We start from the raw sequence: 57671 nt of genomic DNA on the forward strand, positions 1-57671 counted from the left end.
TGCCGGCCTTATCCGGAGAATCGTGTCGGCGTCCATGCCCAGGGCCTCCTGTGTTCGAGTTCCACTCGAACTACCCATCGGCTGGTCGCATGAGGTTTCTTGAGCTTTCTTAGCGTTGTAGTATTAGGGCCCTTCTTGTCAGGAGCGTTCACCATCGGCCAGTAACCGCCAAGGTAGAACACGCTCTGCGTACCGGGAAGCACCTTGTACTCGTGGACGTACAAGAGCATGCCGGTCATAACTTGCCTCATGTTGGACTTGCAGACCTGCATCCGAGTCTGCTCGCGGGCCTTGCTGAGCGACGGCAAAAGAATCGAGATCAGCAAGGCGATGATCGCCACAACGACCAGAATCTCGATCAGTGTGAATCCCCTTGAGTTGCTTCTAGCGTTCATCATAGAGTCCTTGCGTTTGCCCCAAGCCACGCCGCCCCGCCGCAGCTTAGCCGCTGACAAGCCATCACTCTCCCTCGGCACTCCTCAGGGCCACTACCGAGGCCACTCCGCGACGTCTGGCCCATCCGTCTCTCACCCGCAACTCATTATATAACCATAAGTAGGCACAGTACAGTCGCCAGATTTCATCTCGATGACCGAAATCCGCGTACCTCGATGCTCAAAAGCGGAAGCTTCACCTCCCAAGCCCCCCAGAGACAGCTCACCAATGTCGGCTTTCCGACAGCGACAAGCAGCGGGCGGCAAATGACTTAACGCGAAGACTACCCCAGCCCCAGGCGTCGACCATCCCGTCGGGCAAACACCCGACCTGACAACCGGACGGCCGCAGGCCAAGCCCACGCCTACATTCCGCCCAGCATCCCTAGTCCGCCTTCTCGGAAAACAGGGCCTCAACGAAGCTGGCCGGGTCGAAGGGCTCGATGTCGTCCGGGGTCTCGCCCAGACCGACGAACTTGACGGGAATATTGAGTTGATCGTGGATGCCGATAACGATGCCGCCCTTGGCCGAACCATCGAGTTTGGCCAGGAATAGGCCGGTGACCTTGACGTGTTCACCGAACACTTTGGCCTGGTTGATGGCGTTCTGACCAATGGTGGAATCCAGGACCAGCAGAACTTCATGCGGGGCCTCGGGCATCTTCTTCTGGACCACGCGCTGAATCTTGTTCAGCTCTCGCATGAGATGGTCCTGGGTGTGCAGTCGGCCGGCAGTGTCGAGGATGAGCACGTCGAAGCCCCGCGCGATCGCGGCCTCGCAGGCGTCGTACGCGACGGCGCCTGGGTCGGACCCCTGGTCATGCTTGACAATCTGGACCCCGAGCCGCTTGGACCATTCGGTGAGCTGGGCCACGGCCGCCGCCCGATACGTGTCGCAGGCCCCAAGAACGACCTTCTTGCCCTGCTTGGCCAGGTAGCTGCACAACTTGGCCACGCTGGTGGTTTTTCCTGAGCCGTTGACGCCGGCCACCAGGATCACGGTCGGCCCCGAGTTTGCCCAATGCAGCTGGCGATCCGCTTCCGGCCAGAATGTCACAATTCGGTTCTGCAGAAAGGGAATGATCTCCTCCGTCTGGCTGATCTCGCCGGACTTGTAGGCCTTGCGAACCTCGTCGATGAAACGGGCCGTGGCCGTTGGCCCCATGTCGTCGGCCAGCATGGTCTCCTCAAGCTGGTCGATCAGCGCATCGTCGATCTTCCGTCCGAAGGGCAGAACCGACCGGAAGCTCCGCGTGATCTTGTCGCGGGTCTTGGCAAGGCCTTTCTTGAGGCGGTCAAAAAGTCCCATCGTGCTCCTCGGAAGTCAATCGCGGCCGGCGGGGCGGGCCTCGCGAGCCATCTGACAGGCGGGGTTACGTTTCCAGATTGCGTCCAGCACGCCGTTAATGAACTGCGGGGTCTCAGCCGCCCCGAACTCTCGGCCCAACTCGACCGCCTGATCGATGATCACCCGGGCGGGAACGTCCGGCTGTTCAATCAACTCGTACAGGGCCACCCGCAGGATGTTCCGGTCCACGACCGCCATCCGGGACACGTCCCAGTGACTGCCCGCCTCGGTAATCATCTGGTCATACCGGGCGTGGGTTGCCCAGGCCCCACGGGTCAGCTGGCGGGCGTATTCGGCCGCACCGCCGTCGAGGGCCGCCTCGACCAGGAGCGGCGCCAACAGCTCGGCCACCGGCTGGTCGTCAGGCAGACGCTGGATATCCAACTGGTAGAGGCCCTGCAGGGCGATTGTCCGGGCCTGATAGCGCTGGTGTTTCATGGATCCGTTCTTGGGGGTTGGGCCAGAACTCACTTCTTCTTGGGTAACAGCTTGGCATACACGTTGACCATCTCGATGGCCGTCATGGCCGCGTCAGCGCCTTTGTTGCCAGCCTTCGCGCCCGCTCGGTTGATCGCCTGCTCGAGCGTATCCGCCGTCAAGACACCGAAGACCACGGGCATGCCCGACTCCAGTCCGACCTGGGCAATGCCCTTGGCCGCCTCGCTGGCGACGTAGTCGAAATGCGGGGTCTCGCCGCGAATCACGCAACCCAGGCAGATGACTGCGTCGAACCGGCCGCTGGCCGCCGCCTTCCTGGCGGTCATGGGCACCTCCCACGCCCCTGGCACCCAGATCACGGTGATGTCCCCGCCGGCACAACCATGGCGTTCGAGGGCATCGGTCGCCCCGCCCAGCAGTCGCGAGGAGATGAACTCGTTGAATCGGCTGACCACGATCGCAAAGCGCTGACCCTTGGCCAGCAACTCGCCCTGAATGATCCGCGGCGTTTCCGGCATGGTTCAACCACTCCAGGAAGCCCTGACGGCCGGGCTGACGCCTCCCGGCTCCCTGACTATCATCCTACCGAAAGCCGAGACCGGCTACCAGTCAACCGGCCACCCGACTGCCCCGCAAATACACCGCCGAAGGGGAACGGTCATGACTCAGGATGTCCTCGACCGGGTCGGCTGCATCCCGATGCCTCAGAGGAATGACCACTAGGTCGGCCTGTTTGCCAACCTCGATCGAGCCAACGTCGGCATCCAGCCGGAGCGCGTAGGCGCCGGCAATCGTCCCCATTTTCAGCAACTGGTTGGCGGAAAGCTGCGGATCCTGGGCCCGAAGGAACCGCAACTCCTCCAGAACCGATAGCGAGTCGTTGCTGGCCAGCGAATCCGTGCCGATGCACACATTGATGCCCCGGTCGATCATCTCGCGGTAACGATGCGGCGCGTGACCGAAAAAATGATGGGTACGTGGGCAGAACGCCACGTGACAGGTCGAGGCGGCCAACGTCTCGAGATCGCGGGTGCCTACGTGATTCACGTGAGCAAGCACCGGGCGATGCTGGAGCAGTCCCACCCGGCGGGCGTATTCCACAGGTGAGCAGCCGGGCGGCTCGAACGAGCCGTCCCATCGATTCCACCGTTCCAGCAGGTCGCGTAGCGGACCGGTGCCGTCGGTGAGGAATCGGACTTCTTCCAGCGTCTCCGCCAGGTGCGTGCACACCGGAAAACGCCGCAAGGCCAGGTACTCCGCGACATACTTGAAAAGGAGCGTGTCCACGCTGTAGGGCGCGTGCGGTGACAGCCCCACCCGCTTGATCGCCCGGAGCGCCTGCCCCCGGGGATCCTGCCTGATGAGTTCGTCCACCTCTTCGCACAGAGCCGCCTGGACGCCAAAACCCTGCCGATGAGCCTCGAACCGTCGCGGGCCCATACCCAGGATCTCAAGAAACCCCACCACGTTCACCCGGCTCCGCAGCCACTCCTCGGCCGAGGGCGGACCGTACCCGATATCCCCCAGCGTGGTCACCCCGGCCACCAGGGACCGCCGAAACCCCTCCCGGATCGCGTTCCGGAGCGTTTCGTCCGGCAGATCCGCCGAATGCAGCGCGACCACATCCTCGACCCAGTCCACGAACGTCCCCCGGAACGGCACCCGGTGGTGACAGAAGGTCAGTTCCAGATGGGTGTGAGCGTTGACGAAACCAGGAACGATGGCCACGTCACCCAGGTCCACGACCGTCGGCCCGGAACCGCGAGCGTGACCCACTTCGATGATCCGATGTCCATCAAAAACCACCATCCCGTTCTCGATCGGCGGAAGGGTGGCCGGGATGACCCAACGAGCTTTCAGCGCAGTTGCCGACATCAGGGTTCGCTCACCGCCGGAGTGCGAGTATGCCAGTCGGTGTGGACCTGGTACTCGTGGGCCGCCCGCAACAGACGATCCTCCGCGAAAGGCTTGCCCATGAGTTGTAGACCGACGGGAAGACCCGAGCCGGTCAGCCCGCACGGCATGCTCAGAGCCGGCAGGCCCGCCAGGTTGGCCGACACGGTATACACATCCATCAGATACATGGCCAGCGGATCGTTCACCTTCTCGCCCAGCCGAATCGGCGGAACCGGGGACGTCGGACAGGCAATCACGTCAACGTCCTCGAATGCCCGATCGAAATCCTGCTTGATCAGCGTGCGGACCTTGAGGGCTTTCAGGTAATAGGCGTCGTAGTACCCGCTGGACAACACATACGTGCCCAGCATGATCCGCCGCTTGACCTCCGCCCCGAACCCCTCCTCGCGGCTCGAACAGTAGACGTCGACATAGTCCTTGGGAGCGGCCGCCCTCAGGCCGTAGTGAACGCCGTCGTAACGAGCCAGGTTGCTCGATGCCTCGGCCGTCGCCACGATGTAGTAACAGGCGATGGCATACTTGAGATGGGGGAGGTGAACGGGTCGTACCTGCGCACCCGCCGCACGGTACACCTCGATCGCAGCCTCCACCAGCCTGCGGACTTCCGCATCCAACCCCTCGCCGAAGTACTCCTCCGCATACCCGACGCTCAGGCCGGCCAGGGGCTTGTCCAGGGCCGACGGATAGTCCGGCACCTCCTCATGAACGCTGGTCGAATCCCGCCAGTCCCAGCCCGCGATCTCCTTGAGCAGGCAAGCCACATCGCGAGCAGTTCGAGCCAATGGCCCAATCTGGTCCAGACTGCTCCCGTAGGCGACAAGACCGTAGCGGGAGACCCGCCCATACGTGGGCTTCAGGCCGGTGATGCCACAAAACGAGGCCGGAAGCCGTATCGAACCACCCGTGTCCGAACCCAGGCTTCCGGCGGCCATGCCCGAGGCAACCGCCACCGCCGAGCCGCCCGAACTGCCCCCCGGAACACAGTCCGTGTTCCACGGGTTCCGGGTCGCTCCGAACGCACTGTTCTCCGTGCTCGATCCCATCGCGAACTCGTCGAGGTTCGCCTTGCCAACGATCACCGCGTCAGCCGCCTTCAGTCGCTCGACAACATGAGCGCTGTACGGTGATTCGAAGTTCTCCAGTATTCTCGAAGCACACGTCGTCCGCCCCCACGACGTGCACAGGTTGTCCTTCACAATGATCGGCACACCAGCCAGCTCTCCCACCGCCTCCCCCCGCGCAATGCGGTCATCAATCGTCTGCCCGGCGGCCATCGCTCGATCACCATCGTAGCTGACCAGGGCGTGCAGTCGGGACTCTAGCCTCTCAATCCTGGCCAGGGATCTCCCCACCCACTCTCGAGAGCTGACTTGCCTCGAACGAATCGCGTCTCGCGTCTCGACCAGCGTTGACATGCTCATGAGCTTCGCTCGCCAATCGTTGCTGTCCGTTTCAGCCCCCCTCACCATGCGCCGCCACCCGACGGGAGCAAGGGGGTCCCTGCGTCTGCCCCTCAATCTCTACGCGCTGTCTTGCTCCAGCACCTTGGGCAAAGCGAAGAAAGCTCCGTCCCGCTGCGGAGCGTTCGCCAGGGCCTGGTCCGGGTTGAGGCCCGGCACGGGCACATCCTCCCGAAACACGTTGTGCACCGGCAGGGTGTGGGCGGTCGGCGGCACCTGCGATGTGTCCACCTCGTTGAGCTGCTCCATGTACTCGAGAATAGCTGAGAGCTGCTCACTGGCCTGCGCAACCTGCGCATCGCTGGGGTTGAGCCGACTCAGATAGCTGATGTGCCGCACTTCGGCTTCACTGATCTTGGCCGCCATCACGCTCCCCATCAAGACCGTCGATCCACCTACGAACTCGCCAACACCTGCGACCAGAACAGGGCCGCGCGACCAGGTATGAACTCGCCTTCGCCCACCCGGATCGTGGGAATGACAACCCACTTCTCGGGGTGACCAAGGGCGTCCTCGATGAATGCCTCCGTCTCCCGAAGCATTCGGCGGCGAATGACGACCCAGTCCTCCAGCTCGGGCCGAGGCACGCCGATCATGTCACAGCTCCTGCTCGGCCACGAGTTCGACCTTTCCGCCGCTCCAGTAACCCACGATCGAGCCGACCAAGCCGCCCGCCACGTACTCCAGCGGCAGCGGGCGGGCCAAGGCATGCGGCGGCGTTGTCGCCAGCAGCGCGTACGCCCCGCTCCCCTCGCGAGTCCAGCTCATGTCCGCCTGCAGATAACCCAGCAGATAGCCCACCAGGGCCACGATCAACGGAGCCAGCAGATAACCCCGAACATCGTCCACCCCGGTGAAATAGCGGGCCGCCATGGCGGCTAGGAACAAACCGCCGGCCACCGACGCGATAACCTGCCCGCGAGCCACCGTCGCCACGGGCGTTCGAGCGATTGTGACCCAGATGATGAACAGGCCCAGCACGGCCGTCACCGCCCAACCGGCCCATGCGGCACGCGACCTGCCACCGTTCGCTGCCCCCGGCGCCCTCTTCGGGTCCTTCGCAAGTGGCACGCCGGAACTTCCCGCCACCTCAGCCTGCTGCTCCACCCACAGCCAGCACCAAACCATCGAGACAGCTTTCCACGAACCGACCAGAATCACCGCCCACAACAGCGCGTCGATCTCCATATTCACCATCAGGGCCTTCCGCGTCGCCTCCTCCGTCCCGGCATGGTACCCTAGAACGGCCTGCATCGACCCGCCACGAATCGCCAAAGCCACCAGCCCGACCGAGGCCGCCAACAAACCGGATTCGGGCAACCGCGGCCCCGCAATCACCGTGCCCAACAGGCTCGCCACAACCGTCAAAGCCAGCATGGCCGGCCAAACGGTCCATATCGCCCGTCCACCGGTCGTATAACTCACGGCCATGTCCGGGTCCACCGGCGACGCCGCCATCCATCCAATCGTGGTCATCAGCACCACCGCCACCCCCGCGGCGGCGACGATGCGCACCTTCTCCAGGAACTTCAACGGCCCCGTAGAAACCACAGCAGTGTTCACTGTCTTATCCATGCTCCCCAGATCTCGCTTTCCTTCACCCGCGCACGTGACCGTCGCCCCGGACAACCCATTTGTACGTGGTCAGATCAGCGGCGCCCATCGGCCCTCGGGCATGAAGCTTGTCCGTGCTGATTCCGATCTCGGCACCCAACCCGTACTCGCCACCATCGCTGAATCGGGTCGAACAGTTCACCATGACATTGCCGGAATCCACGCCCGCCACGAACGCATCCGCCGATCGAATATCGCCGGTCAGGATTGCGTCTGTGTGATGCGAGCCATATCGGTTGATGTGCTCAACCGCCTCGGCCAGCGAATCGACCACCTTCACCGAGACGATCAGGTCCAGGTACTCGGCCGCCCAATCCAGGTCTGTGGCCTGCTTGACCACCGGAGATAACTCGCAGACCCGCCCGCAACCTCGTATCTCGACGCCCGCCTTGATCAGCTTCTCACAGATCGCACGGATCCGGTTGTCGCCCACATCTCTGTGGAACAGGATAGACTCGGCCGCATTGCACACCCCCGGACGCTGCGTCTTGGCGTTGAGAATGACTGCCTCGGCCATCTCCTGCGGACACGACGGTTCGACGTAAACGTGGCAGTTCCCCGTGTAGTGCTTGATCACCGGAATCCTCGACTGCTCGACGACCGCCCGGATCAACGATTCGCCTCCGCGCGGAATCACCACATCGATGCTCGCCTCTTGTCGAAGCAGCAGGGGCACCAACTGGCGGTCGGTCGTGCTCACCACTTGAACCGCCTCGGGGACAATCCCCGCCTCCGTCAGGGCCTCGGCAATAGCCGCTCCAATGGCCATGTTCGAATGGAACGACTCCTTGCCTCCCCGTAGGATGCAGGCGTTGCCGCTCCTCAGGCACAGCGAGGCGGCGTCGGAGGTGACGTTCGGCCGAGCCTCATAGATGATCGCCACAACTCCAATGGGCACGCGGAGCTTCTCGATCCGAAGCCCGTTCGGCCGTACCCACCCCCCGATTACCTGTCCCACCGGATCCGGTTGCCCGGCAACCTCGTCCACCGCCGCGGCCATCTTGGCGACCCGATCCGGATCGAGCCGAAGACGGTCGACTATGGCCGGGCTCAGTCCGCTCTCCCGGGCCTTGTCCAAATCTCTGGCGTTTTCCGCCACCAGCCGGTCGGTGTTCCGGCGAAGCGACTCGGCCATCCGCACGAGCGATTCCCTCCGCTGCCGGCCGCTGGTCAGGGCCAGAACCCGCCCCGCCCGGCGCGCCGACGCAGCCAGGGAACTCGCGTAGGATTCCAGGGATACTCCCATGACCGGCATTATAGCCTTTCGCACCCGCGACGCCATGAGTCACTTGGACTGGGGAGGCGTGGCGACCTTGACCACTCTGAAGCGCACCTTGGGCAGAGGTGGAACGACCCGAACGTCCTCGAAACCCGGCGGGAACACGAAATGCACCTCGCGCGGAATCCCCTCCCGCGAAACCGCCGGTGCGGTCTCCGTGATTGTCTTCGGCTCGGGGGCCAGATCCTCCCGTTCGATACTCACAAACGCAATCACATCCTTGTTCGTCAATACACGCGGCTTGCCGGCAGGCACAATCACTTCGATGTGCTGGACCTGGTCATCCTCGTCGGCCCACTCCACCCGGTACTCGCCCTCCGGCCGATACGACGGCCACAGCTCGCACAACGGAATCGCAGTCAGCCGGTAAGTCTCAAAACCCTGTCGGCGGGTGACCGAAATCGTCACTTGGTCCGGAACGAAGGTCACATCGAGTCCCTGCCACTTCTGCCGAGCCAACTGCTCCTCGAAACTGTCACTCGAACGGTTGCGAAGCTGCTCCTCGATCGGGAGCACCAGCCGACGCTCGGCCGAAGCGCGCTCATCGCGTTGGCTGGCCAGCAGCCGAGCCTTCACTTTGGCCGGTTCCACGCGCGGCGGGCCCTTCAACTCGTTGGCAAAAACACCGGGATCAGCCTCAAGCGTGATCTCGACTTCGACGAACCGATCCACCGTGTACCGAATGAACTCTCGGCTGAGACCGAGGACGTGCAAGCCGCGACCGGAGACCCACTTCTGCACTTCGTCGCGTACCTTGATCTCGTCGCTCCGAGTGCCCGTGGCCGGCAAGGGCAGCTTCAGCGTCAAGCCACCCCGCCCTTCCTCGATTTCGAGCTTGCCGATGGCTGCCTTCGCGCCACCCAACTTGGCGGCAACCTGAACCTTGTCCGGTGTCTCGGGCAAGGACCCCTCCATCCGCACCACGAGGTCCGAACCCGTCGGCACATTCAACCGAAGAGTGAGCTCGATATCACGCGTCTCCTGGCTGGCCAGATCGGCATAGACCCATACCAGAACAGTCAGGAACGCCGTCGCAACGATCAATTGAATCTGCGTCTTCATGCCGGAGCCGCCTCCGGGGGGCGCTTTCCAGTCGCGACATCCACGGCCGGCGCGGCACCGGGTGCGATCGGCGTTTCACCAAGCTTGCCCCCGTCACCCGAACCTCGACCGTCACCACCGGACTCTCCACGACTCTCTTCCCGAACACCGGCGACCGCGACCGGCCCTTCGCCAACCGGAGCACTGACGACCGGCTCCAGCCCCCCCTCTTCTGCCCCCTCAGGTCTGGCTCGCGTCCGGGCCAGGTGGCGACTCAGCACCCCGCCGAGCATCTCCGGGGCGATGTGAGCGTAGAGTCGGCCGTTCTCCGCGATCGAGATCGAACCGGTCTCCTCACTGACCACAACCACCACCGCGTCTGAGTCCTGGCTCAGTCCAATGGCCGCCCGGTGCCGACTGCCCATCGACCGGTCCACGCCCTCCGCGTCGCCCAACGGAAACGGGCAGGCCGCGGCGGCAATCCGATCACGCTGAATGATCACCCCGAGATCATGCAAGGCCGTTCCCGGCCAGAAAATGGCATTCAGCAGCTCCGGCGACAGCCGGGCGTCCAGCCGAACCCCCTGCTCGACGATGTTGGCGAGCCCCACGTCCCGCTCAATGGCGATCAGCGCCCCGATCTTGTTCTTGGAGAACTGAACACACGCCGCCGTCACCGGCCGCACTACCCGCTCGATCTCACTCAGCCGGTCCCGCCGCCAGCGAGTCTCTCCCAGACGCATCAGACCCCGACGAAGCTCCGGCTGAAATACAACCAGGGCTGCAAGGAACACCGTCCAGACCAATGGCCGATAGAGCACCATGATCCTGTCAAGATTGAACTTCTCGGCCAGGAATGTCACCACCAAAAAGCCGAGAACCAGCAGGATGAGCATGCCCTGCAGAAGTCGAGCCCCACGCGTTCCGTGCAGAAACCGTAGTACCGAGTAGACCACGATCCCGATCAACAGCATCTCGAAGCCGATGGTGGGCAACCCATACAAGTCCGGGCGCATCAAGCTGTTGAGATAGTCGCGAAAGTCCATGATTCACGCGCGTCAAGGGATGCAGGCACACGGCTTCCGTTGTCCCATTTGAGTATACGACACACCCAACTGGGCCGCAAACCGAAGATCGGTAAAAAAGCAATCAAGAGACCAGCAAATCACCGCTTGGCAGAGGCCCGGCGATACCGGCTCTCCAAATCCCCGATGGCCTTCTTGTTGGCGATCTTGTCGGCCCCATCCATGCGATCCACAATGAGCTTGCCGTCGAGATGATCAATCTCATGCTGCCAGATGCGGGCGACAAGACCCTCGCCCGCTAGTTCCACGCAACGTCCGGAGAGATCCTGACCCCGAAGCTTGCACCGCCGTGCCCGCCGGATGCTCACCCTGACGTCCGGGACGGACAGACAGCCCTCCTCCGCCTCGATCAGCTCGGTGAGGTCCGCCAGCTCCGGATTCACCAAAACGGCATCATCCTGCGGCTCCCCAGTCGGGTTGTAGACGAACAATCGACGAGATACGCCCACCTGAGGAGCCGCCAGTCCCACGCCCCGCTCCTCGTGCATCAGCTCCAGCATCCGCTTGACCAGGGCCTCAAGCTTCCCATCGAAGACCTCCACCCGAGCGGCCTTACGCCGCAGACGAGGGTCAGGGTACTCGATGATCCTCGTTGGGAGAGAACTCGTTACCATGGATCCTCCGCCGAACCTACGCCCCACACGCCAAACCCATGCTCCGCATCGACGCGACACCCGTCGCCAACCCCACCCACAACGACTCCACCTTGAATGCTCAGATCATTGTAGCAGCCTCTCCGCCGGCCAACAGCTACCCGCCCGCAAGCTCCAACCACACGGCCCCGTGAAGCACGGCACCCAACGACCCCGCCGCCCCGCACGGCCCCCACGCGTCAGCCACCCCGCACCGGCCACACCCAAGCCCCTTGGTGACAAACGGAGATCCCCTGCCCTGAAAATCACTCATAGCGAACTAATGAAATCTCGAATTCTAGGCCGACCTACGATGTGAAACCCACCCGCCGGACCAGCCTCGCCACCGCTTCGAGCCGATTCGGCTGTCACCGATAGGTGCGTATGACGCCAATCACCACACCTTGAATCTGGATATTCCGGACATAAATCGGCTCGTAGGCCGAGTTTGCAGGCTGCAACCGAACGCGATTCTTCTCTCGATAGAACTTCTTGAGCGTTGCCTCCCCATCCGGCAGAAGCGCTACCACCGTTTCTCCGTCACGGGCCGACTCGCGGCGCTCGACCACAACCAGGTCACCATCACGAATCTGCTCGTCAATCATGCTATCGCCGCGAACCTTCAGCACAAACGCCCCTCGCGGCGCGTGAAACACCTCTCCCAGGTCAACCGTCTCTTCGTTCTCGATCGCTTCGATCGGCAAGCCCGCTGCGATGTGCCCGACCATCCGAAGCCGCGAACTCGGCTCATCCGGGAACTCCACCCGCGACGTAAGCTCCAAAGAGCGTGCCCTGTGTCGCGAATGACGCAAGAGCCCCTTCTTTTCGAGAGCGCCCACGTGCTCGAACACGGTAACCTTGCTGACGTCGAGGACATCGGCCAATTCTTGCATCGTCGGGGAATAGCCATTCTTGCGCTGAAAATCGCGGATCAGCGTCAAGATGCGGAGCTGCTTCGGTGTCAACCGGGAAGAACCCACGCTTGATCGACTTGACATGGCTTGTCTCCATCCGTGGCCAGACCGGCCGGTCCAGGAGTCCGCTCAGTCCGTCAGGACCCACCACCACCAGCGGCCAAACCTCACCTCCCGGCGAGCTCCGCCCCCCATCGACTCGGCCCATGCCGAGATACCTCGCCAGAAATCTGGCTGCCCGCTCCACCCGCGAAATGGCCCCATCAAACCGCCCTAATTCCACCGCCCCAACCAGTTCACGCCGCCCGGTCGCATCGCTGACCACCCCCAGTCCGTCCGAGGCAATCACCTGCCTAAAGACCCCGCCTGGACCCAAAACGCAAAGCGGCAACCCGTCGCCAACCATCTGCGTGCCCATCGTGCCCGCCTCCTTGCGGTTCTCGCTCAGACGCCACCGCCACAGCAGCGACGCATCCTCACCCTTGCTGCCACGTCCTCGGCCCCGCCAACCACGTGTTGCTTCGATCATGAGTATACCCTAACATAGACCGAACGTCAAGCCCGAAAACCACTTTTCCGCACAAAGAGCCACACCGGCTTTCCAGGGATGGAGGCTCATGCCATATCTGGTGGGCCATCGTCCTAACGGCCACAAGGCGTAGCGTATATCGGCCGACCGCCAGAAAGCTCTTGACCACCCGAATGGCCGCCTCCGTCTCGCGACATTATCGGAACTTCGGCGCCATTCCATCCACCGCTGAAACCCGTCCAGGTGGTTTCCATCTCGACCGGAATAGGCCACAATAAAGCAGCCGTGGCGCTCACCAGGAAGACGCCACTGGCCAGCGAGGACCACACCCCATGTGCCGCGTCACAACCCTATCTGAGACCCTTGTAGTTCTTTTAGCTTGTACGATGCACTACGGCCATGCCCAGCCGACCACCGGACCCGCCAGTCAACCGGCCACCGGCCCTGTCATCCAGGGCATGGTCCTCAACGAGAGCGGGGGCGGAATCGCCAGGGCAACCGTCCGCATCGAGTCGCTGGATGCGGCGGCCGATGATCCCCCCTTGGTCGAGGTCGTGAGCAACTCGACAGGCGACATCTCCGCCCAACTGCCTCGCCCCCTGCAGGGCTCCGTTCGCGTTCGCGTCCACATGGACGGCTTCAACGACTTCGTCGACGAATACGACGTCTCCGACCCCGAAAACCCACCCTTCATCGACGCAACGTTGACCGGAACGGCCGTCCTCACTGGTCGAGTCAGCGCCGCGGCCACCGGCAAGCCTCTCGCCGGAGTCGCGGTCCGCTGTGAGACCGGCTTGCGTTCGCTCAATGCCCAGACCGATACCGACGGGGAGTTCTCCTTCACCAACGTGACTCGGGGCAACGCGACCTTGACTTTCACCGCCGAAGGCTTCGGCATCGAGCGGCGCATCGTCGGTATCATGACCAACCACGCCAAAACCGACATCCAGCTTCGCCCGGAACGTGCAGTCGAAGTCAACGTGGAAGACAACCTCGGCAAGCCGGCCGCCGCCGTGGCCATCGAAGCCCTCATCGAGCCCAGCAGCGACTACATCGAGGCAACCACCGACGCTAACGGCCGTGCCAGGCTCAAAGGCGTTCATCTCGAGGCAACCGCTATCCAGTTCCGCCTCAACGGCGACCGCTACGTCCGCAACCGCGAGTTCGTCAAGTCCATCACCATGCCCGACCCGACCACGCAGCCTGAAGAGCCGCTCTTGGTCACACGACGGCTTACCGTGCGAATCGCCGCGAGAATGACCGGCAAGGTGGTCAATGCCGCTGGTGAGCCTGTGAGTGGCACCCGCGTGTTCGTGGGCAAGCAGCTTCGCCCGGATATGCCGACCACGTGGACGGACGACGAGGGCAAGTACGAACTCGCCCGCCTGGAGCCCGGCTTCAGCATCGTCTCCTTCCAGCATCTCGACTACGCCACCTCCATCCGCGAATGTCGCCTGCCGCCCGATCAGGTGACCACCTTAGACGCCAAGCTGTTGCCGGGAAAACCACTCGGCGGAACGATCGTCGACAACAAGGGCAGGCCCGTGGGCGCGGTCTTCGTCTCGGCCGACTCGTGGAAAGGCTATGAGACCCTCGGTCTGCGTCTGCTGACCGGCGACGACGGCCGGTTCGGTTTTGACAACGCACCAGACGGCGAAATCGAGTTCAGCTTCGTCAAACCGGGCTTCGGCCCGCCCGTCACACAAACCCTTGCTGCAGGCAAGAGCGACTACCGCATCGTCCTCAAGGAGGAAGCGGTGGCCGCGGACAACTCCGGCGCTGAGGCCAAAATCCAGACCGGCGATGCCATGCCCGATCTGGCCGTCACCGATACCGACGGCATGCAGTACAAACTCGCCGATCTCCGAGGCAAGTACGTCTTCCTCGATTGCTGGGCCAGTTGGTGCGGCCCGTGTGTCGCCGAGATCCCCAACCTGAAGGCGCTGCGCGAGGCCACCAGAGACCGGACCGATTTCCTGCTCCTCGGCATCAGCCTGGACCGTGACCGCGATGCCTTCAAGGCGGCCATCAAGAAACACGGCATGGACTGGCCACAGGTCTTCGGCCCCAAATCCGGCGGCACGGAAGTCTTCGAGGCGCTCAACGGCGTGGGCATCCCCTACACCTGCCTGATCGGTCCGGATGGCAAGATCCTCGCTCAGAACATCCGCGGACCCGACACGGTCGACGAGGTCAAGAAACACTTGCCGAAGAAGAGAGAATAGCACCCCGCGGCCGGCGATCCGCAGCCCGCTCCTCGTCCAAGGAGACGCTTGGCAACCGGCGCGTTTTCGGCGATAGTGCCGCTATGGCATCGCTCATGGTGGAGAAGCAGGTTGGCACCGTCCGGCTTCAGGGCTTCAGTCTGGCCGGCGAAGAGAACGTCATCGCCGCGCCCGAGCTGAACGTGGCCTTCGACGTCGGCCGGGCCCCCCGCGAAGTGGTCGCCATGGACCACGTGTGCCTCAGCCACGGACACATGGATCACGCCGCCGGTCTGGCCTACTACTTCTCCCAGCGCAACTTCCAGGACATGCCTGCCGGCACCGTGCTCGTCCAAAACAAGCTCGTCGGGCCGATCCAGGACCTGATGCGAGTCTGGGCGCGAATCGAAGGCCACCTTTCACCCCACAACGTGGTCGGCGTGGACGAGGACGAAGACTACGAGGTGCGCCGTGGACTGGTGGTGCGGCCCTTCCGCGTCCGGCATCCCGGCCCAACCCTGGGCTTCTCTCTCATCGAGGTCCGCAAGAAACTCAAGCCCGAGTACGCGGAGCTGTCCGGACCGCAAATCGTCGATCTCAAAAGGGCCGGCAAGGAAATCGAGTACCGGCTCGAAGTACCCAAGGTCGCCTTCTGCGGCGACACCCAGGCCGGACCATTCCTCGATCACGACCACGTCCGTAACGCCGAAGTAATCATCCTGGAATGCACCTTCTTCGAACCGGATCACCTCGATCGCGCTCGCAAGGGCCAGCACACCCACGTCCAGGATCTGCCCGCCATCATGGAGCGGCTCCGCAACCCGCACGTGGTCATCAGCCACATTACCCGGCGAACCTTTATGCACGAGGTGAAGCAGACCCTGCAGCGAATGCTCAAGCCGGTGGATCTCGAACGAATCACCATCCTCATGGATCGCCCGCGGCGAACGCAGCCTCCGATGGAAAAACCGGCAAGCCTCCAGGGCGGTCAGAACGCTGACCGAGGCAAGCCCCAAGCCACCCGCGATGGCTGAGCCTCCCTCAGCCGGCCCGCACCGAACGCAGGCCTCCTTCACGCCGCCAGCATGACCGCCCGGGTCTTCTCCAACGCCGTCCTGGCCACGACCGCCGGATCCTGCCGGTAATACTCGGGATTGAATAGCTCAATCGACAGCGGTCCGGGATACCCGATCGCCCGCAGGTCACGGAACAACTGCTTGAGCGGCGCAATGCCGTCGCCCGGGTAGACCCGATCCTTGTCACCTATCTTCTCACGAGGCGGATCGGCCGGATAATCGTTGAGATGAAACCCGCCCAAGATCGCCGGATTCACCAGCCGGATACTCGACAGCGCCGATCCGCCTTTGTAGAGGTGGTACACATCGGCCAGCACGGTCGCCTTGGGATGGTGGGCCTCCAGAGCCACGAGTATCGCCTGCCCCAACCGGTGGAGAAAACCCGCCGCCCCCCAGATCTCCAGAGCGGGCAGAACCCCCTCCCGTTCGCCCAGCTCCAGTAGCTCACGGTATCGCTCGGCCGCTCTCAACGGGTCCACGTTCTTCACATCGCCAAGCGGCGGGGCGGCCAGGTACAGCCCACCAATCCGGGCAAGCTGACCCATCCGTCGCTTGGCCTCCTCAAACGCCCTCGACCGCTTGCCCTCGTCGTCAACCATCCACTCGAAGAAAGCGATCGCTCCGGTGACGGCCAGCCCCCGATCCTGCAACCGCTTGGCCAGATCACTGAGCGAACCACCCCCCTCCACGTGCCGATCCAGTTCATCAACCCAGGGCTCAATCCCGCCGTACCCGGCCCGGGCCGCGATGTCGACGACCTGGGCAATCGGCACCTTGTGTCCCCGCAAGGTGCTTGTGTTCAGGCTGATGCGGTACTCGCGCGGCGGACCACCGGCGGACCGGTCCCCATCACTCTCCACAACCGCTACACCGGGTACAGCCGCCAGAGCCCCACCCACCGCGCCACCCGCCAGAACCTGCCGCCGCGTCAGCTCAATCCCCATGATCTGCACTCCCCAATCGCCAGCCGTGTCTCCCTTTCCCAAAGCCGCCAGGGTAGAATAACCGCTCAACAGGATACGCCCAAGACCGAAGGAGCGACCATGCCCAGAAATGACACCAGGAACGTTCGTCTGGCCTACGGCAAAACCGGCCTGAAGGTCACCGTCCCGGCCAGCGCCGTCGTCATCGAACCCCAATATGTCCCCGGCCTGCCCAACGAACGGGCCGCCCTCATCGAAGCCCTACGCGGCCCGATCGAAAGCCCCCCACTCCGCGAACGGGTCAAGCCCGGCCAGCGGGTCGCCATTGTCCACACCGATATCACGCGGGCAACCCCCAACGAACGCATTCTGCCCCCCCTGCTCGCCGAACTCGAGGCAGCCGGCATCCGACGGTCAGACATCTTCCTGCTCAACGCCCTGGGCACCCATCGGGAACAGACACCCAACGAACTCAAGACCATGCTCGGCCCGGAAATCGTCGCCAACTACCGCTGCCTCCAGCACAACGGCAACGACGACGCAAACCTGGTCAAGGTCGGCCGCACACGCTTCGGCCACTATATCCGAGTCAACCGCCAGTACATGGAGGCCGATGTCCGTATCCTCACCGGCTTCATCGAGCCCCACTTCTTTGCCGGCTTCAGCGGCGGACCCAAGGGCGTCCTGCCCAGCATCGCCGGCGCCGAGAGCGTGCTCGACAACCACGGAGCCAAAATGGTCGGCCATCCGAAAGCCACCTGGGGCATCACCGAAGGCAACCCCATCTGGGAAGAGATGCTCGAAGCCGCCACCATGACCAAGCCGACCTTCCTGCTCAACGTCACCATGAACCGGGATAAGCAGATCACCGGGGTCTTCGCGGGCAAGCTCCTGGCCGCCCACCAGGCCGGTACCGCGTTCGTCAAGAAGTGCGCCATGGCCCCCGTGCCCGCGCCGTTCGACGTGGTCATCACCAGCAACTCGGGCTACCCGCTCGACCTCAATCTGTATCAGTCAGTCAAGGGGATGTCTGCCGCCGCTCAGGTCGTCCGCCAAGGCGGGAGCATCATCATCGCCTCGCAGTGCTGGGACGGCATCCCCGAGCACGGCCAGTTCGGACGCATGCTCCGCGAATCCAAGAGTGCGGCCGATGCCCTCGCCCACATCGAGGCCCCCGACTTCCCCGGCTGCATGGACCAGTGGCAAGTGCAAACCCAGACCCGCATCCTGCAGAAGGCCGACATCTACGTCCGGGCCGACGGCCTGACCGACGAGCAGATCACCCAGTGCCTGTTGAAACCGTGTCACAAGATCGAGGATACGCTGGCCGCACTCCAGGCCAAGAACGGCGGCCACCCCCTGACCATCTGCGTACTACCGGAAGGGCCACTGACCATTCCGTACGTCTCGGCCTGAAGGTGCGATCCGGTTCGATCCAGAGAGATGGTGACCCCGCCCGACAACGGCCATCCAGATCCTGTCTCCGCCGCGGTCTCATGACCACCCCCCGAACACGATGCTCTGCGCCCATACTGACATCCTGCGTCTTCCGCCTCGCGAATCCGACGCGGCACGCCGCCCTCACCCGATCATCCGCCCTACCGTCGCCACGACCGTGCAAACGGTGATCCCCATGATCACCGGCATGATCGCGGCCACCAGCGTCCACTTGCGGCTCTTGGTCTCCTTGTAGATCGTCCAGATCGTCGTGCCGCAGGGGTTGTGCAGCAGGGCAAACAACATCAGGCACACGGCGGTCAGCAGCGACCAGCCGTGCTGGTCAACCAGCAGACTGCGCAGGACAACATCATTCGCCATCTCGGTCATCTTCCCGCTGCTGAGATAGACCATGATCATGGTCGGTACGACGATCTCATTGGCCGGAATGGCAATCACGTAGGCCAGGAGAATCACGCCGTCCAGCCCCATCATGAAACCCAACGGCTCCAAGGCCCGGGCGCAGTGGATGGCCAGACTCGTACCGCCGATCTCGATGTTGCCCAGAGTCCAGATCACCGCCCCCGCCGGGGCGGACACCCACACCGCCCGCATCAGCACAAAAAACGTCCGGTCAATCAGCGAAGTGTACAGGATCTGTAGGAAGCCCGGCCGTCGGTACGGGGGCAGCTCCAGGGCAAACGCCGAGGCTTCACCTCGCAGGGCCGTCCGCGACAGCACCCACGACGTCGCCAGCGTGAACGCCACCCCCAGCAGAACGATGGCAAGGACTGCCCCGGCCGCCGCAACCGACACGAGTTCCGGACGGAACGATGCCCCCACGAACACCGTCGCCAACATGATGATCGTGGGAAACCGCCCGTTGCAGATCATGAAGTTGTTGGTCAGAACGGCAATCAGCCGCTCGCGAGGCGAGTCGATGATCCGGCAAGCGGTCACGCCCGCCGCATTGCACCCAAAACCCATGGCCATGGTCAGCGATTGTTTGCCGTGTGCCCCGGCCTTCTTGAACAGCCAATCCAGGTTGAACGCCACCCGCGGCAAATAACCGAAGTCCTCCAGAATCGTCCACATCGGGAAGAAAATGGCCATCGGCGGAAGCATCACGCTCACCACCCAAGCCATGCACAGGTACACACCGTCCACCAGTACGCCCGTTAGCCACCACGGAGCATCAACCAGATCGAACCCGCGATGCAGGAGCGTACCGACGCTCATCGTCAGAAACGCAGGCGGGTGCTGAACGCCAAGGTAGTCTTTCAGCCACTCGCAGAGACCATTCTCATCGATCAACAGGCCAGCGATGAACTTGGACGGCACATTCGCCCCGACAACCGTCAGCCAGAACACGACCGCCAGCAGACCGAGCATGATCGGCAGGCCGAACACCCGCGAGGTCACAATCCGGTCAATCGTTCGATCCAGCTTGACTGATCCGCCTTCAACCTTGCGTACCGCTCGCCGGGCAATGCGACGAGCATCTTTGTACAGGCTCTCAACCAGTTGGTCGCGGAATCGCTCGCCAAGCTGGCGCTGCAACTGGTCCGCCCGAGCGATGAGTCCCTGCGGAGTGACTGGGGTACCTTGCTCGCTCATTGGCCACCCTCCAGGGCAACCTTGCGGCTCTTGCGCTCCACCGGCCTGGCCTGCTCGGAAACCACTCTCTGAAGCTGATTGTCGAGCAGCGCCTGGCGCACAGAATGATCTCCTTCAAGCAGCCGATAGGCTACCCACCGCGGATTGGGCACGCCGGGAACCACACTCTTGATCAGGGGCAGCAACTCCTCCACCGCCTCCCGCAGCCCCTCCGGCGGCGGCGGGCAGCGCGGCGTCGGTACGATCTCGCCGGCCACCACTCCCGAAACGGCCTCCAGCAATTCCGGCAAGCCGCCCCCGGTCCTGGCGGTGGCGAGCACGACCGGTACGCCCAGGTCCAAGGCCAGCCGCCCGCCATCCACGCTCAAGCCCTTCCGCGCCGCCTCGTCCATCAGGTTGACGCAGACCACGACCTTGTCCGTGATCTCCATCACCTGAAACACAAGGTTGAGGTTCCGCTCCAGCACCGTGGCGTCAGCCACGACGATCGTGCAGTCCGGCCGGCCGAACAGCAGAAAGTCGCGGGCCACCTCCTCGTCCTGCGAAGCCGACAGCAGCGAGTAGGTGCCCGGCAAGTCCACCAGCTTGTAGCGCACGTCGCGGTGGACAAACCCGCCCTCCGCCCGACTCACCGTCTTGCCTGGCCAGTTGCCGGTATGCTGCCTCAGACCCGTCAGGGTGTTGAAAACCGTGGATTTGCCGGTGTTCGGATTCCCCGCCAGAGCGACGACCTTGTCATAGCAGCTCACATCCAGGCCAAGCCGGGCTATGGCGAACGCGGATCGAGCCTGGGGTTCCTGCTGACTACTCATGCTCCGTCCCATCATCACCGGCGTAATCTCGGACCCAAACCTTGTCCGCCTGCTCGCGGCGAAGTGAAACCAGACTGCCACGAACCCGGAACGCCCGTGGATCGCGGAACAGACCACGCAGCTCCGGCTGAACAATCGCTCCGCTGGTCAGACCAAGATCCAGAAGCCGCCGCCGCCCGAAACCACGATACCGATCGTCGATCCCCACAACCTCGACTTCCTGGCCGTCAGGCACGTCCGCCAGTCGAGTCAAACCCGTTGTATCCAGCCGGTCCCCAACCGGCACAACCGGGCCAACCTCAATACGGGCGGCCGCCAGCGGCGCAAGCCGATACTCCCCCTGCACGTCCATGACCACAACCCGAGTGGAGTCTCGACTCACCACCCGCACGACCTGACCCGGCCTCAACCCCTCGGCAATGATCTGACTGAAAACCACCTCCGGCTCATCCTCGATGTGCAGAATCCGCACCGGCTCGTCGCCGGCCCACTCGCTGAGCGGCATGCCACGCACAGGCTCAACTTCACCACTCGCCCGGGGAATGGGGTCACCGTGCGGATCAGCCTGCGGATATCCCATGTGAGCGTCGAGAACATCCAGTTCCTCTGGCGTCAGTCGGTGCTCGGCCCGGTGGGCCGCGTGGTGGATGGCATCCAACGGCATGGCCGCCTCGTCAGCCAAGTAACGCTCCCAGAGCCGATGAGCCCGCATGACCTGCAATCCGACCCGCTTGCCCTCCGTGGTCAACCGCAAGACCTCCGCAACCGATCGCACCAGACCGGCCGCCTCCATCTGGCCTATCAACCGCTGCCGGCCAGGCAGAGATAGCCCCAGGACCCCGCCCAGCGAGTCCACCGTCGCATAACCTCCCCCCTGCTCGCAATCCAGCATGTGCTTCAACGCGTCCTCGAACCTCGACCGCTCACGCAACTGACGCCAAGCCCGCCACCGGTCGCGCAGCAGAAAGCCCGCCAGCGCCCCACACGAGACGAACAGGACAACGAGAACCAGAACCCGACCAGTCCAGTCGACCATGACTGCCTCAGATCAGGACAACCCATGGTGAGTGTAGGCCCGAGAATAGGGTTGTCAAACGGCTTCCCGCAGAGAGGGTGAGGTAAGACCATCGCAAGATGACCGACCTGGAGCGTCAACTCCCCGGCAAGCATACGCTCCCACCGTGTTCGACGACAACGACTACTTCAGCATCCTCCGTATCAGCGATTCCTCGGTCGGCAGCCCTTGGCGCAACCCGACTCGGGCCAGCCGCGGGGTGGCCATGAACGGCAATCGATGGGCCTACTTCGTGACCCAGACCGACGACGACCATCGGACAACACCCGGCTAAAAGGCCCAACCTCCACCGCGCGACCATCGGCGGTCGGCGAAGCTCCTCTCCGTCACTGTCCGACCGACCGCCGACCAACGACGACGACTCATCACTCGTTGTCGGCCACGACCATGCCCGTGAACGATGGCCCCCCGGCGTCCACCCCGCCCATCCTCCTGCAGAAAAAAGGATCTGGGTGTCCCTGTCCACCATGAGTGCCTGCCCTCCGCCTCCCGCACCGGCCTCTGTGGCATCACTGCGGGCGGCTCGCTATACTGCCCCCCCGAACACGATGTCAGCCGCCACCCGAAGAGGGAGACCCCCATGCCGGAAACCCATCGATACGTTCCCGCTCAACCTCGCTATAACAAGGGCTACGTCTGGACGATCTCGGTGATCGCAGCCCTCGGCGGCCTGCTCTTCGGATACGACTGGGTGGTCATCGGCGGCGCGAAACCCTTCTTCGAACGGTACTTCGGACTGGCCGGCAACGCCTCAGCCTCGGGCTTCGCCAATAGCTGCGCCCTGATCGGTTGCCTGGTCGGCGCCATCATGTCCGGCGCGCTCAGCGACAAATTCGGACGCAAGCGACCACTGATCTTCGCCGCGATACTCTTCGCCGTCACCTCCGTGGGCAACGGCCTGGCCGGCAGCTTCACCGCGTTCGTCACCTGGCGCATCCTCGGCGGCGTGGCCATCGGCTTGGCCTCCAACCTGTCACCCATGTACATCGCCGAGGTCGCCCCCGCCCAGGTTCGCGGCCGCCTCGTCGCCATCAACCAGCTGACTATCGTCATCGGAATCCTCCTCGCCCAGTTCATCAACTGGTTCCTAGTCCGCCAACTGCCCTCGAACGCAACCGACGAGTTCATCATCGGATCGTGGTATGGGCAACAAGGCTGGCGATGGATGTTCGCCCTGACCGCCATCCCCGCCCTGCTCTTCTTCGCGGGCATGTTCCTCGTCCCCGAGAGCCCACGCTGGCTGGCCAAGAACGGCAAGCCGGACAGGTCGCGAATCATACTCGAGCGGATCGGCGGCCCCGCCTACGCTGGCACGGCCATGGCCGACATCGAATCCACACTCGTCAATGAAACTGAGAAGGTCGATTTCCGCGCCCTGCTCAATCCGCGCATGACCGGCGTGCTCGTGCTCGGCGTGGTGCTGGCAGTCTTCCAGCAGTGGTGCGGCATCAACGTGATCTTCAACTACGCCGAGAATATCTTCCGGGCCGCTGGCTACGACATCTCTTCCGTACTCATGAACATCGCTTGGACCGGGTCGGTCAACCTGGTCTTCACCTTCGTTGCCCTCGGCGTGGTCGACCGCCTCGGACGCCGCCCACTCATGCTGATCGGCGCGATTAGCCTGGCGTTCATCTACCTGGCCATGGGGTACTGCTACCACTCCGGCGTCCAGGGACTCCCCACCTTGCTGCTGGTCCTGGCCGCGATCGCCTGCTACGCATGCTCCCTCGCTCCAATGACCTGGGTGATTCTCTCGGAGATCTACCCCAACCGCATCCGCGGAGCGGCCATGTCCGTCTCGGTATTCGCTCTCTGGGCCGCCTGCTTCGTCCTCACCTACACCTTCCCAATTCTCCACCAATGGCTCGGTATGGCCGGGACGTTCTGGCTTTACGCGACCATCTGCACCGCAGGCTTTCTCTTCACCTTCCTCCGATTGCCCGAAACCAAGGGCAAGACCCTTGAACAGATCGAGAGCGAGTTGGTGGATGGACGCGGCCGGAGCGAGTCCCCTTGGTAACCGTGATAAGACCCGGAGACGGGCAAGCGGATAATCGGTGACCGCTTCCATAGATCCTCCTTTAGGATCATTGTGCTGTCGGGCGCCGCCTTTGGCGAGATCGGATCCCCCGCATCTCGAACGAGAAACCGTACCCTCCCGCCAGCCAGGCGGGACACCGGCCATGCCAGACTGTACAATCTCCCATTGGAGCAAGCCGGCGATGGTACGCCGACTGACCTGGGAGACCCGCCGGGGATGGACCAGTACCCATGAGCAGGATCCGACCAAAGCCCGCAACCTGTTGCTGCCTCTGCGGCGTCCTCTCCGCCGCGATCATGACCGGATGCCAACACGAAACGTTCAGCCGAGATCCGGCAGCCTACATCGATGACACCGATCTCGTCGCGATGCGGCTCGATGCCGAAACCTCTCCGCCACAGCCGAGTCAGGGCACACCGAAACCGACCCTCAAGGCGCTGCCCGCCAACCTCGATCCACCAGCTTCGCCCGCCGAGTTCCGCCAGTCGTGGCATTTCAAGCCCGTCAATCAGGGGCGCACCGGCCACTGCTGGTCGTTCGCGACCACTTCGTTCTTCGAATCCGAGATTCACCGCCTCAGTGAACGCGACATCAAGCTCTCCGAGCTGCACACCGTCTACTGGGAGTACCTCGAGAAAGCCCGACGGTTCGTCCGCCAGCACGGCAACTCCGAGTTCGGGCGCGGGTCAGAACCTAATGCCGTGATCCGCATCTGGAAACAATACGGCGTGGTACCCGAAAACGCGTACACCGGCCTGTTGCCCGGTCGCAAGTTCCACGACGATCGGCGGCTCTGTGCCCAAATCCGCGAGTACCTGGACTCTCTCAGGGAGAAGAACACCTGGGACGAGAAATCAGCCGTGACCGCCGTCAGAGCCATCCTTGACCGGCACCTCGGGCCACCACCCCTCTCCCTGGACTGGAACGGGCAAACGATGACACCGCAGGACTTCCTGCACAACGTGGTCAAGCTGAACCTCGACGACTACGTCAGTGTCCTCTCCCTGATGAACGAACCCTTCAATGCGTGGTGCGAGTATAAGGTACCCGACAACTGGTGGCATTCCCGCCAGTACTTCAACGTCTGTCTCGAGGACTTCATGACGATCGTAGACCGCGCGACCCGCGACCGCCAGACGATGTGCCTCGGGATCGACAACACCGAGCCGGGCTTCCTCTACCGCCAGAACGTGGCTTTCATCCCGACGTTTGACATCCCCGACTTCAGCATCGACGACGCCGCCCGCCAGATCCGCTTCAACAACGGGAGCACAACGGACGATCATGCCGTCCACCTCGTGGGATCCTGCCGACAACACCGGCAGCCATGGTACCTCATCAAGGACTCCGACACCGGCCCGCTCAATGGTCCGCACAAAGGCTACATGTTCTACCGCGAGGACTACCTGCGACTGAAAACGCTCTTCATCCTGTTGCCGCGCCACACGGCCGAGAAGGCCCTGGGCCGGCCGCTGGGCTCGCCCGCATCGGCACCGGCGCGAGGCAAATAAACCGCGTCGCCATCGAGATATGGCTCTGCAAGAACGAGAAACGGGATATCATGAATCGCAAATCGCAGTTCCCTCTTGTCGCCTTTATCGCCAGTCTGTGCATGATCGCGCCGGCTTCTGCTCAAACCAAACCGACCAGCCGACCGGCCGGCACGACGTCCGCCAACCGTCTGTTCCGCACGCCCAACGACGTCCACCGGCTCATCATGAACGAGTTCCCCAACGGACTGACAATCGCCCTGCACAACGCCGGCGAGAAGAACAGGCTGAGCGGCCAATACACGTCCCCGGTCATCACGACCGACTTCCCTTTCAACGATCTCCTGGCGTCGTGGAACATCGATGTTCCCGCCCGCTCCGGGTTCTATGTCGAGATCCGCGTCGGCCGCGCGACCGGCGACTTCTGGACACCGTTCTACTACCTGGGCGGCTGGGGCGATTTCACACCACCCGCGAAGAAGCTCTTCAATGACGACAACGGCCACATCGTGGTCGACTACTTCCAGTCCCTCAACACGTTCGACCGCATCCAAGGCCGGTTCTCCTGCGCGGGCGACACCGCCGCCCATGCCCCCATGCTGCGCCGACTCGCCTTCGCCTACAGCAACACCCTGAACGACGCCAACCTGGCCGGCAGGTTCCGCACGACGATCGAACCCGGCCCCAAGGAGAAGTGGACCCGGCGGCTGCCGATCCCCTTCCGCAGTCAGAACTGGGAAAGCCCCGAGCTCCGCGGCGAGGTCTGCAGCCCCACGTCCGTCTCCATGGTTCTCGAGTATCGAGGCGTCAAGCGGCCGACGGCCGAGGTTTGCAGGACCCTCTACGACGCCGAGAACCGGATGTACGGCAACTGGTGGCGGGCGATCCAGGGCGCGTGGACGTACGGCGTGCCCGGCTATCTGGATCGCTTCGGCGACTGGAACGCGGTGAAGAAACGCATCGCCCAGGGCTGCCCGGTCATCGCCAGCACGCGGACCGAAAAGGGCCAACTCCGCCACGCACCCAACTACGAATCGCTGGCCGGCCACCTCATCGTCATCACCGGATTCGACCCCGACGGCAGCGTGCTGATCAACGACCCGGCCAAGCGAACCCCCGAAACCGGCTTGTGCAGGTACCACCCCGACGACGTCGAGAAGATCTGGTTCGACCGCGGCGGCGTCGGATACGTCCTCCTGCCCCGGACCCAATGACCAAAAACGAAGAAGCTCCAACAGACGGCAGGAAGATATCGACTGCCCTATGGCTCCTCGACCGGTGGATCGCTAACCACCGGTAATTCAACCCATGACCCAGGTCAACAAGGCGGTCGAGATGATCCACCGCACCTCCGGCGTTAGGGCCACAACTTCAACAGCAACAGCAGCGACACCGTCCCGTCGATGATCGGTTCATTGGTCGAAAAATCGGCGTAAACATCGTGATAGACGCCGATGTCAGACTGAAAGCGAGCGTAAACGTCCTGGCCGAAGTCCTCGAACTTGAGCCCGTCGTTGATATCCTTGTAGACCGGCCCGTCGACTAGTCCGCCCACCGGAAGGATGTTCGCCAGCCGATAGAACAGGTGGTGCGGGTGGCAAGACGGGTTGCCTGTCTCCGGAACGCCAATGACCATGGAGACTCCCCAGGGGTTGCGGCCAAAGATCCAGTCACGGGCCTCGGTGGCCAGCAAACGATAGGTGCTGTCGCCGGTCATCCGCTCATACAGCACCGCCTGTGTGGCGAAAGCGACCACATCGTTGCACGAGCACCAAACCAGCGGCGTGCCCAGGCGATAGGGATTCCGCTCCGCGAGGCGACGGACCGACTCCAGCCCTGCCCGATAAAAGCCGGCCAGCTCCTTCCTCGCCGCTTCGTCCACGTGCGGATAGAGCCGCCAGTGGGCCAGATTGACGTAGGGAAACAACTCGTAGTGCCCGTGACGCGTCCCGCCCATGCCCGGATTGGGGCCGGCCCGACGGGCGTATCCAATCGCCTCCTCCAGGTACACCTTGTCCCGGGTGGCAATGTACAGCTCCACCGCAGCCCATTCGAGATCGTCGCTGAAGGTGCTCTCCCCGTAGTAGTACGGGGCTTTGACTGGCACGGACATGGCGTTGCCCGGATACCTGCGGGCGAGTTCGTAAAGCGACTTGGCGGCCTTCAGGTCGCCGGCCAGAGCCATGGCCGCGGATGCCCGACCAGCCAGGCTGGCCTTGCCAGAGGAGCGATTCCTGTACCTCGGACCCTCCGGCTTGCCGGTCGCAGGCCAGGCGGCTCGCGCGCCCCCTCGACCCCAGCCGTAGTCGGACTCGTCCTCATGCCACAGCTTGGCGGGCGGACCGTGGTCGCGGTCGTCGGCGATCTGAACATAGATCGTGTCCCGATCGGGGTGAATCCTGCGAACCAGCTCGGCTCCATGGTCCGCTTCCTCGCGCTCGCCCGCCAAATACAGGGCGGCCACACAGTAGGTGGTCGTGATCATGTGCTTGATCCGGTCGGCCGCATCGTGCCACCCCCCCACAAGATCGTGCTGGCGACCAGTAACCGTATCGATCGCGTCCCGCTGGTGACACTTCCGGCCAGTGACCGGGTTGTCCCCGCACCGCTGCAGACGCATGAAGGACAACAGTCTCCCAGGCACATCGGCGTACGCCTGCCGGCCAATCGTGAAGGGCAGTGACACCACACCGGCAAAGCGGATCTCGTAGCGACCTTCCTTGGCCAGCGGCGTGAAGTCGAGGCGGTAGTTGTGCCGGAACGGCCCCCACGCCCCCTGGTCGTCACCCAGCGGAGCCGAGAAATCCCCGACCGTGAAGCGGCCCTCCTGTGGCTCGTCGCTGGAAAGAATGGCGATTTTGGGTTCGTCGGGCAGATAACCGATCTGGCTCCCACGCACCCACACGCCCGCTTCGGATACGGGCTGCGAGGCGAGCGGGGGTGGCAGATCGGCGGCCCGGCCGCAGGCGGTAAGGGCCACAATAACCAATGACCCGATGTTCACGGCATGTCTTGCTGCCATAGGGCACCCGATCCATCCATGAGTGGAACCGTCCTCTATCATATCATCAAGCACGGGCTTGTCAGAGGGATGGCATAGTGGGATGATGACAAATCACATGCGCGGCCAGGAACGGTGCGAGGATCGGCCAGGATTCGGGGCATTCGCACGGTGGCGGAACCTGTGCGGGCCGGTCCGGCAGCCATTTCGGCCGGATGGGAGAATCACATGGACCGCAGAATGTTCCTCAAGAGCGTCCCCGCCTTCGCCGTGCTGGCCAGCCGAACATCCAGCTTCGGCGAGGAAACGGTCACTCCACCGGCGGTAGTGCCCGAGCTCAAGCCGATCACCCTGCCGAAACCCGAGAAGGAGGGGGGTAAGTCGGTGATGGCCGCCCTGTGGGAACGGAGGACCAACCGCAGCGTTAGCGACAAACCGCTGCCTCCGCAAATGCTGTCCAATCTCCTGTGGGCAGCGTGGGGCGTGAACCGCGAAGGCGGAGCATCCCGACGGATCGGGCGAACGGCAGCGTCGGCAAGCAACGCGCAGGAGATTGACCTGTACGTCTTTCTGGCCGAAGGGGTCTACCTCTACGAAGCCCTACCCCATCGCCTGGCACCAGTCCTGGCCGGCGATCAACGAGAGAAGGTCGGTCGCCGTGGCCGCGGGGGCGCGGCCGCCAAGGCCCCGGTCAACCTGGTCTTCGTGGCCGACCTCGCCAAGTACAACCGCGGCACGCCCCAGGAACCAGGCCTGAAGGACCCTGAAATCCAGAAGTCGTACTACAACATCGCCGCCGGCCTCATCGCCGGAAACGTCTACCTCTTCGCCGCGTCGCAGGGTCTGGCCGCTTGGTTCCGTAACTGCAACAAGACTGGTCTGGCCACAGACCTCGGGCTGCGGCCGGAACAACGCGTGCTCTATGCCCAGACCGTGGGCTATCCCGCGTAAGGCCCGGTCAGGGCAGGCTTCTCGATCGCGGAAGAAAGAACACACGACCGGAGGTCAATCCGTGAGCCGACAACTCACTTCCGTGGCTTGCTTCTTCACTTTGACCCTGTCTCTGACGGGACACCACGCCATGGCTGAAACACCTGAATCCAATGCATCAAGGTGGCTCAAGGGAGCACCGCCGGTACCCGCATTCGAGGGACCCGCTTCGCTCCAGCAGTGGGAATCCAATCGCGCCGGCATACGCAGACAGATCTGGAACCTCCTCGGCAAGCTCCCGCCGCGCCCAAACCAGCCGGCCGTCGAGCGGCTCTCCCGCGAAGACCGCGGCGACTACGTCCTGGAGAAGTTCTCCTTCGACAACCAGGCGGGGGCAATTGTCCCCGGCTACCTGCTGCTGCCTAAGGCCAACCCGGGAAAGGCCCCTGGCATTCTGTACTGCCACTGGCACGGCGGCCACTACGACGTCGGCAAGGAGGAACTCTTCAGAACGAACGCCGTTCCCGTGCCGCCTGGACCCGCCCTGGCCAAGGCAGGCTTCGCGGTCGTCGCCATCGACGCCTACTGCTTTGGCGAACGAAACGGACAGGGGCCGGGCGGACCCGAGGAGAAAGGCGGCGGCGGCGAGATGACCGCCAGCAAGTTCAACCTCTGGGTCGGCCGGACCCTGTGGGGCATGATGCTGCGCGACGATCTCATCGCCCTCGATTACCTCTGCTCGCGGCCGGAGGTAGACCCCACACGCATCGGAGTCACCGGCATCAGCATGGGGGCAACGCGCACCTGGTGGCTCATGGCCCTGGACGAACGCCTTAAGACCGGCGTCGCCGTGGCCTGCCTGACCCGATACCAGGACCTGATCGCAACCAGGGGACTCCCCTGCCATGGCATCTATTACTTCGTGCCCGGCCTGCTCAACCACTTCGACACCGAGGCCATCGTGGCTCTGGTCGCGCCACGCCCCCTGCTGTTCATGACCGGCGACCAGGACTTCGGATCGCCCGTCAACGGGATTCGCAGGATCGACAAGTCGGTGGCCCGCGTCTATGCCCTCTACGGAACCGAGGCCAGCAGCAGATTTCGCAGCGTCATCTACCCCGGACTGGGCCATGTGTACACGCCCGAAATGTGGAAGGAGACCGTGGCCTGGCTTGGCAAGAACCTCGAAAACCGGTCGTGATCCTGCCGCTCGCGGCCCACACAACCCAACTTGCCGCCTCCTCACCTCATTGACCAGGCCTTCGCTCCACAGCCCTCAGACCAGAAAATCCGACCCCGGGCCCCAACTTCCCCTTAGGGCTTTGCAGCACCCGCGTGGGTCGTGGTATACTCTATCCCAGGTCAGATCACGTCCTTGCGCTGGAGGCTTGTCATGCGGTCAATCACCAGGGTCCCAATGTGCCGGTTCGTGCCCGGCTCGCGCGCGTTCACGCTGATCGAGGTTCTCGTGGTGGTGGCGATCATCGCCTTGCTGGTCGCGATTCTGCTACCATCCCTGGCGGAGGCCAGAAACCAGGCCCAGACCGCCAAATGCGCCGCCGGCCTGCGACAGGGCGTGACAGGAGCCATCCTGTACCAGACAGAACAGAGAATGAGAAAGGAGCGATGGAGCACCAATTTCGGATGGGCCATCGCCTCCCTCCGCCAAAGCAAGGGCGAAACCGGCATCTTTCAATGCCCTGCCGATAACAACCCCACTCCTCTCCCCGCCCTCTTCGACCGCCAGTATTCGGATAGCGGCCGGACCGACTTCCACGGCGAGGTGGGTTCCGACGCAGTCTTCAACCGGGTATGGAACCTCGGTGGGGGCACCTACTCGCTGAACTACCAGGACATCGTCGACTTGGCCGGCTTCGGCTATGACGCCGATGCGGACGCCTACGACGCGCGGGTCGACATCACCGTTCCATCCATCGGCCAGAAGTACGCCCAAGGCATTGGCAGCAAGCCCAGCGCAGCCTGGACGCACGTCATGTACACCTTCAAAGGCAAGCAGATCGGCGTGGACAGCTTCCCCGCCACCACTCTGCCGGTCCTGTGGATGAGCTTCGGGGCCAACGCCAGCGCCGGACTCATCGGAGTCAGGGGCTTGCCGATCCTCGCCATCGAGGCTGGTAAACCCGGCGTCTTCCCGGAAACCCTCGGCAACTTCAACGCCGACGTCCTTCCTCATGCGGTGCGCTTCCGGCACGGAGGCAGAAACACCCGCCCAGGCTTCGCCGGACAGGAATACATGAACGTGTCACCGGGCTCGTCTCGGTCCTCGTCGGTCATGCTTCCCCTCAACAGAATCGATGGCCGCTACGCGCCGCGATTGAAAGCCAACGCCGGCTTCCTCGACGGCCACGTCGAGGGAATGAGTTGGGGACGCTTGTTCAGCGATCCCGCCGCAGGCCATCCAGCCCCCAGGCAGCAGGCCTGGGTCGGACTTGGCCGCAAGAGCAACACCATTACCTTCGGACCACCGGAATGATGAATCGGGCCGAACGCGGTACTTCCGCCATCCCCCACCTGCCGACACAAGACAAACCAAACGGCGCCGACGTGCGACCGACGCCACCTTCACGGCTTTCACCCAGGGACTTCGCCCCTCATCCTCTGCCACCTCACCGAACCCGGGCCGCGCGGTCAAGCGGCAAGGTCTGCGTGGAACCGTCGCCGAACACCACTTTCACCGCCCGCGGGCAACCTCCCAGGTCGGTGAGAACATACTCGCCCTCGTCATACTGGACGCGGATGCTGTCGATTCCGAACCCCTGGCGACGGGCACGGTCGATGAATACGTCCCCGTAGTGGTCGTAGATCCGGTTCCGCGCCTCGCTGGCGGCACCGTTGCCCCAGTCGTAAATGGTAAACGTGCCAATGCCAATACCGCCTGGCCCAGTCCGGCCGCCGTGGCCGTAGTTCTCCATCATGAAACCGTAATCTCGCGGCCCAAAGAACGGGTGAGCCTTCTCCCACTGCTCCTTCTGCTGCGGGTTCTCAGGGCAGTACATCATCACAAACGATGCCTTGAGCGCGGAAATGCCACGCTCGAAAAGACCGGACTCGCCGGTCTCGCGATAATAGTCCATGAACAGCTCGGCGTAGAGCGATTGACGCGAGTCGTTCCACTCGCCGTCGAAGTTCATCACCCCGAAGCCCCCTAAGGCCGGCACGTAAATGAACGGCGGCTGCCAGACCTGCTGGCACATGGACAGCTCGTCCAGCGTCCGCCGGCCCCAGGCCAGGTACTTCCCGTCGCCAGTGGCCCGGTAAACCGCCAGCAGGGCCTCCGCCGTCCAGAACATCGAGAAATTACACTGCTTGTACATGCCGTTGCGGGCGTACTTCCTGCCCACATGGTCGTCCCGACCGAACGCGCAGCAGGACCAGTAGGTCTCGAAATCCTCCCACCGACCGTCGGGAACGATCTCCACCAACAACGCATCCGCGGCCTTGATCGCCGCCTCGCGGAACCGCTCCTCGCGGCTGACGTCAGCCATCTTGAGCAGGAAGGTAACACTCATCGCCGTCTCGGGCGTGCGGAACATCACCGGCGACGGCTCCAGAGTCTCCGGGTTCAGCCAGCCAGGGAAGAAGCCCCGCTCGTCCTGGAGTCGCAGCAGCTTCTCCGCATACTTGCGGCAGAAGGTAACCAACTGCTCGTCCGGGGCAATCTCCTGGTGCCAGCGAAGCATCAGCAGACAGGTCCAGCTCGCATCCAGCACATGGTACCAGGCATCCGAAATCCCGAGGTTTCGCGGGCTGCGATTCGAATTGCGCCAGGTGGCCTCAGACCAGGGCCGCGGTCGGACCACCTCCTTGCCCTGCTCCTGGACCTTCTCGTTGGCGGTACCAATCACGGCCGGGAAAATGCCATCCTCCATCGGGGCGGCCAGGGCCAGGGCCTTGGTGAGTTCGGCCTTGGCTCTGAGGTCCTCGTCCACCGTTCGACGAGCCCACCGGGCCAGGCCACTCGCACTTCGCAGTGACGAAAACCAGGCCTGGTTCCAGATGGACAGGAACTCCCGCTGATACCAGAGGCCAGGGTAGTTCGGCGACTGGCTGATGTTGACGATGAACTGCGGAGCACCAACCTTGCGGCCGTTGAGCTCGAACTCCTGCCAGACCGCGTGGCCCCAGCGGTCGAAGGCCCAATCGTAAGTGTGCTTCACAAACACGTCCATCGGCACCGTACCCGGCGCACCTTCCAGGTGCAGCGGGCGACCCCACCGCTTCCAGAGCAACCGCGCTGCCCGCTTCCAGGGATTCAGCGGCAGGTCGGCGTCCTGATACTCGGCCACGTAGAAGGCTAACTCTACCCGACCGGGCTTGAACACCATACCGGGCTTCTTGCGGAAACCAACGTGACCGGCCACCTCCGTGCAAACCATGCCCAGCGTGATCTCGTTCTTGACAGCGTCAAGGTCGAGAAACCAGGGGTCGTCCACAAGCCGGCCGACAAGATCAAGATCCGGTACCACGATCAGGACCGTCTGACCCTTGGTGACGATCGCGGCCGGGCTGCGGAAAACGTGCTGACCAGCCACAAAGCCGTCTTCCGGGGCCAGGTGCGGCAGCCAGTGAAAGTCGGGCGCAAACGAGGGCTGCAACACGACCGAAAGCTCATCCTGCGATGTCTCGGTAGTGAGATCCCATCGCAAGGAAACCCGCGTCCAGCCGGCCTCGGGAGCATCCCGCGTGATCGCAACCGCCGCCGGAACCTGGCCCGCCAACCGAGGAACGGCAAACTTGAAATGGGACGATCTCACCTCGGCAGCGCCGGAGTCGTCGACCAACTGAACCAGTTCAATCGCGGCTGTACGGCCGGAAAAGCACCCGACGGCCAGAAACGAGAAAACCACCACGCTGACCGGACGCGGAACGCTGCGATACAAAACCATGCGCGGAAACCTCCCCATCGGGTCAGTCAGAATCACAGCAGCCCATCCGGGCGGCAGAGCAGGCATTATAGGGCGACCTTCGCGGATCGCTACCCTGCACCTGCGGCCCGACATGCAGGCGCCAACCACCAGGTACAAAGCTGCAAACAAACGAGAAACGCCCCTGACGGCCCTTTCCACGAGGTCAGGACGATCCGCGATCTCCCCGTGGCCGGCCAACAGGCCCGACCCCACCGGCTCGCCCAGGGTGACATCCGCGGCAATCATGGTAACATAGAGTGATAGGCACGCGGCTCCGGGCCTTGGCGCTAGGCCGCGTCTCAACACCCCGGCGATGATCTTGAATGGAAGGGACACGATGAGAGTCATGACCAGCATGCGCGCCTCGTCAGCCCTGTTGGCGGCGTCAGTTCTTCCCTGTTTCGCGCAATCCCTCGATTCGATCACCCATCCGCAGCAGGGCCGGTCCATGCGCGCAACCAGCGGTAATCCGTTCAACAACACGGATCTGGCCAGGTTCGAAATGGGCGAGAGCAAGACCATCGCCGACCTGGTCGGACCCGGTGAGATCCGCCATATCTGGCTGGTACCCACATCCATGGACATCCGCCACCCGCGAGCCCTCGTGCTCCGCATGTGGTGGGACGGCGCCGCCACGCCCTCCGTCGAGGCCCCGCTCGGCGATTTCTTCGCCGTCGGAAACGGCATGCAGGCCGACGTCGACTCGCTGCCGGTCAAGGTCTGCTCACGCGGCCGGGGCTACAACTGCTACTGGCGCATGCCGTTCCGCAAGTCCGCGAAGATCACCCTGACCAACGAGTCCGACCGCGAGCCGGCTTCCTGCTACTTCCAGATCAACTGGGTCCGCCAGGACCGCGAGCCCGACGACCTCTTGTACTTCCACGCCCGCTACCACCAGGAGTGCCCTCCCCAAATGGGCAAACCCTACACCGTGTTCGTCGGCCAGGGCCGCGGCCACTACGTGGGTACCGTGCTCTCCTCCCAAAATGCGATTGGACACTGGTTCGGAGAGGGAGATGACTTCTTCTACATCGACGGGGAACAAGTCCCGTCCATCGCCGGGACGGGAACCGAGGACTACCTCAGCGAGGCCTGGAATATGCGCGTCCACTCCAGCCTCTTTTCGGGTTGCACCATCTTCGAGCCCCGCGCTCCCGACGCCCGAATCACCGCTTACCGCTGGCACATCCCCGACCCGGTCATCTTCCGGAAATCGCTCCGTCTCGAGCTCGAACGCAAGGGCTTCCTCATGACCTCGAAGGGCGAGGTGCTGTCCGAGGCCGGCTCCCGACCCGACTACTGGTCCTCCGTCGCCTTCTGGTACCAGGACACGACCGCCCAACCTTGGTGCGAGTTCCCCCCCTACCGCGACCGGGTCAACCCCGAAATCGTCCTCCAGCTGCCCAGGGTGGTCAAGACCATCCGGCACTCCCAGGACGTCGAACTCCAGGTCAACCCGTACAACCGGGCCACCTACACCAAGCCGTGGTTCCGCGTCAAAAACGAGACCATCGGCTCGTGGATCGAAATCCCCTTCACCATCACGGAGAAGGGCCGATACTCGATGTCACTCTTCCAGCACCTGCGCGACGACAACGGTATCTGGAAAGTCTACATCGACAACCAGGAAATCCACCAGGCCGGCGAATCCCAAATCGCCGGGGGCTACGAAGTCGACCTGGTCAACCAGCTCGCCCCCGAGGCGGTCAACAAGACCCTCGACTTCTACAATACCTACCGCAAGGATGAACACGAGGACTACATCTACGGCCAGCGACGCGAACGGAAAATCGGCCTGTTCCACTTCGAGCCCGGCAAGCACGCCCTCCGGCTTGTCTGCGTCGGGGCAAATCCAGGCTCGGTCCATCCGGAGACGGGCAAACCCGGCTACAACCTGAGCGCCGACGTGCTCTCGCTGCGGAAACTGCCCTTCGAGAACATGGACCAGTGGATCCAGAAGGCGATCGAGATGGAGAAGGCCGCGGAGAAAACGACACAGGGCAAATGACGGCCGCCAACGTACAACGGGCTCCACCCCCGTCTCCATGGAGAGTGTGGCACAGGTACGCGGCCCGTCACTCAATCGACAGGATGCCGGTCACGCCCCCGCAGGAAGGACTCGGGTGGCCGCCCGTCCCCCAGGCTTTGCGGCACTCGGCTTGCCGCGGAGAGGACCTGATTGATGACCTCACTCATGACATCACCCTGCATCTTGCTTCTCACGTCGTCTGTCGCGTGGATGGGCCTCGGCGCCGCCATGCCGGCCGAGCCCGGGCCACCGCTCATCGGCGACACCGAACAAATCTACACCCTGCCGAAAGAGAACACCGAGATCAGAGGCCTGGCCGTCGACGAGACCGCCGCCGAAGTCCCGCAACTGCTGGTCCTCGACCGCTCCGGCAAGGTCTTCGCCTATCGCATCGACCGTCACGCGAAGAAGGAGGTCGGCCCGCTTGAGCCGTTGCGGGTCTACGATCTCTCCGCCACAGGCCAGGATAAACGCCCGCTCCTGACCGATCCTCGCGGCTTGGCTTTCGCCAGAGAGGACGGCCACCCGATCCTCTACACCCTGAGCCGAGACAAAAGCGAAGAGATCGCATCCCGGCTCTGGCGCTTCAATCTCGACAGCGGCAAAACCGCCGACGCGAACCTCTCCCTGTTTCACTTCCGGATCGGCGACCGCGAACCGCTCGGGATCACCGTGGACGACGGTCAGTTGCTCGTCAACTACGAGTCGGCGGGTTACGCGGACGCCAACCTCCGCGCGCGCCGCGGCATCATCCGACTTGAGTGGCCGCCACCACATGACGCGCTGCCCCAATTCGTCCGCCACATGCCCGACGCCGGAACACTGGCCTCGCACGGCCTGGCCGCCATGAAAACGGAAGGCGCCCGCTATCTCTGGTCCACCGTCGGCGACACCCACATCTACTGCGCAGATGCACCAACCGGCCGCGGCCTGTTCGCGTTTGAGCGCCCCCGCTCCGTCGATACCGGCAGCGTCTGCCGCGGCTTGGCCTTCGGACAGGGTAGTCTCTGGGTGTCTGAAAACGCACCCGGCCCAGACCGCGTACACCGCGTCAACGTGACCAGAAACCTCGACGCCCTGCGAGAAGGCCCCCGCATCCTCCGCCATCTGGTCATGGCCATCAACACCAGGCCGGAGAAGGACGGCGACAAGGCCGGCAGGGTGTCTCACAACTACTCCCGACCCTACACCTACGAGCAGCTTCACAACCAGGGCTTCTGGCCCGAGACCGAGAAGATTGTGGACCTCACCAAAGCACCCAATGCCACGATCAGACACTTCAGCTACGATCCCGCCGACGACGTCACCGCACGCCAGGAGATGCTCAGCGTCGAATACGCCGAGGCCCCCGCCCACCCCTACGCCTCGCAGTACGAACTCGACGTGTGGACCAACTCGTGCCGCAGCTACGTCTACCCCCATCGGGCCAATCACCAGCGGGACGGCTTCTCCGGAATAGGCTACCTGGCGGACGATCCCGAACTCTACAATCTCAGCGACACCAAAACGTACAGGGCTTTCATCGCCCGCGTCACGGCCCACATCAAGGCCAAATACGATGCCGACGCCGACATGAGGAATCCTTACTGGGCCGCGCGGAATGTCCTCGAGTACATCCAGGACACCTACTACTACCCAATCCCCCCTCTCATGCGGCCGGCAACCGTCGACTACTCCCGCAAACACTACGACGCCAATCCCGCCAATCTCAAGATCGAGTTGTCCGATCGTCCCTACGACAAAACCCAGATCATCGCCTGCTCCGGAACAAGCGTCATCCTGGCCGGCGCGATGCGCCACCTGGGCATCCCCGCCCGCTGGCTCGGCACCGCCGCCGAACGCGATCCCAAAACCTGGGACACCAACGGAAACGGATTCCTCGACACGGACGAAACCGCCCCCTGCACCAACGGCCACCGCTACACCCAGGTCTGGCTCGGCAACCACTACGGCTGGGTGTGCTTCGACGCCACCCCGAGCCGGCCCGCGTCAAGCGATTACGACGTGCCCCCGCCCTTCCAACCACAGTGGCGATTCATGAGCCGCGCCGCCGCCGGCCACATGGTCGAACGCCGAATCGTCTTCAACGTCGGCTCGGCCCTGTTCCGACCACTGTATCGCGATTTCGAATACGACCAACGGCTCGCCTTGGAAAACAACTGCGGCGGCGATCAGCGCTACAACCTGCAGGCCCGGTTCGAAAAACCCGAACTCTGGCGCTTGCCAGGCAACCGCATCGAGCTGAAAAACACCTGCTTCATCCGCGACGTGAAAACCACCGGCCCGAAACTCAAAACCCGCGTCACCTGGCGGCTCGAGGGTCAGTGGGGCAAGGACCCCAACGCCACCCTGTCCATCGACCTTCAGCAACTCCCTCCCAAGGGCAACAAGCCCCGCCAGACCACCACCGTGGCCCGCGGAATCCGCGCCAGCGCTCAGTCAGCCGTCGTGAACCTCTCCGGCCACACCGGGAAACGCTGCCGTCTGCTGCTCCGCAAGGACGGCGACAGCGAGACCGGCAACTGCTCGGAACTGTTCGAGCTGGAAAGCCATGCCGAGGAGAGATAGGCCCCGCATGACCGCAAACAAAACCCAAGGATTACGGGTGATCCGCGGATCCAACCCGAATCCCCGAGCACAGCAGGGCCACCACGGAAAGAACGAAGCAGACAGCATGCACGGCTCACCGTATTGGGTCACATCGTGGGATCCACCCCACGAACCGTGAGGCTGTACCCGGCTGCCCCAGCGGCGTGAGCCCGCTCCGAGCTATCCTACCTTGCGGAGCAACTCCACCGTGTCGATGCCAAACGACGTCCCGGCGGAGGCCGCATGCTTGCCAATCACGGTAACGCGGAGGGTGTGCTTGCCGGCCTTCAACTCGTGCACCCCGAGCTCCAGATAACCCGCCGGGCTGACCTTCCCGGAGTACAGATCGCAGGACTCCGAGACCGGTCCGCCGTTGAGGGACACCTGGATCCTCCCGTAATCCGGACCGGCCGTGAGCCGCATTCGAACGCGGTAAGTCCCCTCCCTCTTGACCACGAATCCGAGCTGCAGGCGGCCTCCGTCCCCGGCTCGGCAAAACAGCTGCCGGCCACCGCTCCACATCTTGCGGCACCATTCCCTCATGTCCTGGGTCGATAGCTCACAGCTGCCCTTCTCCCCCACCTCCAGCCGCTCAGCCTCAAACGACTCGTCGGGACGCTCCGAATCCGGCGGCCCCAGCTCCAACCATACAGCGTCGTTCGCATAGGCCCGGGCATAGGCATAAGACATCAGGCCGTAGCCGTCCTCACCCCAACCCCGGCCCCGGCTGTTGCGGAACCGGAAGGCACCACCCCCAGGCAGAGCCGGGTCATCCTCGTACGCCACAAAAACGATGCTGTGTCCATCCATGACGTCGCCGGGGGCAGGAGGAGCCAGCAACCGCTCGGCCACACCGTTCTTCGGCCAACGCAAGCCGCACGCCACCGGGTGGCCGCTCCTGATCGTCCGCTTGATCTCCGCCAGCTCGGCATCGGCCATGGGCAGGGCAACATTCCATCGCCTGATCCAATGGACTCGCCATCGTCTGCTCCGCGGAGCGGCATCCTTGCTGGCCTCCTCGGAGGGTCTCAAACCCGCCTCGGGCTTGGCCAGATAGGGCATCAGCTCGCTTCGGCAAATGCCATAGTTGCTGAGCCCGAGGATCGCCTCATAAAACATCGCTCCATCGTCCTTCGACGAGGAGAACCTCTTGGCCGACCATAGCAGGTACTCCTCCGCGAACCGAACCGGCGGGTCCGGCTCGCTGCGGAGCCACTCAAAGTTGGCCAGGGCGGTGATCGCAAAGAGGGAGCAGTTGGGTCGCCCGCCTTGAACACCAACCGTCATCCCGAGCCGCTCGAACTCAGGCAGAATCGTGGCCCTGGTTGCCTCTGCAGGCGGCGATGGGGCGAGAAACGAGGTGGTACACAGGGCATGGACCAACAACAGGGTTGAACAGAACAGCACTCAATCACCCTCTCTCATGGCCCGCGTAGTTCTCGGTCTGCTCTGGGCACAAGGGAAACCCGGGGAGTGGCGACTCGCGGGCGGCTCGCCTTTCGGCCAGGAGACGGTCGCTGCGGCCGCCCGGCACGAAGTGTCCCGGCCCCATGTGCTCAACTACGTTGCTCCGGCAATGCTTCGTCACCGTGCAACTGGTCATTGTAGCATTCCCGGGCTCCGCGTCCATGTGTGTTCCTGGCAGTTCCCCAAGATAGCCATCCTTGCGTCACAGGGGGGGTTCAGCCCGACCAGGACTTCGGATAGAATCCCCGTCCGTGTGGCCGATGTGGCAGATACCATACTCCTGATAGCGAACGGTAAACCATGACGACCAGCGATTCACGTTCGACCGGCCTAGGCGGCACGAATGAACCGGCGTGGGGCCCGACCCTGTTCGGCCACCCCACCGGCCTGTTCGCCCTGTTCTTCGCCGAGATGTGGGAGCGGTTCTCCTTCTACGGCATGAAGGCCCTACTCATGTTCTACATGATCAAGGGGTTCCTCAAGTACAACGACGATCAGGCGTACGGCGTCTACGGAGCCTACACCGCCCTGGTATACACCGCGCCGTTCATCGGCGGAATGCTGGCCGACAGACTGTTGGGAGCCCGGCGATCAGTGATCATCGGCGGCCTGCTTATGGCCGCCGGCCAAATGCTCCTCACCGTCGAGACCTCGATTGCTTTCTTCGTCGCCCTTTCACTGCTCATCTGCGGAAACGGTTTCTTCAAGCCAAATATCTCCACCATCGTCGGCGGCCTCTACTCCAAGGACAGCCCAAAGAAAGACGCCGGCTTCACCATCTTCTACATGGGCATCAACCTCGGTGCGGCCATGGCACCCATCATGTGCGGCTACATCGGCGAAACCTACGGATGGAACTACGGCTTCGGCCTCGCCGCAGCGGGAATGATGGTCGGCGTGGCCGTTTTCGCCGCCCCCACCCTGCTCACCCAGATCCTGATCGCCACCGGCGCTCTGGGCGGCGCAATCGCGATGCCCTTCCTGCAGGACAGCTTCCTGCAATTGCTCGCCCGGCTCTTCCTGGGCACCGCTTTGGCTACCGCCGGCCTCGTGGCCGTCGTCGCACTCCATCGAGGCGGACTTCCACACCAGGCGGGGCGGCCACCACATCCCGAGAGGCTCGGGCAGACAATCGCCGGTGTCCTGCGATACGACTTCGCCGTCTACCTCGGGATCATCATCGCCGTGCCGATCGTCGCCCTCCTCGTTCAGCGCGACACCATCGCCGGACTGGCCCTGAGCCTGGTGATGATCCTCGCCCTCATCTACATCGTCTACGATGCCTGCTTCCGTTGCACCAAAATCGAGCGACATCGCATCTTCCTGATTCTCGTCCTTATGGCCTTCTCGCTGCTGTTCTGGGCGTTCTTCGAACAGGCCGGCAGTTCGGTCAACAACTTCACCGACCGCAATATCGACCGCGTGTCCGAGAGCCGCCACATCTCGGAGAGCGACATCGGTTCCACAATACGGTTCCGCATCCCCCCCAAGGCCGACGGCGAGCTGGCCCAGCTTCCGCTCCTCACCCAAGAACAGTTCGGCTACGAGCATGAGGGCAAACCCTTCACCATGTCCGATCTGGTCAAGCTTCGGGAAAAGGCCGCGAAAGCCGACGCCGCCAGCGAAGATAAGGCGGTAAACTGGTCCCTCACGGCCTCGCACGTCGGCATGGGCGTCGGGGGAAATGAAATCCCTGCATCGGAATTCCAGGCGGTGAACCCCGTCTACATCGTGCTCCTGGGACTCGTGTTCACCGCTCTCTGGGGATTCCTTGGGGCCAGAGGCCTCGAGCCCAGCACACCCGTCAAGTTCGCATTGGGCCTCATCCAGTTGGGACTGGGATTCGCTATGCTCTGGTACGGCACCCGAGTGGCGGACAGCCGTGGCATGGTCGGCCTCTCCTTCCTGCTGCTCAGCTACCTCTTCCAGACAACCGGCGAGCTGTGCCTCTCACCCGTCGGCCTTTCCATGATCACCAAGCTCTCCCCCGCGAGGATCGTCAGCACCATGATGGGAGCATGGTTCCTGGGAACAGCCATGTCCCAGTTCCTCGCCGGCCAAATCGCGAAATTCACCTCGGTCCTCGATGAAGGGCAGGCCGAGCAACTCATCCCCGCACCAATCGAGACCGTAACGGTGTATGGCAGCGTCTACGGACGCATCGCCATCGCCGCAGCCGTCTCCGGTTTGATACTCTTCCTGCTGTCACCCTTGCTCAAACGATGGGAGCACCCCGGCGCCGTGGTCGAGGAGCCGGCGCCACACGCCCAACCGGGCGGCTTCCCCGTGCAGAAAACAGACTGACCAGGATAGAGACAATTGGGTATCGACATGCTTGACCTTGAACGCCGGCTCCATCGCGCTCGCCGCAATCACCCTAGTCGCGCGGATAGGTCACCTCTGCCGGCAGCGGCCGGTCAGGCAGATCCTCATCGGTGTTGGCGATGTAAACCCACCAGTTGTTGTAGCCCCATTTCGTGTAACCCGGAGCCTTCGGTATGTGCGACAGCCACCAGACCATGTAGCCGTACTGGTTGTTGTTCCATTCCAGGCTGCTGACCAGCCGGGGCGGCCCGCTCAGATCCGGATACCGGAGCCAGCTGTCCGCGTGGGAAAGCACCTTGCGAGCATTGTTGTAGTCGTAGCCGTCCTTGCCGTTGGGCGGCACGTGACAGCTCCCGACGTGCGAGGGCTTGCCGGGATTGTCCATCTCAAGACTCGAGAAGGTGTTCCAGGCCGATTGAAACATACACCACCCACTGTATCGGACGCGTCTGCGAAACCATGCCGCCTCCAAGGGAATCTGCTCGGTTGGCTATGAACCACGACAGCATTGTATAATACCGGCCCAGAACAGGAACAACGCCATGAAACGAGTTGACGACAAGCCCTACTGCAAGGAATGCGGATACCTGTTGGTCGGCTTGACCGACTCCGCGAAGTGCCCGGAGTGCGGCCGTCCGATTGTCGATGTCCTGGTCCGCGACTCGTTCCCCGGACGGGCCGGCTATCGCTACGCGTCTGAAACCCGCCTCTTCGGCCTGCCCCTCGTTTCGATCGCGTCCGGCCCCCACGGGCCCGAACTGTTCGGCAAACCGGTCGGCATCATCGCGATCGGCGACGCCCCCAGGGGCGTCATCGCCATCGGCGGCCGGGCGTTCGGGGGTATCGCCATCGGCGGCCTGGCCGTCGGCGGCATCTCGTTCGGGGGACTCGGGGTCGGAATCATCGGGGTCGGTGGCTGCGGCGCGGGCATCCTGGGCCTGGGCGGCTTGGCCTGCGGACTGTGGGCGGTCGGCGGTATGGCCCTGACCTTCATCCAAGGTTGGGGCGGGCGGGTCATTTACCTTTGGCCCTGGTAGCCTCTATGATGGAGGGGTTGCGGGGCCGCGTCGGCCCACGCGCGGGTCTGTCTGTTCGGGCAGTCGAAACCTGCCCTGTCAGAAGCCTATCCCTTGGATGTGGGACCGGCACCTTGCCCGTCCAATGACCGGCCGAAAACCTGTCCCACACTTCCGATCGAGATAGGCCTCAAGTGTAGATCGCTATGTTCGAAGGCTTAACCAAACGATTCCAGGGCGTATTCCACCAGCTCCGCGGGCGAGGCAAGATCACCGAAGGCAACGTCGAAGAGGCCATGCGCGAGGTCCGAACCGCCCTGCTTGAGGCCGACGTCCACGTCCAGGTAGTCAAGCAGTTCTGCGACAGCGTGCTGCAGAAGGCCCTCGGCGCCAAGGTCATCGAGACCCTGCACCCCGACCAGGTCATGGTCAAAATCGTCCACGACGAGCTGATCCGCCTCATGGGTCCGGTCGATCCCAGGATCCCCTTCATCACCCCGGGACCGACCATCATTCTCATGGCCGGCCTTCAAGGCTCAGGCAAGACCACCACCTGCGGCAAGCTCGCTAAGTACATCATGAGCAAGGGCAAACGCCCCCTCATGGTGGCCGCAGACTTGAAGCGACCGGCAGCCATCGATCAGCTCGAGGTCATCGGCAGCCAGGTCGGCGTGCCGGTCTACACCGAACGCGGCCACGTCAACGCCGTCAAGGTCGCCCGCAACAGCGTCATCGAGGCTCGCAGGACCGACCGCGACGTGGTCATCGTCGATACCGCCGGCCGCCTGGCCATCGATGAGGAGCTGATGAACGAGATCGCCCAGGTCGAACAGGCCATCAACCCTACCCAGGTCTACCTGGTCATCGACGCCATGACCGGCCAGGACGCGGTCAACACCGGCAAACGCTTCAACGAGCGGCTGGAACTGGACGCCCTGATCCTCACCAAGTTCGACTCGGACACCCGCGGCGGCGCCGCCCTCTCCGCCAAGGTCATCACCGGCAAACCAATCAAGTTCATCGGTATCGGCGAGAAACTCGAAAACCTCGAGGAGTTCCACGTCGACCGCATCGCCGGCCGCATCCTCGGCATGGGCGACGTCATCGGCTTGGTCGAAAAGGCCCAACAGCAGTACGACGCCGAAGAGGCCAAGAAGCTCGAGAAAAAAATGTCCAAGGGACTGGACCTCGAAGACTTCCTCGGCCAGATGCGCAAGATGAAGAGCATGGGCTCCGTCAAGGACATCATGAAAATGGTGCCGGGCATGAGCACCCAGATGGAAGGAATGGACATCGACGAAAGCGAGCTCGACCGCTACGAGGCAATCATCCAGTCGATGACCCCCAAGGAGCGCCGCCGCCCGGATATCATCGAGGCCTCCCGCCGCCGCCGTATCGCCAAGGGCAGCGGTACAGACGCCAAGGACGTCGGCTCGCTGATCAAGAGCTTCGAGCAGGTCCGCGACATGATGAAGGTCATGAGCGGTATGTCGATGATGAACCGCCTGAAATCCGCCACCCAGTTCGCCAGCATGGCCGCCCGCGGCATCAGCATGAGAATCAAGGGCGGTTCCTCGGTTACCAAACGCCAACTCAGCCAGAAGGACAAGCGCAAGCAGCGCAAGAAGCGGAGTCGATGAAAAACCGACCTGACGTCTCCATGATCGGGGGCGAGATCCACTACGGCCGGCTCCAGCCACGCTACTGGGGCCCTGTCCTGGATGCCGCAAGGCAGCTTGGAGCGGAAGTCCTCGCCACGTACATCATCTGGGATCTGCACGAGACCAGCGAGGGCACCTACGACTTCAGCTCTTGGCGAGCCTTCCTCGCCGAGGTCGAAAAACGCCGCTTCAAGCTCATCGCCCGCCCCGGCCCCTACGTGTACTCCGAGTGGCGCAACCTCGGCATCCCCGATCACGCCGTGCCCTACCACAAGAACCACCCCGAGTTCAGGCGAAAGGCCGCCCACTGGATCGCCGCCGCGATGGCCGAGATTCGCCCTTACCTCGGCCGCCTGATCGTCTGCGTCCAGGCAGACAACGAGATCGACCCTCTACCCCACTTCTACGGGGAGGATATGGGCTTTGCCGACTGGCTCAAACGCCGCTACGCGTCCGTCGAAGCACTCAATAGGGCCTGGGACTCCAGCTACGCCAGCTTCGCCGAGGCCATCCCTACGCTCACACCCTTCATCGAAGACCAGCGGCTCAAGGACAGCTGCCAGTACCGATACGACCTGGCCACCGATTACGCCCGCTGGGCCGTGGCTGAATACCGCAAGAACGGCTGCACCGTGCCAATCCTGCTCAACACCTGGCCGGGCGTCGATGCCCAGCACTGGCGCGATCTGGCCGACCTCTGCGATCTCTATGGCATCGACCCCTATCCGTCCAACGAGTGCCGCGAGGATTACCGCTACTTCAAGGACCGAATCCGCCTCCTCCGCTCCGTGACCGATTTCCCTTACCTGGCGGAGTTCGGCAGCGGGATCTGGCACGGCATGCCAAACCGCGAGTACTCGCCCGACCACTACCGGTTGACCGCCCTGACCGCCCTGGCCGGCGGCGTCCGCGGCTGGAACTGGTACATGCTCGCCGACCGCGACAACTGGTATCGCTCCCCTATCAACGAGCGGGGCGTCACCCGGCCCGAGCTCGCCCCGGCTTTCACCCAGGCCATCGGCTGGTTCAGGCAACTCGAAAACACGCCACCACCCGAAACACCCTTCGCCGTGACTTGGTCCTGGCATTACCACCAGATCGCCCAGCTTCGAAAAAAAGACCCGGACGACCCCCTGTTCGCCGTCCTCCACGAGATGGGCATCGAGTACGACTACGTCGACGTCGACCGCGATTTCAACCCCCCGCGGCTCCTCCTCGCCGCCGGCCGACTCGATCAGCCGGAACGGCTGTGGCACTATGTCGAGAACGGCGGCAACCTCGTCCTGTTCCAGCAGCTCATCGAAGGTTGCCCGCGACCAGACGGGACCAGCCACCCAGGGGCCTCCCGTCTCGAGGTCTCCCTCGGCTTCGTCACCCAGCAGCCCGTCTTCAACTACCGCGAGGTGCCGGGGGCGGCTATCGTCGCCCGCCAGCTGCCCATGATCACCGACGAGGACCAGCGCCGACACTGGGAACTCGCCACCGGCCGAACCTACTTGACCGGCTACTGGGCCAGACACGGTAAAGGCAAAGTCATCGTCCTCGGCTGCGCCCCCAGCCGCGACGCGATTCTGGCCGTCCTTCGCTTCCTCGACATCAACCTCCCCGTCCTGCCGCTGACACCCGGCGTCCACGCCGCCCGGCGAGGTGACAAACTCATCGTCGTCAACCCCGGTGAGGCCAAAACCGCAAAACTCCAGATCAACGGCCACATCACCCACGTGGACCTGCCCCGCTGCTCCGGCATCATTCTGGATTGACCGCCACAACTGACCGGCCCGATATTATCGGTCCTCATCGCCGGCCCCCACGACCATAACCTCCCCCCCTCACCGTCGGGAACGTCCCCATGCACATGTTCAGGCGCGACTCGTCAGACCCGATATTAAAGCAGCGGACGTACTCTGTAGACGTGACGTGCCCGTGGACCGTGTCTCAATCTGAGGTCCTCTTACTTGCCTCCGGAATCGGACGAATCGTATGTTTCTCCCGGAAGCGCGGACGCGCACCTGGAGACGGCAATGAACGAAACCTGTCCACACCGGACCGGCGCTCTGCTGACACGGATGGTCCGCGGCTGGCAGGTCGTCCGCCATAGCCTGCAGTTCAAGGCCTCCCTCCTGGTTGTCCTTCTGATCATGGCCGTTGCCACCATGACCAGCGCCTTGGCGCTGCGATCGACAAGCCTCGCTCTCTACCAGAACGAATTGGATCGAACCAGAGAGTGGGCCGCCTCCCTGGCCGCCACCGCCGCATCCGAGGTCGGCAGCCTCAATCGCGAACCCCTCAACCGACTGCTCGACACCCTGGTACGCACACCAACCGTGGCCTATGTCGCGTTTACCGATTCCTCCGGCCGAATCGTCGCCGCCGCCGAGGCCAAGCCCGGCCTGCTGGCCAACGTGCTCACCTCCGACGGCCGCCGCGTGCGCATGGACATGCTCGAGACACCTCGGGTCATGTCCGACCTGCATACCGGCATGGACTGCGTCGACGTCATCGCACCCGTGTACGCGCAAGCGGCATCTCAGGGCAACGACCACCAGAAACCCATCGTCGGCTACCTCCGCCTGGCCACCAACGTCGGACCAACCAAAGCCAAGTTGGCTAACGTCGGCGACCAACTGGTGAGAATCGCCCTCGGCGTACTCATCCTCGTCGTCCCCTGCAGCCTGGTACTCATGCGTTACATCGTCCGGCCACTCAACGAGCTCGCCCACACCGCTCGCCAAATCGCCGAGGGCACAACCGACGCCCGCGCGGATGTGCGATCCGAAAACGAGATCGGCCAGCTTGCCCGGGCGTTCAATCTCATGACCGACCGGGTCATGCAGTCCCGCCGTGACCTCCTGAAGCTGAACTCCGAACTCGAGGCCCGAGTCGAGGCCCGCACGCGAGAACTCGAGGAACTCGCTTCCCGGGATCCGCTGACCGGCCTGTATAACCGCCGCCACTTCAACGAGGTTGTGGTCCGGCAGTTCGCCGCCGCCCAACGCTACGGGGCCGATCTGACCTGCCTCATGTTCGACCTCGATCACTTCAAGGAAATCAATGACCGCCTCGGTCACCGAGCCGGCGACGAGATCCTCATCCTGCTCGCCCGCTCCATCAGCAGCCAGCTGCGAACCTCCGACCTGGCCGCCCGCTTCGGCGGAGATGAGTTCATCGCCCTGCTGCCCCAAACCTCGTCGGCGGCCGCCACCAGCCTGGCCAACCGCATCAAACGCGAATTCACCCTCAATGTGGCCAACAGCTTCCCCGCCGCACCCGCTACCCTGAGCATCGGCGCCGCCAGCCTGTTCGCTACTCACACCGACTCGCCCGAAGCCCTCATCCACGAGGCCGACGTCGCCCTGTACTGCGCCAAAACACACGGACGCAACCGACTGGTCGATTCCTCAGAAGTGGCCGGCCTCAACGGCTCGACCGCACTCGCCCACGGATGAATCGACAAACAGTCAGCCGTCAGCGACGATCACCAACCACGCCAACGGAACCCCCTAACCCTGAACCTCCATCTCCACGACCGCCTCCGCCGTTTCGGTCCCGGGCCTGCTAGCGGGTCTGCTGATGTGTTGTTCCCATGGGAGCCCGTCCAGACGAAGCACCCCCTCCGCGCGCCGGCAGCGATCGACGAACCGATCACGCCCAACGCACAGAAGCCATCACCAAGAACGACCTCGTTGGGTTCGTTTGGCGCTCCACGCTCCCAGGAGGTAGAGCCGAAAAGCCCTTTGCCGGGCTCGAAAACGCGGTTCCGGGGCCAGAACGTTGGCTTCGTTCTCCAGAATTCTGTCCCCCGGAACGCACCAGAGGTGAGACTCCTGCGAAAGACCCCGATGTCAGATAACCGGGTCATCTGGACAAATCACACCCAAGACCTGGGATGCTCGAGAGGAACGGCCACCCCCAAGCCGAAATGCCGCCCACCAGTCGTGCGGCATGCTCTGAGCGGGACAAGCGGGTGTGCTTGCCTGCCAGGCCGACCCGGAAGGCGAAGAACAGCAAGAGGACTCGTCACCCGAGAGATACGGAGGAATGGAAAGTGATTCTCAGACTGCGAGAACCACCGGCTGAAAGCAGCAAAAACCCAATCGACCCCCTTCGCGTGGCCGCTCCATGGGCACACAATCCACCCTTTCCATGGGATATGCCTCCCAAAACCACCCCGGGATCAGCCTCGCGCCTGGTGCGGATCAGGGCTGGAGAGCCTGACCCGGAAGCGGGCTGCCGATGGGCGGCTGCGCGCGATCCGCCGTCACCTTGCCCTGCTGCTTGAGGCTCCTGAACCAATCCCGTAGTTCCTGCTCGGCAGGCTTGCCACGCGGGGTGTAGTTGTAGTCACTGGTGCCCCCGGCGGTGTCGTTCCATTCCCACCACATGATGCCGCCGACTTCAGGGGTACCTGACCATGTCTCGATGAAGGCCCGGTAACACCTGCGCTGTTCCTCGAGACCGGCGGGAGTCGCCTTCTGGTTATGATAGTAGTTCCACGGTTCGATCGAGGTGCCTTCCTGGCTGCACCAGCCAGCTTCGGTGAACATCAGGGGCTTGCCGATCTTGCTCTGCCAGCGAAGAATGCCTCGCTTGATGGGCTTCCAGGCCTCGATCAGCGACTCCTGCGTGGGATTGGGGTCGTCCGACAGCTTGTAGTAGTTGGTCATGCCAACCAGATCGAGGGCATCCCAGAACTCGACCACCTTGTAGTGATCCCAATTGGCCGAGTAGGACAACCGTCCCTCGTAGACCTTACGAACCTCCTTGATGAGCGCCCGCCAGCGATCGGTGTACTTCTCGGTGCTGATCAGCTCGGAGCCGACAAGGAAGACCTCAACCTTGCCCCGCTGGGCGATTCGGGCGAAGTGGACCACGAAGTCGCGATAGCGGTCAAACCAGTCATCCCAGTTCGGGGGACTGATGACTCCCCGCCACTCGTTCCCCCGTGGGTCGCTGAGCAGGATGATAGGCATGAGGATCACCCGCAGGCCGCGGTCGTGGGCTTCCCGGAAGATCTCCAGCCACTGCTCCTCGGAGGGCGTCACCACCGGGTCAATCTTGAAGGTCTCAGACCCGGCATGTTCCTGGTAGCCGGGCGTGCTGATCAGCACCGTGTCCGCGCCCATGTCGGCGATCTCGGCAAGCAGTTTGCGCATCCGCTTCACGCAGTGATCGGAACTGTGAAGCGGAATCGACAAACCATGGTACGGGGTCTCCTTCGAGGCCAGCGGCCGGGGCGAGGCTACCGGCTCGATCTCGTCAATCTCGATCGTGGGGGACGCAGATCCGCCCGGACGGGCGCTCTGCCCCGAACACGCCAGACGATCATTCTCCCGCGAACAGGACCACCAGACGGCCGCCCCCACCACCAGAATCAATGCCAGGATCTTGCCCATCAACTTCGTCAACGGTACGACTCCTCCGCTCTCACTTCTCGGCCTGCGAAGCCTTGTCCTTGGCCTCGCCCAGAGCCCAGGCCACCCCCGCCATCAGATGCTGCTGATACAACGGGTGGGTCCACACATCTTCACGGTGTCCAAGAGAGGTATAAAACACTTTGCCCTTGCCTTCCGTCCGGGTGTAGGCCACAGGGTAGTACTCGCCCTTCTTCATGTTCTGGGGCCTCAGATCGGTCTTCTCGGTGTCGATGCTCATGAGCATGTGCACGTTGTCCTTCGAGAAGTCGTTCATCTGGTAGATCTCGTCGGCAATGACCCACTCGGCAGGCAGCATTCTGGTGGCGGGATGATCGCGATCCTCGATCGTGATGGTCACCTTCCTGTCCCCGGCACCGTGGGTCTTGAACGAGCCGCCGACCATCTTGACGTATTCCGGATCACTCTTGAAAGTATCCGTTGCCGCGTGAATCCCAATGAACGCCTTGCCTGATCGCAGCCACTTGAAGAGCGACTTCCTGTCAATCTTCGGATCGCCGGTCGTGTAGAAGACGACCGCGTCGTACTGGTTGAACTTGTTCTCGTTCTCCAGGTCATGGAAGCTCTGCGAGAGGTAGACTTCATAGCCCGCCTTGGTGGCGATTTCCTTGAAGATCTTCTCCGCGAAGGCAATCTCGCCGGTCAGTGGCCGGACAACCACCGAGTGCGGAAAACCGTCCGACTCGGAATAGAAGAGGATCTTCTTCTTCGCCCTGCCCTGATCCGCGGCCCCGCAAAGCCAAGTCATCCCCAACACCATGGCCACCGCCGCGCCGATCATCAATGCCACTCTTGATTTCATGATATCACCCCATCATGAGAGCCATACGGTCAGACCGATTCCACCCGGGCGCCTCACGGCGACCGGCCAGACGGACAAGGTACCACCGGACGGAGAGGGGTTCAACTCGGCAAGCGGGCCCAGCGGAGTCTGGCGGAGCGGCTCCGGGGGTTGGTGAATCGCTCCCGGGACGTTGGCTGGACGGGTTCGGCCGCCGCCGCCTGGTAGAGGCCGGCCGCGACGCCCCGGGCAAAAGCCTCCTGCACCAGTCGATCCTCCCCGCTGTGGAAACTGATGACGCCGATCCGGCCGCCAGACCGAAGACACGCGGGCGCGATCCGCAGAAGCTCCTTCAGGGCACCCAGTTCGTCGTTGACCAGGATGCGCAGCGCCTGGAAGGTCCGTGCGGCGGGGTGGAGATCGTGCTGGCGGGCGTCCTTGCGGTTACGCCATGCCTGGGGGGTCATCCGCTTGGCCTCGAGGATGATCCGGACGAGGTCGGTCGTCGTGCGGATCGGGTGGTGCTGGCGGTGACAGACGACGGCGCGAGCGATGAGACTATGGTCCGGTTCGTCGCCGAGGACCTCCAGAGCGCTCGACAGATCGGCCTCGGGCAGAGTTGCCAGGTGATCGGCGGCGGTCTGCTGGCGGCGGTCGTCCATGCGCATATCCAGCGGCCCGCTGTGTTTGTAGCTGAAGCCGCGGGCCGGATCATCCAGCTGCATACTCGATGAACCGAGATCAGCGAAGAGGATATCGAAGCCTGCAAGCCCTTCCTGGGCCAGCACCTTGGCGACTCCCGCGAAGTTGCAGCGATGGGTGCTGAAGTTCGGGCCGACGGCCGCCAGCCGCTCGCGTGCCCGGGCCAGCTGCTGAGCATCCACGTCGAATCCGACAAGTCGGCCGGCCGGACCGATCCGCCTGAGCCACTCGACGGCATGACCGCCGTAGCCCAACGTGCAGTCCGCGATGACTTCGCCTCGCTGGGGTTTGAGGCATTCCATCACTTCCTGAACCAGGACGGGCACATGCGTGCCGGCCGGAGTGCCGCCTCGCGAACGAACCTGTTCATGAATGCCGGGATAGGCCTCGGGGCGATGTTCCTTGTAGCGATCTTCGAAGCGTCTGGGATGCGTGCCCGGGTAACGCCGACGCCGGCGTCGAGGGGGATCAGCTCCGTGCTCCTGAGGGTGACTCATCCGGCCTATCCTACTCCAGCGAGCCCGTGATGAGGAAGCGAGGCAAGGCTTCGTGCGGGGAGGGGTCGAAAGCCACCGATCTGATTCGGGCTCACGGTGAGAGCCGATGAAGGCGCGGCACTTCGAGCAGTTCGACGCGGGCTCCGATCGCAGGGGGCTCCGTTCGGGTCAGGCGTCCGGCGTGCCATGACAGGAACTGGTTGGCGGGGTCGTCGATGCGGCGGTCAAAGACGAATCGGACGGTGCGAATCCCGTCACCCTCGACGTCTTCGGCGACGGCAGTGAATGCCGAGGTCCGATAGTGTGCTCCCTCGACAAGGGTAACGCCGGGACTGATGAACAGCCTCTCGAAGCGATTCTCGAGGAACGGCGGCCCCGTTGCCGTCAGGGTCATGGTGTGCTCGTCGATCCGTTTCCAGGTCAAACCCCGGCGGCCGAATTGCAGCGGAAAGAACTCCGTCTGGCGGTCATGGTGAATGACCGCCCAGGTTGTGGCCATGGTCAGAGAGAGCATGTTCGACGGGCTGTTCAGCAGAAAGACGTGTCGCGGGGCGGGCACGGCGGCTTCGATTTCGGCATCGCGGATGATGCTGCGGTCGGTGTGAGCCACCCTGGCGATCATGACACTGCGGGCGATGGTCATCGGGACGGAGCTCACCAGCCCCAGGAGCAGAAAGACGGCCAGGATGAACTGGGCGTACTGGCGACTGGCCCATTGTTGTTTGAGCGGCAGGAGGCGATCGAAAGCCATGCCGATCAGGAGGCAACTCGCCACTGAGGCATCCATGAGCAGGCGATCGGACGGTTCCGTTCCCCCCACCGCCAGGAAGCTCAGGAAGATCCAGCCGACTGCGAAGACGACGATCCGGGTCCAGCCGAGCAGGCGGAACAGGATGTAGCCAACGCCCGCCAGGAGGGGGACACCCGCGCAGATGAGCCACGGCGTGTATTGGGGAAAGGCGGGGACAACGTCGGATGCGACTCCCAGGAAGAGGCTGAGCAGGGAAACCGGAATGAAGACCGCGAAGCGGGCCAGGTACGCTCCGGGATCGCGCCAAGGCATGGGATACATCAGCGACCGCGTCCCGTAGTCCCTCAACACATAGAAGGTCAGAAAGCCGAATGCCAGCACTCCGAGAATCCAGAGAGCCGGTGACCGCAGGCATGGCCCGATCCTCCGGATCATGGGTCTGCCCGTGGCGCACGGTCCCAGCGTCAGCAGGTAGAGCCCCACCAGGGGGGCGGCCATGATCCCGGACTCTCGCGAGCCGCACGCCAGCAGGAAACACCCGACCCCGATGAGGAGCCAGCGCCGTGGATGCCGGGAGGTTGTTGATCGAACGGCCGCCAGCACCGTCGCCACGACGAAGACCGCGCCCAGCAAGCCGTTGCGACTGGCGATCCAGCTCACCAGCAGCGTGTGCCCGTCCTTCACCGCCAGGAAAGCCAGCGCCCAAAGGCTGGCCCGAGCAGGCACGCCCAAGGCGATGTACAGCCTGAAGGCCAGCCACAGGAACGCTGCGAAGCAAGCCAGGCTGGTCAGATGGTAACCCGGCGCCCAATCCTCCCAGAGTCTGTAGTCGGCCCACAGGGTCAGACTGGTGACCGGCCGGAAGAACCGGACCTTGAAATCCGGCGAGGCCCACCAGGGGTGCGTTCGCCAGTCTGGCATCTGGAGCCGGTCGCCGGCCGTGAACTCGTACAGTCCCCACCACGGCATGGTTGTGCGTTGACCCAAGCCGCGCAGGGCGAACTGGTGAAAGTAGTCGTCATAGAGGAAGCCCCAGCGCAGCGATCCCGCGTGGCTGAAGACCCCCAGCAGCACCAGGCACGCTGCGATGCGCGCCGTCCGTCCCATGCGACGAGAGCCTGGGCCGGGTGAGACCGGGTGGCGAGCGTCATCATGGGGCGCGATCATCGCTCACGCTGCTCCTCAGCTCCGGGCGAGTTGGCCCACGGGAGGCAGGTCGCGGATCTTGCGGGCGGGCACGCCGGCCCAGAACTCGTTCGGCCCGACCACGGTCTCAGGCAGCACCACGGCGTGGGATCCGATCATGCAGCCCTCTTTCAGGACGCAGCCTCCGAACACCACTGAATCGCCGCCGACGACGACGTTATCTTCAATCACTGTGCGTTTGAAGACCACCCAATCTCGCTCCTGGTGGTGGCCGAGGATGACCGCATTCATGCCTAAGACCACGTTCCGGCCGATGGTCACGAAGTGTGGATCCATGATGAGGTTGTCGGTCAGGCTGCAGGATCGCGAGCGCGGACCGAAGATCGGCCCCATCAACCAGCAGATCGGCGGCAGGTTGGAGATGTGGTAGACCAGGAAACCAGGGAACGGGGGTTCGTACCGGGCCTTGGTAAGCAAGGCGAGCATGCTCGACCAGATCAGCTGGCGGTCGATCCTGCCACCCGGCACCATCGGATAGCGGCCTTCTTTCGGGGTGGGCACCAGCAGGCGGAGCACCACCAGTTCCGCCACATAGATGATGTTGTAGAAAACCACGAAACGGACGATGCGCTCGGTCCATGTCCCGACGAGCTGGAGATCGGCGCCGATCGGAGCGCTGGTCGGCCAGAAGCCCAGCCGATTGAACAGCCACATGGTCAGGGTGAAGGCGTTTGCCCAGATAAGCAGGCGTACACCCATGTCGCAGCTCAGGAGAAAACGCAATGCTCCGCGAACGTCGGGGGTTCGCCCGGATGATGCCGGAGGGGGATCTGCATCATGGGCAACCAGAGTACCGGCATTAGCGTCTGGAGATCGCGGTCTGGTGCTGACGGGTTCCACGTGCTCGCTCTCCTCGCGGCTGTCGCAGGGCTGACGCCAGGCGGGAGTCTATCACCCCTTCGGACCAGGGGCAATCGGCGGTTTGTGCAACCGGATTGCTTCCGGTATGGTGGGCCCTTGTGGAAACTTCGTCGCAAAGGCGGGTTGGGCATGATCTCGAGTGAGTGGGCCATCTCGTTCGTTGTCTGCTGTCTTCTGTTCGCTCAGGCCGGTGCTCAGACGAGCCAACCCGCCAGCCATCCGGCGGAGCAGTCTGATCGGCTTCCGGCGCCGCTGCAGGGCACCCTGGAGAAGGCCGCCAGCACCTCCCACGAGATCATCATCGCCGGCAAGCGGGTCAAGTACCGGGCAACCGCGGCCAACATGCCGATGAAAGACGAGAACGGCAAGCTCAAGGGTACGATGTTCTTCGTGGCCTACGAGAAGGAGGAGCCGCGTTCACCCGTGCCGGGCACGATCGACCCGGGCCGCACAGCGACGGCCTCTGCGACCGACACCCAGCCGTCGCTCGTCGGGCGGTCGGAACGACCGATCACCTTTGTTTTTAATGGCGGGCCGGGGGCGGCGGCCGTCTGGCTGCACCTTGGCACGGCCGGCCCGATGCGTGTCGATCTTGGTGCGAACGGCGAACCTCCGCCACCGCCCTACCGGTTGATCGACAACCCCTTCTGCTGGCTGGACGCAACCGATCTCGTGTTCATCGACCCGGTCGGTACGGGCTTCAGTCGACCGGCCGAAGGCGAGAAGGCCGAGCAGTTCTTCGGCGTCCGGGAAGACATCCAGTGGGTCGCGGACTTCATCCGGCTCTACATCACGGCGTACGGACGATGGCCGTCGCCGAAGTTTCTCGCTGGCGAGAGCTATGGCACCACCCGGGCGGCCGGGCTGTCGGAGTACCTGATCGATCGCCACGGTATCGCGCTGAACGGTATCGTCCTGATCTCGACTGTTCTGGACTTCCAGACCCTTTCACCGTCGGACAACAACGATCTGCCGTACCCGTTGTACCTGCCCAGTTATGCGGCCATCGCGTGGTACCACAGGAAGCTGCCGGCGGATCTGCAGGTTGACCTCAAGGCGACGCTCAGGGAGATCGAGGACTGGTCGCTGACCACTTACTCGATTGCCCTGGCTCGCGGAGCCACTCTGCCGAGCGAACAGCGGCAGACGGTCCTGTCCCGGCTCGCCCGGTACACCGGTCTGCCGGCCGCACTAATCGACCAACACGATCTCCGGATCGCTCCCGGGGTCTTCCGCAAGAACCTGCTGGCGAGCGAACAGAAAGTCATTGGGCGTTTCGATTCAAGGTTAAGGGGTTTTGACGCCGAGCGGGGATCCCACTCCGCGGGCTATGACCCGGGGCTGGCCGAGTACCTGGCCATCTACAGTTCGACCTTCAACGACTACGTTCGCCGGGTGCTGAAGTACGAGAGTCTGCTCCCCTACGAGGTGCTGTCCGGCCGGGTGCATCCCTGGAAGATGACGGAGCCCGGACAGGGCTACCTGAACGTCGCGGACAACCTTCGTTCCGCAATGATCAAGAACCCGCACCTCAAGATCCTGGTGGCCAGCGGCTACTTCGACCTGGCCACGCCGTACTACGCCACCGTGTACACGCTGAACCGTCTGGACCTTCATCCTGCCCTTCGGGCGAACATCATTACGGTGTTTTTCATGGGCGGGCACATGATGTACCATCACGAGCCGTCGCGGGAGAAGCTGCACGACGACGTGGTCGCGTTCATTCGGGGATCGACCAACTCCCACAAGAGGTAGTCGCGGCGAGCGGAATGGCCGAATTGGGCGACGTCGGCACCGAGCGATCCCCTTTCGCTGCGTCGTCTGCGTGTGTCCATTCCGGCACCGCCCGTCACTGGATGAGGATGTTGTTGCCCGTGCCCCCATCGAGCACGTCGCTGCCCGGCCCGCCGAGCAGCACATCGTCGCCGGCCCCGCCCATCAGGAAGTCGTTTCCATCACTGCCGATGAGTACATCGTCCTCACTCCCGCCGTCGGAGGTCAGCTGGATGGCCGTCGCCGCCAAGCCTGAAGCGTCCACGACATCATCCCCCGCCAGGGCGTTGATGATGAGCCGGTCGGTGGCCGCCTCGCTTCCGGAAATCCCCACCTGGCTTGCCAGGCCGACC

46 protein-coding genes (1 of these 46 running past the window's edge) are annotated in these 57671 nt (G+C 63.4%); 18 read left to right on the plus strand and 28 right to left on the minus strand.

Going from position 1 to position 57671, the window contains the following annotated elements; genetic code table 11:
• Positions 1-8: 8 nt before the first annotated feature.
• The 14 genes from KA354_05875 to lexA form a co-directional block, all read right to left on the minus strand.
• On the minus strand, positions 9-398 hold the full coding sequence (locus KA354_05875) for a prepilin-type N-terminal cleavage/methylation domain-containing protein (protein MBP7934160.1): 390 nt from the start codon (positions 396-398) through the stop codon (positions 9-11).
• Positions 399-819: 421 nt separating this feature from the next.
• On the minus strand, positions 820-1743 hold the full coding sequence (gene ftsY / locus KA354_05880; protein ID MBP7934161.1) for a signal recognition particle-docking protein FtsY: 924 nt from the start codon (positions 1741-1743) through the stop codon (positions 820-822).
• A gap of 15 nt (positions 1744-1758) precedes the next feature.
• On the minus strand, positions 1759-2220 hold the full coding sequence (nusB, locus tag KA354_05885) for a transcription antitermination factor NusB (protein MBP7934162.1): 462 nt from the start codon (positions 2218-2220) through the stop codon (positions 1759-1761).
• A 29-nt stretch (positions 2221-2249) separates the two neighbouring features.
• Positions 2250-2738 (minus strand): 6,7-dimethyl-8-ribityllumazine synthase, encoded by a 489-nt coding sequence (locus tag KA354_05890; protein ID MBP7934163.1) that lies wholly within the window; start codon positions 2736-2738, stop codon positions 2250-2252.
• A 91-nt stretch (positions 2739-2829) separates the two neighbouring features.
• On the minus strand, positions 2830-4095 hold the full coding sequence (locus tag KA354_05895) for an amidohydrolase family protein (GenBank protein ID MBP7934164.1): 1266 nt from the start codon (positions 4093-4095) through the stop codon (positions 2830-2832).
• Positions 4095-5552 carry an Asp-tRNA(Asn)/Glu-tRNA(Gln) amidotransferase subunit GatA gene (gene gatA / locus KA354_05900; protein ID MBP7934165.1) on the minus strand — a complete coding sequence of 486 codons (1458 nt, stop codon included), beginning with the start codon at positions 5550-5552 and terminating at the stop codon, positions 4095-4097. Before gatA ends, KA354_05895 begins: the two co-directional genes overlap by 1 nt.
• A 105-nt stretch (positions 5553-5657) precedes the next feature.
• Positions 5658-5963 (minus strand): Asp-tRNA(Asn)/Glu-tRNA(Gln) amidotransferase subunit GatC, encoded by a 306-nt coding sequence (gatC, locus tag KA354_05905; GenBank protein MBP7934166.1) that lies wholly within the window; start codon positions 5961-5963, stop codon positions 5658-5660.
• 29 nt (positions 5964-5992) lie between these two features.
• Entirely contained in the window at positions 5993-6193 is a 201-nt protein-coding gene (locus KA354_05910; protein ID MBP7934167.1) for a hypothetical protein, read from the minus strand.
• A gap of 1 nt (position 6194) precedes the next feature.
• A complete protein-coding gene (locus tag KA354_05915) occupies positions 6195-7172 on the minus strand; it encodes a hypothetical protein (GenBank protein ID MBP7934168.1) in 978 nt (325 codons plus the stop codon).
• A 22-nt stretch (positions 7173-7194) separates the two neighbouring features.
• Positions 7195-8457, minus strand: a complete 1263-nt coding sequence (locus tag KA354_05920; GenBank protein ID MBP7934169.1) for a glutamate-5-semialdehyde dehydrogenase — start codon at positions 8455-8457, stop codon at positions 7195-7197.
• Between the two features lie 39 nt (positions 8458-8496).
• Complete coding sequence (locus KA354_05925; protein ID MBP7934170.1) at positions 8497-9552, minus strand: hypothetical protein; 1056 nt, start codon at positions 9550-9552, stop codon at positions 8497-8499.
• Positions 9549-10577, minus strand: a complete 1029-nt coding sequence (gene cdaA / locus KA354_05930) for a diadenylate cyclase CdaA (protein ID MBP7934171.1) — start codon at positions 10575-10577, stop codon at positions 9549-9551. Before cdaA ends, KA354_05925 begins: the two co-directional genes overlap by 4 nt.
• Positions 10578-10696: 119 nt before the next feature.
• Positions 10697-11230, minus strand: a complete 534-nt coding sequence (gene def / locus KA354_05935; protein MBP7934172.1) for a peptide deformylase — start codon at positions 11228-11230, stop codon at positions 10697-10699.
• A 386-nt stretch (positions 11231-11616) separates the two neighbouring features.
• A complete protein-coding gene (gene lexA, locus KA354_05940; protein MBP7934173.1) occupies positions 11617-12189 on the minus strand; it encodes a transcriptional repressor LexA in 573 nt (190 codons plus the stop codon).
• 834 nt (positions 12190-13023) lie between these two features.
• Here lexA and KA354_05945 point away from each other — a divergent pair.
• Complete coding sequence (locus tag KA354_05945) at positions 13024-14916, plus strand: carboxypeptidase regulatory-like domain-containing protein (GenBank protein MBP7934174.1); 1893 nt, start codon at positions 13024-13026, stop codon at positions 14914-14916.
• An 83-nt stretch (positions 14917-14999) separates the two neighbouring features.
• Positions 15000-15929, plus strand: a complete 930-nt coding sequence (locus KA354_05950) for a hypothetical protein (GenBank protein MBP7934175.1) — start codon at positions 15000-15002, stop codon at positions 15927-15929.
• Positions 15930-15967: 38 nt separating this feature from the next.
• Here the strand turns inward: KA354_05950 and KA354_05955 are convergent, their stop codons facing one another.
• Entirely contained in the window at positions 15968-16915 is a 948-nt protein-coding gene (locus KA354_05955; protein ID MBP7934176.1) for a sugar phosphate isomerase/epimerase, read from the minus strand.
• 99 nt (positions 16916-17014) lie between these two features.
• Between KA354_05955 and larA the strand changes: the two genes are divergently transcribed.
• Complete coding sequence (gene larA / locus KA354_05960; GenBank protein MBP7934177.1) at positions 17015-18310, plus strand: nickel-dependent lactate racemase; 1296 nt, start codon at positions 17015-17017, stop codon at positions 18308-18310.
• Between the two features lie 165 nt (positions 18311-18475).
• Here the strand turns inward: larA and KA354_05965 are convergent, their stop codons facing one another.
• The 3 genes from KA354_05965 to KA354_05975 are packed head-to-tail and all read right to left on the minus strand — an operon-like array spanning position 18476 to position 21796.
• Entirely contained in the window at positions 18476-19948 is a 1473-nt protein-coding gene (locus KA354_05965) for a ferrous iron transporter B (protein MBP7934178.1), read from the minus strand.
• A complete protein-coding gene (locus tag KA354_05970; protein ID MBP7934179.1) occupies positions 19945-20760 on the minus strand; it encodes a 50S ribosome-binding GTPase in 816 nt (271 codons plus the stop codon). Before KA354_05970 ends, KA354_05965 begins: the two co-directional genes overlap by 4 nt.
• Complete coding sequence (locus tag KA354_05975; GenBank protein ID MBP7934180.1) at positions 20753-21796, minus strand: DtxR family transcriptional regulator; 1044 nt, start codon at positions 21794-21796, stop codon at positions 20753-20755. Before KA354_05975 ends, KA354_05970 begins: the two co-directional genes overlap by 8 nt.
• 145 nt (positions 21797-21941) lie before the next feature.
• Here KA354_05975 and KA354_05980 point away from each other — a divergent pair, with 145 nt between their 5' ends.
• The 4 genes from KA354_05980 (at position 21942) to KA354_05995 (ending at position 26583) form a co-directional block, all read left to right on the plus strand.
• Positions 21942-22109, plus strand: a complete 168-nt coding sequence (locus KA354_05980) for a hypothetical protein (protein ID MBP7934181.1) — start codon at positions 21942-21944, stop codon at positions 22107-22109.
• A gap of 306 nt (positions 22110-22415) precedes the next feature.
• On the plus strand, positions 22416-23858 hold the full coding sequence (locus KA354_05985) for a sugar porter family MFS transporter (protein ID MBP7934182.1): 1443 nt from the start codon (positions 22416-22418) through the stop codon (positions 23856-23858).
• A gap of 251 nt (positions 23859-24109) precedes the next feature.
• Positions 24110-25390: a peptidase C1 gene (locus KA354_05990; GenBank protein ID MBP7934183.1), complete on the plus strand. Its 1281-nt coding sequence runs from the start codon at positions 24110-24112 to the stop codon at positions 25388-25390.
• 50 nt (positions 25391-25440) lie between these two features.
• Complete coding sequence (locus KA354_05995; protein ID MBP7934184.1) at positions 25441-26583, plus strand: C39 family peptidase; 1143 nt, start codon at positions 25441-25443, stop codon at positions 26581-26583.
• Between the two features lie 143 nt (positions 26584-26726).
• On the opposite strand, the gene KA354_06000 is transcribed toward KA354_05995, so the two are convergent.
• A complete protein-coding gene (locus KA354_06000; protein ID MBP7934185.1) occupies positions 26727-28391 on the minus strand; it encodes a glycoside hydrolase family 9 protein in 1665 nt (554 codons plus the stop codon).
• A gap of 207 nt (positions 28392-28598) precedes the next feature.
• Between KA354_06000 and KA354_06005 the strand changes: the two genes are divergently transcribed.
• The 3 genes from KA354_06005 to KA354_06015 all read left to right on the plus strand — a co-directional run bounded on the left by KA354_06005 (position 28599) and on the right by KA354_06015 (position 31794).
• Positions 28599-29321 (plus strand): SagB/ThcOx family dehydrogenase, encoded by a 723-nt coding sequence (locus KA354_06005; protein ID MBP7934186.1) that lies wholly within the window; start codon positions 28599-28601, stop codon positions 29319-29321.
• On the plus strand, positions 29293-30501 hold the full coding sequence (locus KA354_06010) for a prolyl oligopeptidase family serine peptidase (protein MBP7934187.1): 1209 nt from the start codon (positions 29293-29295) through the stop codon (positions 30499-30501). The genes KA354_06005 and KA354_06010 overlap by 29 nt, the downstream gene beginning before the upstream one ends.
• A 216-nt stretch (positions 30502-30717) precedes the next feature.
• Positions 30718-31794, plus strand: a complete 1077-nt coding sequence (locus KA354_06015) for a type II secretion system protein (protein MBP7934188.1) — start codon at positions 30718-30720, stop codon at positions 31792-31794.
• Between the two features lie 133 nt (positions 31795-31927).
• Here KA354_06015 and KA354_06020 read toward each other — a convergent pair whose 3' ends face one another.
• Complete coding sequence (locus KA354_06020) at positions 31928-34207, minus strand: hypothetical protein (protein ID MBP7934189.1); 2280 nt, start codon at positions 34205-34207, stop codon at positions 31928-31930.
• A 358-nt stretch (positions 34208-34565) separates the two neighbouring features.
• Between KA354_06020 and KA354_06025 the strand changes: the two genes are divergently transcribed.
• On the plus strand, positions 34566-36236 hold the full coding sequence (locus tag KA354_06025) for a DUF2961 domain-containing protein (GenBank protein MBP7934190.1): 1671 nt from the start codon (positions 34566-34568) through the stop codon (positions 36234-36236).
• A 174-nt stretch (positions 36237-36410) separates the two neighbouring features.
• Entirely contained in the window at positions 36411-38825 is a 2415-nt protein-coding gene (locus KA354_06030) for a transglutaminase domain-containing protein (protein MBP7934191.1), read from the plus strand.
• A 201-nt stretch (positions 38826-39026) separates the two neighbouring features.
• On the opposite strand, the gene KA354_06035 is transcribed toward KA354_06030, so the two are convergent.
• A complete protein-coding gene (locus KA354_06035) occupies positions 39027-40253 on the minus strand; it encodes a hypothetical protein (GenBank protein ID MBP7934192.1) in 1227 nt (408 codons plus the stop codon).
• A 360-nt stretch (positions 40254-40613) separates the two neighbouring features.
• Between KA354_06035 and KA354_06040 the strand changes: the two genes are divergently transcribed.
• Positions 40614-42617, plus strand: a complete 2004-nt coding sequence (locus tag KA354_06040) for a hypothetical protein (GenBank protein ID MBP7934193.1) — start codon at positions 40614-40616, stop codon at positions 42615-42617.
• 73 nt (positions 42618-42690) lie between these two features.
• On the opposite strand, the gene KA354_06045 is transcribed toward KA354_06040, so the two are convergent.
• The gene (locus tag KA354_06045) at positions 42691-43062 is read right to left on the minus strand and encodes a hypothetical protein (GenBank protein MBP7934194.1); all 372 of its coding nucleotides are present in this window, start codon (positions 43060-43062) and stop codon (positions 42691-42693) included.
• A 118-nt stretch (positions 43063-43180) separates the two neighbouring features.
• Here KA354_06045 and KA354_06050 point away from each other — a divergent pair, with 118 nt between their 5' ends.
• The 4 genes from KA354_06050 (at position 43181) to KA354_06065 (ending at position 48761) form a co-directional block, all read left to right on the plus strand.
• Positions 43181-43675 (plus strand): hypothetical protein, encoded by a 495-nt coding sequence (locus KA354_06050; GenBank protein MBP7934195.1) that lies wholly within the window; start codon positions 43181-43183, stop codon positions 43673-43675.
• A gap of 185 nt (positions 43676-43860) precedes the next feature.
• Positions 43861-45294, plus strand: coding sequence for a signal recognition particle protein (gene ffh / locus KA354_06055; GenBank protein MBP7934196.1), 1434 nt, complete (start codon positions 43861-43863; stop codon positions 45292-45294).
• The gene (locus tag KA354_06060) at positions 45291-47075 is read left to right on the plus strand and encodes a beta-galactosidase (protein MBP7934197.1); all 1785 of its coding nucleotides are present in this window, start codon (positions 45291-45293) and stop codon (positions 47073-47075) included. The genes ffh and KA354_06060 overlap by 4 nt, the downstream gene beginning before the upstream one ends.
• Positions 47076-47336: 261 nt before the next feature.
• Positions 47337-48761 carry a diguanylate cyclase gene (locus tag KA354_06065; GenBank protein MBP7934198.1) on the plus strand — a complete coding sequence of 475 codons (1425 nt, stop codon included), beginning with the start codon at positions 47337-47339 and terminating at the stop codon, positions 48759-48761.
• A 750-nt stretch (positions 48762-49511) separates the two neighbouring features.
• On the opposite strand, the gene KA354_06070 is transcribed toward KA354_06065, so the two are convergent.
• From KA354_06070 to KA354_06090, 5 genes are all read right to left on the minus strand, one after another.
• Positions 49512-50720 (minus strand): hypothetical protein, encoded by a 1209-nt coding sequence (locus KA354_06070; protein ID MBP7934199.1) that lies wholly within the window; start codon positions 50718-50720, stop codon positions 49512-49514.
• Positions 50721-50739: 19 nt separating this feature from the next.
• Complete coding sequence (locus tag KA354_06075; protein MBP7934200.1) at positions 50740-51549, minus strand: ThuA domain-containing protein; 810 nt, start codon at positions 51547-51549, stop codon at positions 50740-50742.
• A gap of 101 nt (positions 51550-51650) precedes the next feature.
• Entirely contained in the window at positions 51651-52727 is a 1077-nt protein-coding gene (gene rsmH / locus KA354_06080; GenBank protein ID MBP7934201.1) for a 16S rRNA (cytosine(1402)-N(4))-methyltransferase RsmH, read from the minus strand.
• A 91-nt stretch (positions 52728-52818) separates the two neighbouring features.
• Entirely contained in the window at positions 52819-54585 is a 1767-nt protein-coding gene (locus KA354_06085; protein MBP7934202.1) for a hypothetical protein, read from the minus strand.
• A 75-nt stretch (positions 54586-54660) separates the two neighbouring features.
• Positions 54661-55383, minus strand: a complete 723-nt coding sequence (locus KA354_06090) for a hypothetical protein (GenBank protein ID MBP7934203.1) — start codon at positions 55381-55383, stop codon at positions 54661-54663.
• A 291-nt stretch (positions 55384-55674) separates the two neighbouring features.
• On the opposite strand from KA354_06090, the gene KA354_06095 reads away from it, so the two are divergent.
• A complete protein-coding gene (locus tag KA354_06095; GenBank protein ID MBP7934204.1) occupies positions 55675-57300 on the plus strand; it encodes a peptidase S10 in 1626 nt (541 codons plus the stop codon).
• A 94-nt stretch (positions 57301-57394) separates the two neighbouring features.
• Here KA354_06095 and KA354_06100 read toward each other — a convergent pair whose 3' ends face one another.
• Positions 57395-57671, minus strand: partial view of a calcium-binding protein gene (locus tag KA354_06100; GenBank protein MBP7934205.1) — the end only. 2180 nt of this gene lie beyond the right edge of the window; the window shows 277 of its 2457 coding nt (coding positions 2181-2457); the start codon falls outside the window, past its right edge; the stop codon is at positions 57395-57397.

It is taken from the genome of Phycisphaerae bacterium, from assembly GCA_018003015.1.
Classification (GTDB): domain Bacteria; phylum Planctomycetota; class Phycisphaerae; order UBA1845; family PWPN01; genus JAGNEZ01.

Coding starts and splice junctions, on each gene's coding strand:
- KA354_05875 (MBP7934160.1), bottom strand. CDS start 398: ATGATGAACGCTAGAAGCAACTCAAGGGGATTCACACTGATCGAGATT.
- ftsY (MBP7934161.1), bottom strand. CDS start 1,743: ATGGGACTTTTTGACCGCCTCAAGAAAGGCCTTGCCAAGACCCGCGAC.
- nusB (MBP7934162.1), bottom strand. CDS start 2,220: ATGAAACACCAGCGCTATCAGGCCCGGACAATCGCCCTGCAGGGCCTC.
- KA354_05890 (MBP7934163.1), bottom strand. CDS start 2,738: ATGCCGGAAACGCCGCGGATCATTCAGGGCGAGTTGCTGGCCAAGGGT.
- KA354_05895 (MBP7934164.1), bottom strand. CDS start 4,095: ATGTCGGCAACTGCGCTGAAAGCTCGTTGGGTCATCCCGGCCACCCTT.
- gatA (MBP7934165.1), bottom strand. CDS start 5,552: ATGTCAACGCTGGTCGAGACGCGAGACGCGATTCGTTCGAGGCAAGTC.
- gatC (MBP7934166.1), bottom strand. CDS start 5,963: ATGGCGGCCAAGATCAGTGAAGCCGAAGTGCGGCACATCAGCTATCTG.
- KA354_05910 (MBP7934167.1), bottom strand. CDS start 6,193: ATGATCGGCGTGCCTCGGCCCGAGCTGGAGGACTGGGTCGTCATTCGC.
- KA354_05915 (MBP7934168.1), bottom strand. CDS start 7,172: ATGGATAAGACAGTGAACACTGCTGTGGTTTCTACGGGGCCGTTGAAG.
- KA354_05920 (MBP7934169.1), bottom strand. CDS start 8,457: ATGGGAGTATCCCTGGAATCCTACGCGAGTTCCCTGGCTGCGTCGGCG.
- KA354_05925 (MBP7934170.1), bottom strand. CDS start 9,552: ATGAAGACGCAGATTCAATTGATCGTTGCGACGGCGTTCCTGACTGTT.
- cdaA (MBP7934171.1), bottom strand. CDS start 10,577: ATGGACTTTCGCGACTATCTCAACAGCTTGATGCGCCCGGACTTGTAT.
- def (MBP7934172.1), bottom strand. CDS start 11,230: ATGGTAACGAGTTCTCTCCCAACGAGGATCATCGAGTACCCTGACCCT.
- KA354_05945 (MBP7934174.1), top strand. CDS start 13,024: ATGTGCCGCGTCACAACCCTATCTGAGACCCTTGTAGTTCTTTTAGCT.
- KA354_05950 (MBP7934175.1), top strand. CDS start 15,000: ATGGCATCGCTCATGGTGGAGAAGCAGGTTGGCACCGTCCGGCTTCAG.
- KA354_05955 (MBP7934176.1), bottom strand. CDS start 16,915: ATGGGGATTGAGCTGACGCGGCGGCAGGTTCTGGCGGGTGGCGCGGTG.
- larA (MBP7934177.1), top strand. CDS start 17,015: ATGCCCAGAAATGACACCAGGAACGTTCGTCTGGCCTACGGCAAAACC.
- KA354_05965 (MBP7934178.1), bottom strand. CDS start 19,948: ATGAGCGAGCAAGGTACCCCAGTCACTCCGCAGGGACTCATCGCTCGG.
- KA354_05970 (MBP7934179.1), bottom strand. CDS start 20,760: ATGAGTAGTCAGCAGGAACCCCAGGCTCGATCCGCGTTCGCCATAGCC.
- KA354_05975 (MBP7934180.1), bottom strand. CDS start 21,796: ATGGTCGACTGGACTGGTCGGGTTCTGGTTCTCGTTGTCCTGTTCGTC.
- KA354_05985 (MBP7934182.1), top strand. CDS start 22,416: ATGCCGGAAACCCATCGATACGTTCCCGCTCAACCTCGCTATAACAAG.
- KA354_05990 (MBP7934183.1), top strand. CDS start 24,110: ATGAGCAGGATCCGACCAAAGCCCGCAACCTGTTGCTGCCTCTGCGGC.
- KA354_05995 (MBP7934184.1), top strand. CDS start 25,441: ATGAATCGCAAATCGCAGTTCCCTCTTGTCGCCTTTATCGCCAGTCTG.
- KA354_06000 (MBP7934185.1), bottom strand. CDS start 28,391: ATGGCAGCAAGACATGCCGTGAACATCGGGTCATTGGTTATTGTGGCC.
- KA354_06005 (MBP7934186.1), top strand. CDS start 28,599: ATGGACCGCAGAATGTTCCTCAAGAGCGTCCCCGCCTTCGCCGTGCTG.
- KA354_06010 (MBP7934187.1), top strand. CDS start 29,293: ATGCCCAGACCGTGGGCTATCCCGCGTAAGGCCCGGTCAGGGCAGGCT.
- KA354_06015 (MBP7934188.1), top strand. CDS start 30,718: ATGTGCCGGTTCGTGCCCGGCTCGCGCGCGTTCACGCTGATCGAGGTT.
- KA354_06020 (MBP7934189.1), bottom strand. CDS start 34,207: ATGGTTTTGTATCGCAGCGTTCCGCGTCCGGTCAGCGTGGTGGTTTTC.
- KA354_06025 (MBP7934190.1), top strand. CDS start 34,566: ATGAGAGTCATGACCAGCATGCGCGCCTCGTCAGCCCTGTTGGCGGCG.
- KA354_06030 (MBP7934191.1), top strand. CDS start 36,411: ATGACCTCACTCATGACATCACCCTGCATCTTGCTTCTCACGTCGTCT.
- KA354_06040 (MBP7934193.1), top strand. CDS start 40,614: ATGACGACCAGCGATTCACGTTCGACCGGCCTAGGCGGCACGAATGAA.
- KA354_06045 (MBP7934194.1), bottom strand. CDS start 43,062: ATGTTTCAATCGGCCTGGAACACCTTCTCGAGTCTTGAGATGGACAAT.
- KA354_06050 (MBP7934195.1), top strand. CDS start 43,181: ATGAAACGAGTTGACGACAAGCCCTACTGCAAGGAATGCGGATACCTG.
- ffh (MBP7934196.1), top strand. CDS start 43,861: ATGTTCGAAGGCTTAACCAAACGATTCCAGGGCGTATTCCACCAGCTC.
- KA354_06060 (MBP7934197.1), top strand. CDS start 45,291: ATGAAAAACCGACCTGACGTCTCCATGATCGGGGGCGAGATCCACTAC.
- KA354_06065 (MBP7934198.1), top strand. CDS start 47,337: ATGAACGAAACCTGTCCACACCGGACCGGCGCTCTGCTGACACGGATG.
- KA354_06075 (MBP7934200.1), bottom strand. CDS start 51,549: ATGAAATCAAGAGTGGCATTGATGATCGGCGCGGCGGTGGCCATGGTG.
- rsmH (MBP7934201.1), bottom strand. CDS start 52,727: ATGAGTCACCCTCAGGAGCACGGAGCTGATCCCCCTCGACGCCGGCGT.
- KA354_06085 (MBP7934202.1), bottom strand. CDS start 54,585: ATGGGACGGACGGCGCGCATCGCAGCGTGCCTGGTGCTGCTGGGGGTC.
- KA354_06090 (MBP7934203.1), bottom strand. CDS start 55,383: ATGGGTGTACGCCTGCTTATCTGGGCAAACGCCTTCACCCTGACCATG.
- KA354_06095 (MBP7934204.1), top strand. CDS start 55,675: ATGATCTCGAGTGAGTGGGCCATCTCGTTCGTTGTCTGCTGTCTTCTG.